We start from the raw sequence: 57,671 nt of genomic DNA on the forward strand, positions 1-57,671 counted from the left end.
CGTCGAAGGGTTGGGGTCGGTGGTGGGGTGAGGCGGGGGTGACGGTGTCGTGCCACCACAGGTCGCGGCCTTCGGTCCAGGGGACTTCGATGCCGGTGCGGCGCACCACCAGCACATGCTCGACGCTGGAAGGGGTGTCGCCGTGGGCGTAGAGGGCCTCGTCGACGGCTTCCTTCAGGGGCGCGGCCTTGCCGCGCCGCCATTGGCCGTCGGTGGTGATCACCAGGCGGGCTCGGGCGTCGTCCACGCGTTGGCGCAGGGCGGTGGGGGAGAATCCGGCGAAGACGACGGAGTGGGTGAGTCCGAGGCGGGCGCAGGCGAGCATGGACACGATGGCCTCGGGCACCATCGGCATGTAGATCGCCACCCGGTCGCCGGTCTCCAAGCCGAGTTCGGTGAGGTAGTTCGCGGCGCGGGAGACCTCGTCGAGCAGTTCGCGGTAGGTGATGGCGCGGGAGTCGCCGGGTTCGCCTTCCCAGTGGATGGCGACCTGGTCGCCGTGTCCGTCCAGGACGTGGCGGTCCACGCAGTTGTAGGCGACGTTGAGCTTGCCGCCGACGAACCACTTCGCCACCGGCGCTTCGCTCCAATCCAGCACCTGGGTGAACGGTTCGTCCCAGTGCAGCCGCCGGGCCTGCTCGGCCCAGAACGCGTCGCGATCGGCCGCCGCCCGCTCGTAGAGCGCCGCGCTCGCGTTCGCCTGGGCGGCGAACTCCGCGGTCGGCGGGTACGAGTCCCGGTGGTCGGCGCTGGTTTCAGTCATCTCGTCTCTTCTTTCCACGTAGCCTGAGCGCACGATTCGACGCAGCCAAGTTCGACAGTAATAAACTGTGACCCATACCGCGTGGGGTGTGCCGACCGGGTTCCGCCGCCGCGCGTCGGTTCGAGAAGGTCGCCTCGACGAAGGCGATATTCCGGCCGCGGGGACGTTTCCGCACCGAACTCGAGGTGTTTCGGCAGTGTTGCCGGATCGGTAACAAGTGCGACGAACCCGGATCAATCAGGTGACAGTGCCCGCGCCGGTGGCTACTCTGCCAACCACACAGGGGGATCGTGTCGGCGTGCGCTGACGGGCCTCCCGCGGGTGCCGATCGGCTCCCCCCTTCTCGCACCGGGAGGACGCGTTGAGATTCCACAGAGCGATGGCGCTGACGGCGGCAGTCGTGCTGGCCACGACCCTCGGGCTGTCCGCATGTTCCTCGGGCGACGGGGCCGACGCCGACATCGTCACCGTCAACGGCGGTGAGCCGCAAAATCCGTTGGTGCCCACCAACACCAACGAGAACATGGGCGGGCGCGTGGTCGACCGGCTGTTCGCGGGCTTGAAGTACTACGACGCCGACGGTAAGGCACACGACGAGATGGCGGAGTCGATCCAGACCACGGATCGGAAGAACTACCGGGTGACCATCAAACCCGGCTGGAAGTTCACCGACGGCACGCCCGTGACGGCGAAGTCGTTCGTCGATGCCTGGAACTACGGCGCACTCGGCGGCAACGCGCAGTTGCAGAGCTACGTCTTCGGTCCCATCGTCGGTTTCGACGAGGTGTCCGCGGAAAAGCCGACGGCACAGACGATGTCGGGTCTGAAGGTGATCGACGACCGGACCTTCACCATCGAACTGAAGGCGCCATCGATCGATTTCGAAACCGAACTCGGGTACGCGCCGTTCTATCCGCTGCCGGAGGCGGCGTTCAAGGACATGAAAGCGTTCGGGGAGAACCCGATCGGCAACGGGCCCTACAAATTCGCCAGGCCCGGGGCGTGGGAGCACAACGTCAAGATCGACCTGGTGCCCAACCCGGACTATCCCGGCGGTCGTCCGGCGAAGAACAAAGGGCTGCGATTCGTGATGTATCAGTCCTTCGACACCGCCTACGCGGATCTGCAGGCGGGCAACCTGGACGCGCTCGACACCGTGCCCGACAGCGCGCTCACCTCCTACGAACAGGATCTCGGCGACCGCGCGATCACCAAGCCCACCGCCCAGAACCAGCACATCGGCATCCAATCCAACGTCGCGCACTTCGCAGGCCAGGAAGGGCTGCTGCGGCGCAGGGCGATCTCGATGGCGATCAACCGGGAACAGATCGCGCAGAACATCTTCCACGGCACCCGGATCCCCGCGCGCGATTTCACCGCGAGCACGCTGCCCGGCTTCGACCCGAACCTGCCCGGCTCCGAGGTGCTGAAGTACAACCCCGACGAGGCCGAGAAGGTCTGGGCGCAGGCCGACGCGATCGCGCCGTGGTCGGGCCGCTACGAGATCGCCTACAACTCCGACGGCGGCCACCAGGCCTGGGTGGAGGCGGTGGCCAACAGCGTCAAGAACACCCTCGGCATCGACGCTATCGGCGTGCCGTACCCGACGTTCAAGAACATCCGCGACGAGGTCAACGCGCACACCATCAACAAAGCCTTCCGTTACGGCTGGCAGGGTGATTACCCGACCATGCTGCAGTTCCTCACCTCGCAGTACTACAGCTACTCCGACACCAACAACGTCGACTACAAGAGCCAGGAATTCGACCGCCTGCTCGACGCCGCCCTGGCCGCGCCGAGCCAGGACGAGTCCTACAAGATCATCGCGCAGGCCCAGGCCCTGCTGATCAAGGATCTGGCCGACATCCCGGTGTTCGACTACGTGGCCGCCGCGGGTCGCTCCGACCGGGTGCGCAAAGCCGAACTCGCCTGGAACGGTCTGTTCGACTTCGAGAACATCGAGAAGTAGCCGCCGGCCGCCTGGCGTCCGCCGGACGCTCGGCGGTCCTGTTCAGGAGGCGAAATGGCCTGGTATGTCGGGCGGCGTCTGCTTCAGATGATCCCCGTGTTCCTCGGTGCGACCCTGCTCGTCTACGCCTTGGTGTTCCTCGTGCCGGGCGACCCGATTCACGCGCTGGCCGGGGACAAGCCCATGACGCCCGCGGTGGAGGCGCAACTGCGGGCTCGCTACCACCTCGACCAGCCCTTCCTCGTGCAGTACCTGCTGTATCTGAAGGGCATCGTGACGCTGGACTTCGGCACGGCGTTCTCCGGCCGGCCGGTGCGCGACGAACTCGCGCGCGCGTTCCCGATCACGCTGAAACTGGCGTTCATGGCGGTGCTGATCGAGTCCGTGTTCGGCGTGCTGTTCGGGCTGGTCGCCGGGCTGCGCAAAGGCAAGCTGTTCGACTCGGCGATGCTCGTGGTCAGCCTGGTCGTGATCGCCGTTCCGGTCTTCGTGGTCGGCTTCCTCGCGCAGTTCCTGCTGGGTGTGAAGTGGGGGATCGCGCCCGTGACCGTCTCCGGGAAGGCGACCGTCGGCGAACTGCTGGTGCCCGCGTTCGTGCTCGGCTCGCTGTCGTTCGCCTACGTCCTGCGCTTGACCCGGAATTCCGTGGCGGAGAACATGTCCGCCGACTACGTGCGCACCGCGACCGCCAAAGGTCTGGGCAGGCCACGGGTGGTGATCGTGCACATCCTGCGTAACTCGATGATTCCGGTGGTCACGTTCGTCGGCGCCGATCTGGGCGCACTGATGGGCGGCGCGATCGTCACCGAGGGCATCTTCAACATCCCCGGCGTGGGCGGCACGCTCTACCAGGCCATCACCAGGGGCGAGCCCCCGACCGTCGTCTCCTTCGTCACGGTGCTGATCGTCATCTTCCTGCTCACCAACCTGATCGTCGACCTGCTCTACGCCGCACTCGACCCGAGGATCCGCTATGCCTGACCCCACCGAGGGCCCGCGCCGCGGCCAGGAGCACTTCGTCGCGCCGCCCGACGAGGTCGAGGTGCTGGCCACCGACGCCGTCCTGGATGCCGGAGCGCCGTCGGGGCTCTGGCGCGACGCGTGGCGACAGCTGCGGCGCAACCCCATCTTCGTCGTCGCGGCCGTACTGATCGTGTTCGTGCTGATCGTGGTGATCTGGCCGGGACTGTTCACCGATCAGGACCCCCGGTACTGCAACGGCGACTTCAGCATGGACCCGCGCAGCGCGGGCCACCCGTTCGGATTCGACAAGCAAGGATGCGACATCTACGCCCGCACCCTCTACGGAGCCAGGGCTTCCGTGCTCGCCGGAGTCGGCGCGACCTTGCTGTTCGTGCTGATCGGGGGAACGCTCGGGGCGCTGGCGGGCTTCTACGGCGGGCCGCTGGACTCGGTCGTCTCCCGGATCGCGGAGATCTTCTACGCGATTCCGTTGATGCTGGCCGCGATCGTGATCATGCAGCTGCTGGACGCCCGCACGGTTTGGACCGTGATCGTCATCCTCGCCTTGTTCACCTGGCCGCAGGCGGCGCGGATCGCCCGCGGCGCGGTGATCCAAGCGAAGAACAGCGACTACGTCACGGCGGCGAAAGCATTGGGCGTCTCCAGAATCCAGACGCTCTTGCGCCACGTGCTGCCCAACGCGGCGGGGCCGCTGATCGTGGTGACCACACTGTGGCTGGGCGTTTTCATCGTCACCGAGGCCACGCTGTCGTATCTCGGCGTCGGTCTGCCGCGCACCGTGGTGTCCTGGGGCGCGGACATCGCCACCGGGCAGAAGGAGATCCGCACCTCGCCCATCCTGTTCTATCCGGCGACGGCGCTGGCGCTGACCGTGCTGAGCTTCATCATGCTGGGTGACGCCGTGCGCGACGCCCTCGATCCGAAAGCGAGGAAGCGATGAGCGAGGGCGACCGGCCGCTGCTGGAGATCACCGATCTGAACGTGAGCTTCACCGCCGACGGCAAGCCCGCGCCCGCGGTCCGGGGTGTGAGCCTGTCGGTCTATCCGGGGCAGACCGTGGCCATCGTCGGTGAGTCGGGTTCGGGGAAGTCGACCACCGCCCACGCGATCATCGATCTGCTGCCCGGCACGGGCCGGATCACCTCCGGCTCGATCAAGTTCGACGGCAAGGAACTCACGGCGGCCTCGAAACGAGAGATTGTCGCGGTCCGTGGCAGCGGCATCGGCCTGGTCCCGCAGGACCCGATGTCGAACCTGAATCCGGTGTGGAAGATCGGCTTCCAGATTCGCGAGACGCTGGAGGCCAACGGCATCGCGAAGGGTAAAGCCGCCGAGCGGCGAGCGGTGGAGCTGCTCGCGGAAGCGGGCATGCCCGACGCCGAACGACGCGTGCACCAATATCCGCACGAGTTCTCCGGCGGCATGCGCCAGCGCGCGCTGATCGCCATCGGCCTGTCCTGCCGGCCCAAACTGCTCATCGCCGACGAGCCGACCTCGGCGCTCGACGTGACCGTGCAGCGGCAGATCCTCGACCATCTCGAACGGCTCACCGCCGAACTCGGCACCGCGGTGCTGCTGATCACCCACGACCTGGGCTTGGCGGCGGAGCGGGCCGAGCACCTGGTGGTGATGTATCGCGGCCGCGTCGTGGAGTCCGGGCCCGCCTTGCGGATTCTGCGTGATCCCCAGCATCTGTACACCAAGCGGTTGGTGAGTTCGGCGCCGTCGCTGGCCGCGCGACGGCGGTCGGCGGTGCGGCGCCGGGCCGAGATCCACGCGCAGGCCGTGCAGGTCGCCGCGGAAACGGACGACGTGCTGGTAGCCGAGCGCCTGAGGAAAACGTTCCGCGTTCGCGATCGCGCGCCGTGGAAGTCGACCGAGTTCGTCGCGGTGGACGATGTGTCGTTCCGGCTGCGGCGCGGATCGACCACGGCGATCGTCGGCGAATCCGGTTCGGGCAAGACGACGGTGGCGCAGATGGTGCTCGGACTGCTCGCACCCACCTCCGGCACGGTCACGTTCGACGGCAAAGACGTGGCCACCCTGGACCGGCAGAGCGCCTTCGCGTTCCGGCGGCGAGTGCAGCCGATCTTCCAGGACCCCTACGGCTCTCTCGACCCGATGTACACGATCTACCGGACCATCGAGGAGCCGTTGCGCACCCATCGGATCGGAACCGCCGAGGAACGCGAGGCGACCGTGCGGGAACTGCTCGACAAGGTCGCGCTGCCCGCCGGGGTGCTGCGGCGCTACCCCAGCGAGTTGTCCGGAGGGCAGCGTCAGCGCGTCGCGGTCGCGCGGGCGCTCGCCCTGCGGCCCGAGGTGGTGGTGTGCGACGAGGCGGTGTCCGCGCTCGACGTGCTGGTGCAGGCCCAGATCCTGGGGCTGCTCAACGAGCTGCAGGCCGAGCTCGGGCTGGCGTACCTGTTCATCACGCACGATCTGGCCGTGGTGCGGCAGATCGCCGACGACGTGCTCGTCATGCGGCGCGGCGAGGTGGTCGAGGCGGCGACGACCGACGAAGTGTTCGACCGTCCCCAGCAGGAATACACCCGCAAGCTGCTCGACGCGATTCCGGGACGCGATCTGCTGGCCGGATAGCGGGCCGGGCGCGCGGATCGGTCCGCGCGTGCGCAAGTAGCCTCGTATGCCGTGACCGATCCGCTACAGCCTCTCGTCGATCTCCCCGGTGTCCGGGACGCGGCCGACCGTGCCCGCGACGCGCTCGCCGAGGTGCACCGGCACAAAGCGAACCGGCGTGGGTGGCCGACCACGGCGGCCGAGGCCGCGGTGCGCGCGGCCAGATCCTCGGCGGCCATCGACGGCGGCAGCACGGACATTCCCGCCGACGGCCGCGTGGCCGATCCGATCCTGGCCGGCTCGCTGCGCGTCGGGCAGGCGTTGGACGCAGACGCGCTGCGGAATCTGGTGAGCACCTGGGAACGGGCTCCGTTGCAGGCGCTGGCGCGGCTGCATCTGCTGGCCGCGGCCGATCTGGTGCGGCAGGAGGAGTCGCTCGGCAGGCCGCGCGGCGACGCGGGTGTGGCGCAGCGGCTGGATCTGCTGGCGCAGACGGTGGTCGGTTCGCGAGCGCCCGCGCCGGTGCTCGCCGCCGTGGTACACGGCGAGCTACTGGCGTTGCGACCGTTCGGAACGGCCGACGGCGTGGTGGCGCGGGCGGCGTCCCGGCTGGTCGCGGTGTCGAGTGGGCTGGACCCGCACAGCCTCGGCGTGCCGGAGGTGTTCTGGTTGCGCAGGCGGCAGGCGTACCTCGACGCGGCCGCGGGGTTCGGGACCGGGGACCCGGAGGCCGTCGGCGGCTGGGTGATCTTCTGCTGCGGGGCGTTCGAGGACGGCGCCCGCGAGGCCACATCGATCGCCGACTCGGCGGCGGGATAACCCCCCGAACACATCAAAGCGGGCGGCGTTGTCTGTCGACCTCACCGCCCGCTAGCACGGACTACCCGGTTACCAAGCGTGCTAGGTGGGTTGTGTTCTGCGGCCTCGGCGAGAATCCGAACATCGGCCGGTTCATCCCCGCAACCTGTGCGAGGCCTTCGCCGTCGACTATCCGAATTTCGCAGGCCCACAACGCTTCTGCCCTTGTCGCGGCGCGCTCCGCGTGGGTGCCTGGTGCCCGTGCTGGGAAGAACAGTCGGGAGACAGTACCTTCTCTTCCGGTGCTGCCTTGGCCTTCCGCCCTTCCGTAGTTACCTTTCTACACTGTGACTGCACTCACATCAAGTGGTCGCAAAACATTGAATAATCGGCGTGTTTGTCGGCGTTTCGTGGTTAAATGCCTGGTCCGCCGCACCGCCTGTTCAGGCGGCGAAGCCCCCGCAATCATCCAGCGACCGCGTCTCGGGCGGGACGCTCCCGCGTCCGGATCTCAGCGCTTGCGGCGCAACATCCGGTAGCTGATCGCTCCGGCGAGCACGGCGCTCACGCCGACCGCTGCCGTGGCCGCGAGCGTCGTCGAGGACGGCGCCTGGAAGCGCGACCACAGTGACACCGGGTTGGAGAAGGTCAGGACCGGCCAGCCGCGCACGGTCGCCTCGCGGCGCAGATTGCGATCCGGGTTGACCGCGGTGGGATGCCCCACCGCGCCGAGCAGCGGCAGGTCGGTGATCGAGTCGGAGTAGGCGTAGCAGCGGGACAGGTCGTACCCCTCGCTGGCGGCGAGTTTCTCGATCGCGGTGACCTTGCCTTCGCCGTAGCAGTAGAACTCCACCTCGCCGGTGTACTTTCCGTCCGCCACGACCATCCGGGTGGCGGCGGTATGGGAAGCGCCGAGCGCTTCGGCGATCGGACCGACGATCTCCTCGCCGGAGGCCGAGACGATCACCACGTCGTGCCCCCGGATCTTGTGGTCGGCGATCAAGTCGGCCGCCTCGGCGTAGATCAGCGGATCGACCAGCTCGTGCAGCGTCTCGGCCACAATGGATTTCACCTGTTCGACGTCCCAGCCCGCGCACATGCTGGTCAGGTGGGCGCGCATCCGTTCCATCTGGTCGTGGTCGGCGCCGGAGAGCAGGAACAGGAAGTGGGCGTAACTGCTCTCCAGGACGGCGCGGCGATTCAGCAGCCCCTGTGCGTAGAACGGCTTGCTGAACACGAACGTGCTGGATTTCGCGATCACGGTCTTGTCGAGATCGAAGAAGGCCGCGACGCGTCCGCCGGTAGTGGCTGGCTTGTCCACTCGATCAGGATAGGCGGCGGTATGGCATCCGCTCGGCCGGGCGTCGGCCGTGGTGCGGCTTCGGGAGCGGTCGCGCCCGGTGGTGGACCGGCCGCACGCGGGAGAGGAATGGCAGCCACAACGTTCGGCGCGCGTGCTTCCTCTGTGGCGCCAGGCGTGGCCCGGTGAACGGGCGGATCCGCCCCGCCGCGCCTCTTCTGTGGCCGCGCTGCCCTTCGATCGGCGACGGATAGGCGGCGGCCGGACCGCGACGCCGCCGGTCGGCACGAGTGGCGCGTGCGGTGGCGCGGCTGCGGACGGCGCGGCGCCGAGGTTTGCCCCGCAGACGCCGAAGCCACGACGGCCACAAAGATGTCCGTCGGCAGACTTGCGTTGTGGCCGGGGCTTGGGTGTAGTATTGCTGGCACCTGGACATGGTCCAGGCGCGTTCAGCCCGACCCCCCGGGGCTGAACCCGACGGCCCCAGCCTCCTCCCCCCCCGGCTGGGGCCGTCCTCTATTTCAGGGACAGTGTGGCAGGGCGCCGAGTCGGCTTGGTTGTCCACAACCCCGGAGTTGTCCACATTCGGCACATCGCCCCTTCTGTCCCTCTCCGCGTTCAGCGACGCTGACCTGCATGAACCTCGACGCATCGGAGCCGGGCGGCCCTGCGCCCGCCCTCGTGCTCATCGATGACGACCGCCTGCGCGACGAAGTCCGGCGTATCGCGGCGGCCGCCGAACGGCCGCTCGACGAGCGGTCCCGGCCCGTCGGCCGACATGCCTGGACAGGCGCCCCGCTGGTGATCCTGGACACCGACGCGGCGCGCGAAGCGGCGGCCGCGGGCTACCTGCGCCGTGCCGGCGTCGTAGTGGTAACCGACGGTGAACCAGGGTTGCTCGACTGGCAGGCCGCTGCCGCGGTCGGCGCGGAGCGGGCTATCGCACTGCCCGGCGCGGCGGTGGGGCTTATCGAGATGTTTGCTGAGTATGGCGAGCTGCGTGCGGGTGACGGCGTGGTGGTCGCCGTGGTCGGCGCGGGCGGCGGGGCGGGAGCGTCCATCCTCGCCGCCGCGGTCGCGTTGCGCGCCGCCGCGGAGGGGTTCCGGCGCGAGACCTTGCTGGTCGATGGCGCACCCTTCGCCGGCGGCCTCGACCTGCTGCTCGGTATCGAGAACGCGGCTGGCCTGCGCTGGCCCGACCTGGTGGTGGAGGACGGCCGCGTGTCCGCGACCGCGCTGCACGGCGCCCTGCCCGTCGTGGCGCAGGGACTCGCGGTGCTGTCCTGCGGGCGCTGCGGTGCGGGACGATTGCCACGGGAGCTCGGCGCGCCCGCGGTTCGCGCTGTCATCGAAGCAGGCCGTGCCGCAGGCGATTTCGTAGTTTGCGATGTTTCCGGTGAGCGCGGACCGCATGCCGACCAGATGCTCGACTCGGCGGACCTCGTGGTTCTGGTCGTCCCGGCGCGGCTGCGGGCGGTCGCCGCCGCCGAAGCGGTGTCCGCCCATATCGCGCGGCGAAACCCGAACCAGGGCCTGATCGTTCGCGGCCCTGCGCCCGGCGGCCTGCGCGCAGCCGAGGTCGCCGAAGTGCTCGATCTCCCGCTGCTCGCCGCCGTCCGCGCCCAGACCGGTCTCGCGCACCGGCTGGAGCGCGGCGGGATGTCGGTGAGCCGCCGTGGGCCGCTGCGCGACGCCGCCGACGCCGTGCTCGGCGTACTGAGCGCACCACCGGGGCAGAGGCGCTGAGGAGGGGGAGATGAGCGCGATACTGACCAGCGAACTGCTGGACCGGGTACGGGAGCGCCTGGCGGGCGAGACGGGCGACCCGGATCCGGCGCAGGTGGCCGCGGCGATCCGGGCCGAAGCGGGCGGGGTGCTCGGCGACACCGACCTGCTGCGTGCCCTGCGGCTGTTGCAGACCGAACTCACCGGCGCGGGCGTACTCGAGCCGCTGCTGCACGATCCCCATGTCGCCGACGTCCTGGTGACGGGTCCGGACGCGGTGTGGATCGATCGCGGGCATGGACTGGAGAAGACCTCGATCACCTTCTCCGACGAGGCCGCGGTCCGGCGGCTGGCCCAGCGCCTGGCCCTGTCGGCGGGACGACGACTCGACGACGCGCAACCGTGGGTGGACGGCAGGCTGACCGGAACCGGTGCGGTATCGGGTGATTCGTTCGGCGTCCGCCTGCATGCCGTCCTCGCGCCCGTCTCGCATGGCGGCACCTGCCTGTCGTTGCGCGTACTCCGTCCGGCTACCCAGGGGCTCGATGCGCTCGCCGCGGCTGGTTCGGTGCCCGCCGACGCGAAACGACTGCTGGAACGGATAGTCCGGGCGAGGCTGGCGTTTCTCGTCGTCGGCGGCACCGGCGCGGGGAAGACGACGCTGCTGTCCGGCCTGCTCGCCACGGTGGACCCGGCCGAGCGGATCGTCTGCGTCGAGGACGCGGCGGAACTCGCGCCACCGCATCCGCACGTGGTCCGGCTGGTGGCCAGGACCGCGAACGTCGAAGGCGTCGGCGAGGTCAGCGTGCGTGACTTGGTCCGGCAAGCGCTGCGCATGCGGCCGGACCGGATCGTGGTCGGCGAGGTCAGGGGCGCCGAGGTGGTCGACTTGCTGACCGCGTTGAACACCGGACACGACGGCGGGGCGGGCACCGTGCACGCCAACTCGCCACAGGAAGTCCCCGCCCGGCTCGAGGCTCTCGCCGCTCTCGGCGGCATGGATCGAGCGGCTCTGCACAGTCAACTCGCCGCGGCGGTGCAGGTCGTCCTGCACGTGCACCGCCGATCCGACGGCTCGCGCGGGCTGCGCGAGGTCGGGCTCGTGCACCGCACCGGCGATGGGAGCGTGCGGATCACGCCCGCCTGGCATGCCACCGGTGCGGCCCCCGCCGCAGCGGACCTGTCCACGCTGCTCGCGGAACGGCTGGACCGGTGAGCGGCGCGGTGTTGTGTCTGGCGCTGGCGTTGGTCATGGTCCCCGCGCCCCGGTCGCACCGGCGGTTCGGGCAGTTGTTCACCGGGCGGGCCGAGTATCGAATGCCGGGCAAAGCCATGATTTTTCGCGTTTGTGCCGGCGCGGGCGTCGTGAGTGTGCTCATCCTCTTCGGCGCAGGCCCTTTCCTCGCGGCCGGCCTGGTCGCCGGAACGGCCGAGTTCCGAACGCGCCGGGCGGCAGGCGAGCGGCGCAGGAAGGCCGAGCAAGGCCACCTGCTCGATGCCTTGGAGGCGGTGATCGCGGAGTTGCGGGTGGGGGCGCATCCGAGCGCCGCCGCCGAGACCGCCGCACGCGAGGGATGGGGCGAGTCGGCCCGCGCGTTCACCGTCGGCGCCGCCCGCAGCCGACTCGGTGGCTCGGCGGCGGAGGGTCTGCGCAGGCCGGGTTCGCCGATCGCCGTGGAACTTTCCCGAGTCGCCGGGGCGTGGCAGGTGGCCGAGCGGCACGGCTTGGCCCTGGCCGAGTTGCTGTCGGCGGCGCGGACCGATCTCGCGGGGCGTCTTCGATTCCATGGCCGCACCACCGCGGCGCTGGCCGGCGCACGGGCCACCGCGGCGGTCTTGGCGGGCTTGCCGCTGCTCGGCATCGCCCTCGGCCACCTGATGGGCGCCGCGCCGCTGCACGTTCTGTTCGCCTCGTCCGCAGGGGCGGTGCTGTTGCCGCTCGGCGCAGGCCTGGCTTGCGCCGGCTTGCTGTGGACCGACGCCATCACTCGAAAGGGCCTGCTATGAGGTTATTTCCGATGGCGATCCGAGGACGGTCGGAACAGTTTCCGCACACGAGGCCGGTTTCGGTCGGCGAGGAAGGGCGGTTTGCGGGCACGCCGGTTCCAAGGGTTGTGTCTGCCGTATCCGCGCGTGGTGGGGCGCGGCGAAGTCGTCGCCCGGGGGAGGCTCTTGGACTGCGGCGAATGCTGGTCCGCCGCATCGGTCGGCTCTTCGGCGGTCGCCTGCGTGCCGCCGCCCTCGCGCTGGGAAGCCGGGCACGTGCCGCCGCCCTCGCGCTGGAAAGCCCGGCACGTGCAGGCGCAGGCGTGCCGGAGGCGTGCGGTGTGCCGTCACGCGGCCCGACGGCGGGGCGCGTACGAGGTCGTCGCACAACAGGATCGCTGAGGAAGGCTGACGATGGCGTTCACCCCTGGGGCGGCACTGTCATTGCTGCTGGTGGCAGCCGCGCTCGTGACGGTGCCAGGACGGGTTGCCGTGAGCAGGCGATTGCGAACTCTCGGCCGGACACACAAGGCGCCCGCCGATGCGCCGCGCCGTGCGAATCAGGCGCCCGATCCGCTGGCTGTCGCCTCGGTTCTCGACCTGCTTGCCGCCTGTCTGCGTGCCGGGCTGCCGATGGCGGGCGCGGCGCGCGCAGTGGCGCCCGAAGCACCGGAACCGCTCGGCGAAGCACTGCGGCGGGCCGCGGACCTGCTCGCGTTGGGCGCCGATGCGGCCGTGGCCTGGCAACAGGTGGCGCGGGATGCGGATGGACGTCCCGGGGCCAAGGAGATCGAGTCGCTGGCCCGGATGGCGCGCCGTTCGGCGCGGTCCGGGTCGTCGCTGGCGGCAGCGGTGACCGAGCTGGCCGAGCAGCGCAGAGCCGCGGTCGAGGACATCGCCGCCGCGAAGGCGGAGCGTGCGGGCGTCCTCATCGGCGGCCCGCTGGGACTGTGCTTCCTCCCGGCCTTCGTCTGCCTCGGCATAGTGCCGGTGGTGATCGGCTTGGCGGGCCAGGTGCTCGATGGTGGCCTGCTGTAACCGCGCCCCAGGCTCTGACCGTGCCGCCCATGGTGTGGAGGCGTTCGCGCGGGCCCATCGCGCAGATTCGAGGGCCGGCGGTCGGACGACCCTCGCGCGGGGCCATCCCTCGGATCGCATCGGGAGAAGGGCGCACGGGCGGGCCCACGTTCGTCAGGACAGCGGGCCACGCCCCGGCGCTGCCGCTGCTCGGCGCGCGCTTGCGGTCCGTTGCGGACCGAAGCGATCGAGACCGTGTTCGGGCGGCCGCGCGCACTGCATCGGAGAAGGCGTGCTCGTGCGGATCGGCCGCACGGGCCGGAAAGGAGGAATCGGGTGCGTATCCAGGGGGTCGCGAAGTCCGTGGGCCGCAAGATGCGGGCTGTATATATGAGCCTGCGCGCGCGAACGCTACGGGCGATGGTCGCGGAGGACGGCATGAGCACGGCGGAGTACGCGATCGGCACGATCGCGGCGGCGGCGTTCGGCGCCGTGCTGTACGGGGTGGTGACGGGCGACAGCATCGTCAACGCGCTGACGAAGATCATCGACCGGGCGCTGAACACAGCGGTGTAGCCGTTGCCGCACCGAGGCTCGGGGACGATCGGGGAGGGGTGACGATCGAGGCGGCGCTCGCCCTGATCTCGGTCGTCGCCACCGTAGTGCTCTGCCTCGGGGCTCTGCTGGCGGCGTCGGCGCAGGTCCGCTGTGTCGACGCCGCCCGCGAGGCCGCCCGCCTGAGCGCACGGGGCGATCACGCAAACGCCCGTCCAGCGGCCGAGCGCATCGCCCCGCCATCGGCCGGCATCACCGTCCGCATCGAGGGCGCTCGCGCGATTGCCGTGGTTTCCGCACGCACCCCGCTTCTGCCGCTGCTCACCCTGCGCGCGGAGGCGGTCGCGACCCTCGAGCCCGGAGCCACCGAATGAGGGGGTGTGCGTTCTCCGCGCTGCGGCGCGACGAGCAGGGGTTGGCCACCGTGTTCGCATGCTCGGCGCTGGTGGCCCTGATCGGGGTGACGCTGTTGATCGCGCAGGTGGGAGCCGTGGTCGTGGCGCGGCATCGGGCGCAGGCGGCCGCCGATCTGGCGGCGCTGACCGCGGCGGGCGCCTTGGTCGATGGCGTCGAAGCCGCATGTGATGAGGCGGACCGGGTGGCGCGGCGGATGGGCACGCGAATCCGTGTTTGCGAGGCGGCGCAGTGGGACGCCACCGTGGCGGTGGAAAGGAATGTACCAATAGGTCTGTATGGCGATCGGATCGTTCGGGCGAGCGCGCGGGCCGGACCGGTTGAAGAGTGAAGGAGTTCGATACACGGTAGGCTCCGCGTCGCTTCCAGTAGCGGAAATCGGAAATTTACCGGCCGGTTTATCAGCGGGCTCGCGGAATTACCCGCGCGAGCCGGATATGGAAAACGAAGGAATGCGCATGTCCGCAATCGGGGTGGTGGCAATAGTCTAGTTAACATGAATCTATTCCTTTTTATTCGTCAGGGGTGAAGCGGTGTCATTCCACTGGGAGGTATCCCAGCCTTCCCAGCGTGCGCGCTGGCAAGGTCGACAATTGGTCACATGTCCGGCTCTGCGTCGTCACGAATCGAGCGGGACGTCCGCACCGGCGGACAGTTCGGCGAGCACGGCGGTGAGCAGGCGTTCCGCTGCCGCCTTGTCCAGCGGGTGGTTCCCGTTGCCGCACTTGGGTGACTGGACGCAAGACGGGCAGCCCGCCGCGCAGCCGCACGACTCGATGGCCGACAGGGTGGCCGTGAGCCACTGCCGCAGTCGGGCGAAGCCGCGCTCGGCGAATCCCGCTCCACCGGCTTGGCCGTCGTAGACGAAGACGGTGGGCAGGCCGGTATCCGGATGTTCGGCGGTGGATACACCGCCGATGTCCCACCGGTCACAGGTGGCCACCAGGGGCAACAGGCCGATGGCCGCGTGCTCGGCCGCGTGCAGCGCTCCGGGGACATCCTGGGGTTCGATCCCCGCAAGCGCCAGCAGTTCGGGTGTCACCGTGTACATGACCGCCCTGGTAGGCAGGGTCTGCGGCGGCAGGTCGAGTTCGACCAGGTCGAGTACTTCGCCGGTGATCAGCGTGCGCAGATAGCCGATCACCTGGCTGGTGACCCGTACCCGCGCCAAGCCGGCCGTCACGTGACCGTGGGCGCGTCGCTCGGTGACCGCGTCGATGACGATCGAGGTCACCTGGCGCGCACTGGTGGTCCACCCGGGCTCCGCGGCGTGCACGAAGGCGACGCCGTCGTCGAGATCCAGCTCATCGACCACGTACGTCTCGCCCTGGTGCAGGTGCACGGCGCCCGGGTGCAGCGTCGCCCCCGCCCGGCGCGCATCGGCGGTGCCGAGCAGCCTGCCGGTCTCGCCGTCCACGATGGCCACCGGGGCGCCGATCCCACCTCGGACGTCCACCGCGTCGTGCGGCTGCGTCTCCGCGGTCACGTACCAGCGTGCGCTTTCTCCCGCTCCACGCCGCCTGATCAGCCCTTTCGCGGTCAATTGCGCCAGCACTTCGCGCGCGCCGAGCTCGTCCACCTCCGCGTCGGTCAGCGGCAGCTCCAGTGCGGCGCACAGCAGTTGCGGACCCAGCACGTAGGGATTGCGCGGATCGGTGATGGTGGCCTCGACGGGCTTGCCGAGCAGCGCTTCCGGGTGGTGAACCAGGTAGGTGTCCAACGGATCGTCCCGCGCCACCAGCAGCACCAGCGACCCCTGCGTGCGTCGTCCGGCCCGCCCGGCCTGCTGCCAGAACGACGCGACCGTTCCGGGAAAACCCGAGATGACCACGGCATCCAGTCCCGCGATGTCGACGCCGAGTTCCAGCGCGCTGGTGGTCGCGGCGCCCAGCAGCGATCCCTCCGACAGGGCCGCTTCCAGCTCACGCCGATCCTCCGCGAGATAACCCGCCCGGTAGGACGCCACACGCACGGCCAGATCCGGATCGACCTCGTCCAGAAGTCGCTTGGCCTCCATCGCGGTCAGCTCGGCGGCCCGGCGGGAGCGCACGAAAGTCAAGGTCCGCGCGCCTTCGGCCACCAGGTCCGCCATGATCCGCGCCGCCTCCGCGGTGGCGGGTCTGCGCACCGGGGCGCCGTTCTCGCCGGTCATGGTGGTGAGCAACGGTGGCTCCCAGAGGGCGATCGTCCGCGGCCCCCGCGGTGATCCGTCCCGGGTGACCGCGGTGCAGGGCGCGCCGATCAGGCGCGACGCGGCCGCCGCCGGTTCGGCGGAGGTCGCCGAGCAGAGCACGAACACCGGGTCGGCGCCGTACCGTGCGGCGATCCGCCGCAGCCTGCGCAGCACCAGCGCGACGTGCGAGCCGAACACACCGCGATAGGCGTGGCATTCGTCCACCACCACATAACGCAGCCTGCGCAGCACCCGCGCCCAACGCTGGTGCGACCGAAGTATGCCCAGGTGGAGCATGTCCGGATTGGTGAAAACCCAGCGCGCGTTGGCGCGTACCCACTGCCGGATCTCGGCGGGCGTATCGCCGTCGTAGGTGGCCGGATGGACATCGCGCAACGGGCCTTCGTGGGTCAGCGCGCCGACCGCGCGCAGCTGATCAGCCCCGAGCGCCTTCGTCGGCGACAGATACAACGCGGTGGCCTTCGGGTCCGCTTGCAGCGTGGTGAGCACCGGAAGCTGGTAACCGAGCGATTTGCCGGAGGCGGTCCCCGTGCTCACGACGACGTGCCGCCCGTGGAACGCTTCCACGGCGGTCTCCACCTGATGGCGCCACGGCGCGGCGACGCCCGTCTCGCGCAATGCCGCGATCACTTCCGGCGAGGCCCACGTGGGCCACGCGGAGTGCTCGGCGGCGCGCGCGGGCAACTCGGCCACGTGGGTCAGCCGTGGGTCGCCGTCGGGCCCCCCGGCTAGGACACGATTCAGCAACGATGCCCCGTAGCCGAGCTCGGTTCCCGGCCGCCCGCGCAGCGCGGAGTCTCGTGGATTCACGCCGCGAACCCCGCAACACGCTCGGCGAGTGTGAAACGTGTGCGTCCGGGACCCGCCACCTGCCATTTCGATACCCAATAGCGACCTGGGTCACAGCTTCTTTGCCGAACGTCCACTCGGTTATCACCAGGCAAACGAACCCCAAGTCTGGATTCCGCCATTGTGTCCCTCACCTGCGCATTCGCAAGATCAACTTTTTTGCAAATTGTCGGTAACTCGACTGTTGAATTGCCCGAAGACATGGTTCACTGGTTCCTGGTCGCAAGCTTCTGTGTTCGAGGGACGGATCCAAAGTCCAAACCGTCAGCAGGATCGATGTTGCGAACGGTGTGCTTGGTGCTTTCCTGCAGGGGGAACCAACAGTACAGCGGTCACAACGGACCCGGTGGACGAACCCAGTTGTCCGCCGTTCCGGTAAGAAAAGAGAAGGAACAGAATGGCACAGGGAACTGTGAAGTGGTTCAACGCGGAGAAGGGGTTCGGCTTCATCGCGCCGGAGGACGGCTCCGCTGACGTCTTCGTCCACTACTCCGAGATCCAGGGTTCGGGTTTCCGCACCCTCGAGGAGAACCAGAAGGTCGAGTTCGAGGTCGGCCAGGGCACCAAGGGCCCGCAGGCCACCGGAGTGCGTGCGCTCAGCTGAGCGGCGCAAGGATCCACAGCTCGTCCCTCACCACCGGCAACGGGGTGAGGGACGAGCTATATCTGGGGTAGTCACGGCCCGTGTGCGCCGGCGGAACGGTCCGCCGAGCATGCCGCGGCGCAGGTGTGGCGAAACGGCAAGGCATACTGATTCGAACTCACGGGCGTACGCTCGGTGGTTCGAGTCGCAAGCACTCGACCACACGCGGCGTCACGGTATAAACGTGTCTGGTGCGACGTTCAGCCGTCGCAGCCGCTCGCCCCAGCCGCGCGCAGCGGGAAACTACGCAGCGCGGGTCGATCAGGAAAGGTGTATTCGCCGGTGGCAACACGAGACCTCGGTGCAGCCGACCAGGGTCGTCCCCTGCGTCGTCTCGTGATCGTCGAGTCCCCGACCAAGGCCCGCAAGATCGCGCCATACCTCGGTCGTAACTACACGGTCGAGGCGTCGGTCGGCCATATCCGGGATCTGCCGCGCGGCGCGGCCGATGTCCCGGCCAAGTACAAAGGCCAGTCCTGGGCGCGCCTCGGCGTCGACGTGGACAACGACTTCGAACCCATCTACGTCGTGAGCCCGGACAAGAAGGCCAAGGTCACCGAGCTGAAGAGTCTGTTGAAGGACGCCGACGAGCTCTACCTGGCCACCGACCCCGACCGGGAGGGCGAGGCGATCGCCTGGCACCTGCTGGAAACGCTCAAACCCAAGGTCCCGGTCCGGCGGATGGTGTTCCACGAGATCACCGAGCCCGCCATCCGGGCGGCCGCCGCGGACACCCGCGACCTCGACAACGATCTGGTCGACGCACAGGAGACCCGCCGCATCCTGGACCGGCTCTACGGCTACGAGGTCAGTCCCGTGCTGTGGAAGAAGGTCATGCCGCGGCTGTCGGCAGGCCGCGTGCAGTCGGTGGCCACCCGGGTGATCGTGCAGCGCGAACGTGAGCGGATGTCGTTCCGCTCGGCCGAGTACTGGGACATCGCCGCCAAGCTGGACGCGGGCAACGGCGAGGGGAGCGACGCCACCAACCCGAGAACCTTCGGCGCGCGACTGGTCACCGTCGACGGCGCGCGGGTCGCCACCGGACGCGATTTCGGTTCGGACGGCAGGCTGAAGTCCACCAACGGCGTCGTCGTACTGGACGAAGGCTACGCGCGGCGCCTGGCCGAGGCGCTGGACGGCGTCGATCTGGTGGTCTCATCGGCGGAGGCCAAGCCGTACACCCGCAAGCCCTATCCGCCGTTCATGACCTCCACGTTGCAGCAGGAGGCCGGACGCAAACTCCGTTTCACCTCCGAGCGGACCATGCGGGTCGCGCAGCGACTGTACGAGAACGGCTACATCACCTATATGCGTACCGACTCGACGACGCTGTCGGAGTCGGCCATCGCCGCGGCGCGCGCGCAGGCGACTCAGCTCTACGGCTCGGAGTACGTGCACCCGACCGCGCGGCAATACAACCGCAAGGTGAAGAACGCCCAGGAGGCACACGAGGCGATCCGCCCGGCGGGCGACACCTTCGCCACCCCAGGCGAACTGCACGCGCGGTTGGACAACGACGAGTTCCGCCTCTACGAACTCATCTGGCAGCGCACGGTCGCCTCCCAGATGGCCGACGCCAGGGGCACCACGCTCACGCTGCGCATCACCGGCGTCGCGGGCACCGGCGAGGAGTGCGTGTTCTCCGCCTCCGGCCGCACCATCACCTTCCCCGGCTTCCTGAAGGCCTATGTGGAGAGCGTCGACGAGGAGGCGGGCGGGCAGTCCGACGACGCGGAGTCCAGGCTTCCCGCGCTGGAGGAAGGCCAGGCCGTCACCGCGGTCGAGCTGAATCCCGATGGGCACAGCACGAATCCGCCCGCGCGCTACACCGAGGCTTCGCTGATCAAGACGCTCGAAGAACTCGGCATCGGCCGTCCGTCGACGTATTCGTCGATCATCAAGACGATCCTCGACCGCGGCTACGTCTACAAGCGCGGCAGCGCGCTGGTGCCGTCATGGGTGGCGTTCGCCGTGATCGGCCTGCTGGAAGAGCATTTCGGCCGGCTGGTCGATTTCGACTTCACCGCCGCCATGGAGGACGACCTCGACGCCATCGCCGGTGGGCGCGAGCAGCGCGGAAACTGGTTGTCCAGCTTCTACTTCGGCGGCGAGCACGGCGTCGAGGGTTCGGTCGCGCGGTCCGGCGGTCTGAAGAAGATGGTGGGGGACCGGCTCGACGACATCGACGCCCGCGAGATCAACTCCATCAAGCTGTTCACCGACGCCGCCGGGCGCGACGTGGTCGTCCGGGTCGGCAAGTACGGGCCCTACCTGGAGCGGATGGTCACCGATCCCGATGACCCCGAAGGCAATGCGGTGTCGCAGCGGGCCAACCTCCCGGACGATCTTCCGCCGGACGAGCTGACGCCCGAGGTCGCCGAGAAACTGTTCGCGACGCCGCAAGAAGGTCGCTCGCTCGGCGTCGATCCGGAGTCGGGGCACGAAATCGTCGCCAAGGAGGGGCGTTTCGGTCCCTACGTCACCGAGGTGCTGCCCGAACCCCAGGCCCAGGAGGGCCAGGAGCCCGCCAAGAAGACCGCGAAGAAGGCCGCGGCGCCCAAGCCGCGCACCGGTTCGCTGTTCAAGTCCATGGATCTGGCCACCGTCACGCTCGACGACGCGCTCAAGCTGCTGTCGCTGCCGCGCGTGGTGGGTACCGACCCGGCCAGTGGCGAGGAGATCACGGCGCAGAACGGACGTTACGGGCCTTACCTGAAGAAGGGCACCGACTCGCGTTCGCTGAACACCGAGGATCAGATCTTCACCGTCACGCTGGAAGAGGCGCTGAAGATCTACTCCGAGCCGAAGCGCCGTGGACGGCAGGCATCGAGCGCCGCTCCGCTGCGGGAACTCGGCAACGACTCGGCCACCGGCAAGCCGATGGTGATCAAGGACGGCCGCTTCGGTCCGTACGTCACCGACGGCGAGACCAACGCGACGCTGCGCAAGGGCGACGAGATCGAATCGATCACCCCGGAGCGGGCCATGGAGCTGCTCGCCGACCGGCGGGCGCGCGGGCCGGTGAAGAAGACCGCGAAGAAAGCCGCGGCGAAGAAGGCGCCCGCCAAGAAGACCGCCGCGAAGAAGACCGCCGCCAAGAAGGCGACCGCCACCAAGACGGTCGCGAAGAAGACCACCGCGCAGAAGGCGGCGGCGAAGAAGGCCGGCGTCGGAAAGTCGTGAGTTCGCGGCTCGTGGCCGTAGCCTGAGCGCCATGAGTACCGAACAGGAGCGCGAGGATCTGATCGCGATGCTCGCCGACCAGCGCGAGCTCTTCCGGATCACGCTGCGCGGCATCGATGACGAGCAGGCGCGGCGGCGGACCACGGTGAGCGAGCTGACCCTGGGCGGATTGCTGCACCACCTGGTCAGCTGCGAACGGCACTGGACGTCGGTGATCGTGCGGCGCGACGAGAACGCGGAGCTGGATGTCTCGCAATTCGCCGCCGAATACGTCATGGCGGATGACGAGACCGTGGCCGGACTGCTGGCCACGTGGGACGAGGTCGCCGCGGCGACGGCGGAGCTGATCCGTTCGGTGGACAGTCTCGACACCTCGATCCCCACCCCGACAACGCCGTGGACTCCGGAGCGGATCTGGCAGTCGGTGCGCTACACGGTGCTGCACATCCTGCGGGAGATCGCGCATCACTCCGGGCACGCCGACATCATCCGTGAGGAATTGGACGGGGCGAACAGCACGCGGCAGCGGGCTTCCTAGTCCCGCGTCTACGCCGAGTACTGCCGCGGCATCCTCGGGCTGACAGGCAGCCCGGGCTGCCGTGCGCCGCGCCGAGACCGGGCGTCTGCGGGGAGTGGTCGCCAGCGCGGGCGAGTAAGTCCGGCTACAGCCGCTCGCGTCGTTCCGTCATCGATTCCCCGATTCGAACCGAGCCTGTCGGTGCATCGGCGCGAACCGCCGCATATGTGGCCGAGCGTGTGCTCGGCTCGGGCGGGCATGGACCTGCTGGGTCACCTTGGTCGTCGCCGCGGCGTGCGGCGGCGCGCTGACCCTCACGCTGGTGCCGCGGCTGCTGCGCGAGTCGGCAACCGGCGCGGAAACCGCGGAGTCCCCTGACGTCGCGTCCGTCCACAGCGGCGGCCTCGACGCCACGCCACCGGAACACAGCGGGAAACGCGCTTCGTCCCGGCACGACAGCGTGCCGATCGGGGCCGGCGCGGAGTCCACCGCGCGGCCGCAGGGCCGCGACCAGGTTTCCCGCCCCCATGCCCCGACCCACCTCGAAGGCAGGCCGAGCCGTCGAGGACGGGCATGCGGATGTCCATCAGCACCACGTCGGGACGCAGACAGCGGGTCATCCGCACGGCCTGCTCGCCGTTGTCCGCCTCTGGCCCGCCGATCTCGATGATCAGTGGAGGGCCGCGCACCATCCCTGCCGAGCTGCGCGTGCTGGCGACCCGGCGGGCGCACAAGCGGGCCCTGGAGATGTCGGCCGGGGCGGCTAGGGTGTACGCCGTGGCGGGAGTCTTCGATCGGTTGGTCGGCCAGGAGGCGGTCGAGTCCGAGCTGACGGCTGCCGCCGTCGCGGCCCGCGCCGGTGTGGTCGAGGGCGCGATGACGCATTCGTGGTTGTTCACCGGCCCGCCCGGGTCGGGCAGATCCGTCGCCGCGCTGTGTTTCGCGGCGGCGCTGCAGTGCACCGACCCGGCCACGCCGGGGTGCGGCAGGTGTCACGCCTGCACCACGACCATGGCCGGCACGCACGGCGACGTCCGCCGGGTGGTGCCCGAGGGGCTGAGCATCAGTACCAAGGAGATGCGCGAGATCGTGCAGGTCGCCTCGCGCAGGCCGAGCACCGGGCGCTGGCAGGTGGTGGTCATCGAGGATGCCGACCGCTTGACCGAGGCGGCGGGCAATGTGCTGCTCAAGGTGGTCGAGGAGCCGCCGGACCGGACGGTCTTCCTGCTCTGCGCGCCCTCGGTCGACCCCGAGGACATCTCGATTACGCTGCGCTCCCGCTGCAGGCATGTGCACCTGGTGACGCCGTCGGTGGCCGCCATCGCGCGGGTGCTGCGGGAGCGTGACAACCTCGACGAGAAGACCGCGGCATGGGCCGCGTCCATCAGCGGCGGGCATGTCGGCCGTGCCCGCAGGCTCGCCACCGACGAGGAGGCGCGAGCCCGCAGGCAGCGGGCCCTGGCCTTGGTCACGGCCGTCGGGAAGCCCGGTGCGGCCTACGCCGCCGCCGACGAGCTGGTGCGCGCGGCCGACGACGAGGCCAAGCAGATGAGCGCGGTCCGCGACGAACGTGAGCGCGAGGAACTCGCCACCGCGCTCGGCGCGGGCGGCACCGGCAAGGGCGCGGCCAGCGCCACCCGCGGCTCCGCGGGCGTGCTCAAGGACCTCGAGCGGCGGCAGAAATCCCGCGCCACCCGCACCGGCCGCGACGCCCTCGATCGCGCCCTGATCGACGTCGCGGGCGTCTATCGCGACGCGCTCGCGGTGCGGTTCGGGGCCACCCGGCTCGGCTCCGGCGTAGCGCTCACCCACCCCGACCTGACCGACGAGATCCACGATCTGGCCGACCGCATGCGCCCGGAGGGCCTGCTGAAGTCCATCGAGGCCGTTCTCGCCTGTCGCACCGCGCTCGACCAGAACGTCAAACCCCGTTTCGCCCTCGCCGCCATGGCCGCCGCCCTCATCGCAGCCCGCGCACAATGACCGTGACCACCCGTTTTCGCGATCGGGCGGAAGAGACGATAGACTGCCCTGGCCGAAAGGCACGCCGCCTTAGCTCAGTCGGTAGAGCGCTTCACTCGTAATGAAAAGGTCGGGGGTTCGATTCCCCCAGGCGGCTCAATCAAACAGCCAGGTCACGGTGGTTCCGGCCGCCTGGTACGGACCTGGTGTCGGCACCGTGGTCATCAACCGCGACGTACCTTCCGACGACCCGGAAAGTGCACACGGCCGCTGCACCTGCTTGCCGCGTCGTCTACAGGCTGCTTTTACTCCCGCGATCCCGACGGTAAGCGCCGTCAGTCCTCGGAGACGTTCAACGCGTAGGCCGGTGGCCCAAGGGTGGGCCGAGTTCGTCGGCAAGGTCGACGTCGCGGAGGCGCTGAAGATGCGTCAAGCCAGACGCGCCACCGGTTTCGATGATTGCTTCGTACCCGTGGTGACCTCGTCTATGCCTACGGTGGGGCAGTTCGGCGGGACCATCGGGCTCGCGCGCGGATATACACGCCGGACCCCGCGCCGGTCCACCGGGACCCGGTTCGCGGGGTGCCGTCGTCTTCCTTACGCGGTGACGCCCAGCCCCAGCGCGATCGCGACCGGAATCAAGTACAGCATCGGAAACGCCACGGTCTTGTACGAGCGGGCCCGCAGCACAGTGATCACCGCGCCTGCGAAGTAAAGGATCAGGCCGATGGCCGCGGCGACTCCGACCGCGGGAACGAAGAGGCCGACGAGCAACCCGAGCGCTCCGGCGGCCTTGGCCAATCCCAATGGGGTCCACCACGATTGCGGCACACCGTATTCCACCAGCGGGTCCACGACGAACGCTGCCCGCCGCAGCAGCGAGAACGCCGAGAAGCCGACCCAGGCGGCAGCGGCGATGGTGACGACGACATATGCGGTGCTCATGGCGATTTCCCGGTTTCTCGGTGGTTCGGATGGGTTCGCCTCGATGACGACACAGCGCGTCGGGGTGTGACATCGAGCGGTCGATGATCTCGCCGATTCGCCCGCTGACATCGGCGGCCGCCGCCGGGAGGGTGCTCGCCAGTTCGAAGTGCTCGAGCACTGAGTTCAGGTCACCATCGAAGTCGGCGACGACGCCTGGGCGGCGTTCGCACTGACACACGAGGTCCGGAACAAGCCCGAGCACGGACGACGCTGGAACCTATCCGTCGCTCGCTGAGCAGGGTTCGTCGCTCACTCTTTCCGCACATCGGCGAGGGCATCCTGCACGGAGGCCGCAGACCGTTGCCGCCGCTGACCGTGTATCCCGCGCATGCGCGGTCCTCGATTTCCGAACGGGTCCACGCTGAAACCGGGCGCATAGCGTGGTCGAACACGCCCGCAGGCCCGCATTGCTCGGCGATGCAGTTCAGATGGGCCGGAATCCGGCGCCTATGTCGTTGCGGGCGTCGATGTCGGTGAGGATGGCGTTGATGTCGGTTCCCACTTCGGGTCCGAGACAACCCATGCCCAAGTAGGCGTTGACCATTCCGACCAGGGTCGAACCGATCACCACCGGCGCGCCGGAGTCGCCTTTGAGCACGCACATCTGGGTCCAGGTGTCCCGGCTGTCGCCCATCATGTCGCCCCAGGCGACACCGCAGGTTTGGCCGGTGGTCCGGCCCTTCTTGCAGACGATGTCGGGGAACTGCGCGGGAGCGCCGAGATTCTCGATGCGAAACCCACCGACGTCCCGGGCCGGAGCCACTCGCGTGGCGTCGAAGTCGATGACGGCGTAGTCCAGTTCGTGATCGGCGTAGACGAACCGTCCGAGCACCCCGTAGCTGGGATAGGTGACGGACGTGACGCGCGCTCCCGGTTCACCGCAATGGCCCGCCGTCAGACCTACCAATCGGCCTGCCGCGTCGTAGCCGATGGTGGTGAGCGTGCATTCGGCTTCGTCGTCGATCACGATGCCGGACCCACCGCCGATCGGCGGCGGCGGTAACTGCGGAACACCGGCCGCGGTGCCTGCGCCGACCGAGACGGGGCCGCAAGCCAGTGCCGCCGCGGTGATAACCTTCATCCACGCACCAGCCATCGTTCCTCCCATCGGGTCGAGCCCAGTTCCGGCGACACGACTCCAGCCGTGCCCGACGAACTCGGCACCGCATTGTCATCGATCGCGGAACCCCTTCGGCAACAGGGGGTTCCGCGCGTTGCTTGTTCGGGCTACCCATACCTGCGCGAGGGAAACGGGGCGTCGGCCATACTGCCCCAGCGGTCGGCAGACTCCGCTGTGTCGTAGGGCCTAGGCCGCCGGCGAACCGGCTGGCGACCGGAAGGCGTCGGTGCACCCCCTCGGCGCACTTGACGGAAGCAATCGCCGGTCGAGTCGGTGCGGCGATATCACGAGTAAGGAAGAATCTTCGACGTCGCCGAGATCGCCGCGGCCAGCAACGCTGTGGCCGCGGCTGCGGTGCCGGCGGAGCCGGTGAGGGCGGTGATGCCAAAGGAGAGAACCAAGCAGGTGAACAGGGCCAGGACTGCGGTTCCCCACTCCGCCCCTGCGATTCGGGTTGGTCGGTTTCGCATCGCTGTCATAACGGTCAGCTACCCGCCAGCATTCAAATGAAACCGTCACCGGACACCACCTCGACGACGCGGGGCCGGCGGACGTGAGGTCGGCGTGTTCGTCGGGTCACCACGGCGAGTCGATCCCGCCGGGCGGCGTCGGGGCGGAGAATCGTGCTCAGCGGTTATCGCTCGAGTTGCGACAGGCTGAACGCGGTGAGGAATCCGGCCACCGTGATCAGTCCGACCCACAGGTGGGCGTGTTCGAATGCTTCGGGGATCATGGTGTCGGCGATCATGGACAGGATCGCGCCACCGGCCAGGGCGGTGATCGCGGCGAGCACGGCAGGCTGGGCGCCGCCGAGCAGTCCGTAGCCCGACATCGCGGCCACCGCGCTGATGATCGCGATCCCGCCCCAGAGGGTGAACACATAGCGCCGGGAACGGCCTCCTCGGCGCATTCCCGCCGCGCTGGACAGGCCTTCGGGGATGTTGCTGATGAACACCGCGGCTACGGTCACCATGCTGACGGCTCCGCCGCCGAGCAGGCTGGTGCCGATGACGATGGACTCAGGGACGCCATCGAGCAGCGCGCCCAAGGCGATGGCGGTGCCGGAGCCGGATTGTTCGGATTCGCTGGGCTGCTGATCTCCGGAGCGTTTGCGGTGCCGGGCGCCGCGGCGCGCCAAAGCTAGGTTCGCCAGGGTGTAGCTCACCGCCCCGGTCACCGCGCCGAGTGCCGTAGGTGCCAGCCCTGCGCGTTCGTGAGCCTCGGCGATCAGTTCGAACGACACCGCCGACAGGAGCACTCCGCTACCGAAACCCATGATGCTGGCGATGATCTTCGTCGGGATGCGCGCGAAATAGCCGACCAAAGCTCCTGCCAGCAAGGCGGATCCGGCCAGAAGCCCCCAGCCACCCGCAGCCCACAACCCTGACACCGAAGATCCCTCTCCTCCGCCGCCGAACGTCCAACCGATGCCGACGATCGCGCTGATTCCTCTTCGGAGCTACCCGCACCGGCGAGACGGAAACGAGATGTCGATCCAGCTCGTGTGTACACGGCAGCCCGATGAACGAGAACTCGGGGAGGGGCCACATTCCGAGGAAGTTGAATTCGGCACAGCGAAGCCACTTCTCGGCGTCATGGACCGAACCATGATGGGCAGTGTCGGGCTGGGACAGCCAGCTCGCCGATCTGATGGCGTTGCGGTTCGGCCACTTCTCGCGTCCGCTGTTCGAGGGTGGGCGCATGCTCCTGGTCCGGAGTCTCGGTTTTGCCGGTGAAGCCTCGAGGGCAGTGTCCGGCGGCCGGCCGGTGTGACGCCGAGCAGGTAGCGGCTCGCGGTGCGACGGGCCCGGCGTCCTCCGCTGTCGACGGAGGCTCCGCGTCGATGTCACTCACCAGGGCAACCCCGGGGTGAGCGCGCGCGTGGGTTTTCTGCGAAGGTGTCTGTGTGGAGTTATTGAGCAGGAACCATGTGAGCGTGCGCGGCAAGATCGGCGCGCCGGTGGTCGTGCTCGCCCACGGCTTCGGGTGTGACCAGCACATGTGGCGGCTGGTCGTGCCGGTTCTCGAGCGCGACTTCACCGTCGTCCTGTTCGACCACGTGGGCGCGGGCCGCTCGGATCTCTCGGCGTGGACCCCGTCGCGGTATTCCAGCATGGACGGCTACGTGGAGGATGTGCTGGCGCTGCTTCGCGGGCTGGAGTTGGGGCCGGTGGTCTTCGTGGGGCACTCGGTCAGCGCGACGATGGGCGTGCTCGCCGCCGCACGCGAGCCCGCGGCATTCGCCGGACTGGTCCTGGTGACGCCCTCGCCGTGCTTCATCGATGATCCGGTGACCGGGTACCGGGGCGGTTTCAGCGCCGCCGACATCGAGGAACTCCTGGAAGCGCTCGATGCGAACTATCTGGGCTGGTCGGGTGCGATGGCGCCGGTCATCATGGGCAACCCGGACCGTCCGGAGCTGGCCGAAGAACTCACCAACAGTTTCTGTCGCACCGACCCGGAGATCGCGCGCGTGTTCGCCCGGGTCACGTTCCTCTCCGACAACCGGGACGATCTGGACGATGTGGGCGTACCCACGCTGATCCTGCAATGCTCCGCCGACGCCATCGCCCCGCCCGAAGTCGGGGCGTTCGTGCACGAACGGATCCGGGGCAGCCGGCTGGTCACGCTCACCGCGACCGGACACTGCCCCCAGCTCAGTTCTCCCGCCGAGACCGCCGCCGCCATCGCCGCCTTCGCCGCCGAAACCGGATGACGGGCGAGGCGGGCGACCGAGAGGGCGGCAGTGCTCTCGGAGCGGGGACGGACGACGACGCGGTGTTCGCCGCGTTACTGGAGGACAGCGCCGAGGACCTCTACGAGAACGCCCCCTGCGGATACCTCTCCACCTCGCTGGACGGCCGCATCGCCAAAGTGAACGCCACGCTCCTGGACTGGCTCGGCTGGCGGCGCGACGAACTGGTCGGCCGCAAACACTTCTCCGACCTGCTCACCGTGGGTGGTCGCCTCTATCACGAAACCCATTTCGCACCGCTGCTCCGGATGCAGGGCGACATTCGCGGCATCGCCCTCGAGATGAAGACCGCCGACGGTGGCCGACTACCCGTCCTGGTGAGTTCGCACGTCAAAACCGGCGGAGAGGGGCAACCGCTACTGATCCGCACCACCGTCTTCGACGCCCGCGAGCGCCGGGCCTACGAGACGGAGCTGCTGCGGGCACGGCGCGAAGCCGAGCAGGAGCGCGAACGCCTGCAGCGTCTGAACGCCACTTTGCAGACCACTCTGCTGCCACCCGACCTGCCCGAAGTTCCCGGCCTCGAGGTCGCCGCGTACTACCACATCGCCTCCGTCGACGAGGTGGGCGGCGACTTCTACGATCTGTTCCCCATTAGTGCCGACACCTGGGGAATGTTCCTAGGCGACGTCTGCGGCAAGGGAGCCCCCGCCGCCGCACTCACTTCACTGGCCCGGTACACACTGCGCACGGCCACCGCATACACCCATGACCCGGCCGCGGTGCTCGACATGCTCAACGCCACGCTCACCGAGCGACACCACGGGCACAGGCCCCGCTTCTGCACGATCATCTTCGGGCTCATCCGGCCCACACCCGATCGCGAGGGTTGTGACATCACCTTGGCCGGCGGCGGGCACCCGCCCGCGCTGCTCCTGCGTGCCGACGGCGACGTGGAGGAGATGCACACGTGGGGTGGCCAGCTGATCGGGGCCATCCCGCATGCCCACATCGTCACCAGGAGTTTCCGGCTCGAAGTCGGGGACACGCTGCTGCTCTACACGGACGGACTCACCGAAGCTCGCGTCACGGAGAACGGCGGTCGTTACGGCGACCGAGCCCTCGCCGACTTCGCTCGCGCGCTGGCGCCCGTCACGGCCTCCGGCTGCATCGAAGCGATCCGGGAATTGCTCGACTCCTTCGGGCCGGGAGTGGAGGACGACACCGCCCTCCTGGCCCTCCACGCGCTACCTCAGCCCCGGGGCGCCGCGCGCTGAGACGCGGCTGGCGGAGAGGCCGTGCCAGAATGACGGGCCAGCCATCACCGACCGAAGGAGTTTTCTCGGGTGGAACTGCCCGTCGAACTCGTCGAGGCCCTCGACCGGGCATGCGCGGGCGTTCCCCAGCGGCAGCTCGCCGCCTCGGTCGAACGGCTGATCGCGCGGTACCGGGACCCACGCCCGGCAGCGTCGCCGATTCTCGCCTCGACCGCAGACGTCACCGCCTACGCCGCCTATCGCATGCCTGCCACGTGGGCAGCGGTGCGCAGCGCGCTGGAGCGGTTCGCCGACCGAGCGCCCGGCTTCCGACCCGGGACGATGCTCGACATCGGCGGGGGCACCGGCGCGGCGTTGTGGGCAGCGGCCGATCTGTTCCCCTCCTTGGCGGAGGTGACCATTCTCGATCAGGTGGAGGAAGCGCTGCGGCTGGGGCACGAACTCGCGGCCGGCGCTACCACCGCGGCGATGCGCTCCGCCGCGTGGCGGCGCACCTCGTTCGCCGCTCGGGAACCGTTCGGCGCGGCCGACCTCGTCACCATCTCCTACGTGCTGAGCGAACTTTCCGCGGCAGACCAAGCCGACCTGGTGGCTCGGTCGGCCGAGGGGGCGGACGTGGTCGCGATCATCGAGCCTGGAACTCCGGACGGCCACCGCAGAATCCTCGCCGCCCGCGACATCTTGATCGAGGCCGAGCTGACTGTCGTGGCCCCCTGTCCGCATCAGCACGTGTGCCCGCTGGCCGAGGGGACGGACTGGTGCCATTTCAGCACGCGCATCAACCGCACCTCCCTGCACCGGCGGTTGAAGGGCGGCGAACTCGGCCATGAGGACGAGAAGTTCTGCTATGTGATCGCGTCCCGGACCGCGCACGCCCCCGCCCCGGGCCGCATCCTGCGGCATCCGGTCAAACGCAAGGGCTTGGTCACGCTGCAGGTCTGCACGGCCGACGACGGCATGCGGCAAGCTCTCGTCTCCAAGCGACACGGCGCGGCGTATCGCGGGGCAAGAGACGTGGCTTGGGGCGACGCCTGGCCGATATCCCCCCGCGCGGCGGATCGACCGCCAGCGCCCGAAGGAATCGATCAGTCGAAACACCGGTAACCGGGGAATAGAAATTCTCCGAACTGGCCGCTCGGGCAAGCGGAATTTTGAATTCCCGCCCATGAAAAAATTAGCGGCGATAATTCGGATCGCCGAAAGACGCGGCACACTTTTCCTTCCCACCGCTTCCTCCCCGACTCCTTGGTGAACGACACGCCGACTCCCACGGCTGGTGGTTCTCGAGAAGCTTTCTGGACCGAACGGTATGGCGGCCATCGGCGCTTTTCAATAGGAGAGTTCGAACCGAGGACGCCAGCGCAGGTCAACGGTCCGAAAATGCTGTCCGGACCGGACAACCGCCCCGCCGTACGACCACGCTCACCAGCGAGGATGCGCTTGATGTTCCGCATGACGTGATCCGGTCCGGCATCGTGCCCGGTGTCACCGCGCTCCGCTCGCGCGCCGGGCCGCGAGCTCGATGCGCAGGCTCGTCCGCGGCACCATGTCCGGACCGGACGACTTTCCATCGCAACTGGCCTGCGAGAACTCGATAATTCCGGCAGCCGTCATTGAACCACGATCCCGCGCGTGCCATTCTTCCCAGGTACCGATCGATCCTCCTTTCAGAATTGGACTGGTTCACACTATGCGAGATATTGCCACCGCTTGGTTCCTGCGGCTCACCCGAGCGCGGGTCGCTCGGGCTTACCTGTACTACACGTGCGATCAATGGCCGCCCGTTCACTGATCGGGAAGGGGGGCTCCGTCGGAGATCTCGCCGCATTCCGGCGCGATCCGCTGTCCTGGCTCCGGCAGGCTCAGCACACCGGCGGAGACGGCGCCCGGCTCGCCAGCGGGGTCATCGCGGTGTTCGAACCGGACACTGTGCACCGCGTGCTCGCGGAAACGAACACTAACTTCGTCATCGATTCGGGTGGCATCGCCGGAGCACGAGGCCGCGCGGCGCGACTGGCCCGGCTTCCCGCTTGGATGACGGTCCGGCGTGAATTGTGGCGCGGCTTCCGGGCTGACATCGTCGACGCCCACATCGCGCGATCGCCCCACTGGCTCCCCGCGGATCTGGCCGGCCTCGGAACCGAATTGGTCGGAACATGCCGCGATCTCTGCGGCCGGGGGATCGCCGACTTCTGCTTCGGCGGCGATGCGGAAACACAGTCGTTGATCGACGACATACACACTGCCGCCACGAATCTCTTCGCCAGCTCCTATGACACCATCGATCGCGCCGAGGCCCGGGTGCGCTGGCTGCCCAGACCCGCTGCGGCCGCCGCGGATTCGGCCAACCGGGAACTGATGGCGCTGCTGGCCGAATGTATCGGATCGCGTGCGCACTCGCCGCGACCCGCCGCGCCGCGCGACCTGCTCGATGTCCTGCTGCACGACGCCGAACCGAGGTCGAAGGCTCAGATCCTCGCGGTGCTGCGGATGGCGATGTTCGCCGCGCCCGGCGTTCCCGGCGTCGCCCTGTCTTGGCTGCTGCTTCGTCTGGGCACCCACGCGGACATCCGAGCGCGGGTCACCGACGAGCTGGGACGCAGCCGGTTGACCGCCGCGGGCTTGCCGACCGAAGCCGCCTACACACTCTCGGTGATCCGGGAGACACTGCGCCTGCACCCTCCGCAGTGGATTCTCTCGCGCACCGCCGTTCGCCCCACGGAGGTGGCGGGTTTTCGGATGAAACCCGGTCACGAGGTGGTTATGTGCCCATATCTGCTGCACCGAGATCATCGGTACTGGACCGAGCCGGACCACTTCGACCCCGATCGTTGGTCCAGCGGAGCCGCTGGCCAGCGCAGGCACGTCTATCTCCCGTTCGGCTCGGGCACGCGCGTGTGCCCCGGATCCCATCTCGGCACCATCGAGATGGTCCTCGCCGCGCGGCACGTCACCGCCGCCGGAGCCCTCCGGTTACCCCAACTCGCCCAGACCACATCAGAATTCGCCACATTGCTGCAGCCCGGCGGCATCCCGGTGAACCATCGAAGCCGCAGGCAGGAGTCGAGCGAACTGTCCGATCTGACAGAGCGCGGGCACGTCTCACGATCTGTTGCTAGAACTTTCGGAAGAAGAAGGGAACCGACGAGGCTGCTGCCTCGTCCAAAGCTGTAAGACACCAAATTCGGGCACGGGGGCGGAACCGAGTGCCTGTACGAGCGGAACGGGGGCGGTGTTGACCGTGAGGCCAGCAGTTCACTTCAGTGGTGGGAACAATGCGCACTTCGCGCGCGAGGAGTTCGCGCGCAGATTCGCGGCGCTCTACGACGCGGCGGACAGCCCATCACTGCGTAGCGTCGCGATGCGGGCCCAGCGGCGTGCTCAGCAATCCAAGGGCGCGGCACGGCCGGTAACGGTCTCGGCGCAGCGGATCAGCGATTGGAAGGCCGGACGCAACGTTCCAGCGCGATTCGAGACGCTGGCTCCCGTCCTCGTAGAACTCGGCGAGCGCGTGCGGCGTCGTACGGGCGCATCCATCGAATTGCTGAGTATGCCGAGCTGGCGAGCGCTGTGGTCGATGGCCCGATCGCCGGTCGTCGAACAGACCGGGACACCCGAGACCGTCCCGTATCCGGGCCTCGACCCGTATCGGTCCTCGGTCACACCTCTTGCGGGGCGGGCTCGTGCCGTCGAGCAATTGGTCGGACTGGTGCAGGGGCCCGGCAGGTACCTCGCACTCGTCGGCGCCTCCGGGGTAGGCAAAACGTCACTGCTGCGGGCGGGACTGCTGCCCGCGCTGCAGTCGACGGCGCCGAATCGGCAAGCCGTGCTGCTGAGTCCCGGTGCGAATCCGATCCGGTCACTGATCGAAGCATCCGACCATGGGAACGTCGACCGCGTTTACGACGCCCTGCTCGAGCGAATGAAACCGAGCCGAAATGGCCGCCCCCTCATCATCATTGATCAGTTCGAGGACCTGTTCACCGATCGCTCGGATCCGCAGCAGGTGTCTCATTTCCTCGCCGTACTGCACAAGATCTCCGAGATGGCGCAGATTCTGCTGGTGATCCGCGCCGACGCCGTCGCGGCCTGCACCGGCGATCCGGTCCTGGCCGAGGCGATCGAGCACAACAGCCTCACCTTGGATTCGCTCGGCCCGCAGGACATCGCTTCGGCGATCACCGACCCGGCACGCGCCCACGGCGTCACCGTCCAGCCGGGTGTGGCGGAATTGCTGCAGTCAACGCTGATCGACCGGCTTCCGCCGCACCACGCGCACCCGGGATTCGCCGAGCCCGGCGCCGTGCCGCTGCTCTCGATGACCTTGCGCGCACTCTGGTCGACCCGCGAGAAGAACACGTTGACCGTGGCAGGGCTCGCCCGGATCGGCGGCGTGGCGGGCATCGTGGAACGCATGGCCGAAACGGCCTGGGACATGCTTTCCGATCAGGAGAAGACCGACTCCCGGCAACTGCTGCTCCACCTGGTCACGGTCCACACCGACGGCAGCGTTGTGCGCCGCTTCCTACCGCACATGGAGCTGGACCGGGTCGCCGCCAGGACGCCGTCCGGCTCCTCGCACGATTGACCCGAGCCCGGATTCTCACCGTCGACGACCGATCCACCCATCTCGCGCACAATCTGCTCCTCACCTGGCGCAGGCTGAGCACCTGGATCTCCGACGAGAAGGCCGCGCTGATCTGGCGCAGGCGGACCGAATTCGACGCCGCCGAATGGGAATCGTCCGGTCGCGATCCGGCGCTCCTGTACCGCGGTGGCCGCCTGGTGACCGCGCTGCGCCACGCGGACCCGACCTTGGCCATCTCGGCAACCGAGTTCCTCGACGAGTCGATCAGGTTCGAACGAGACTCCGCCGCGACCATCGTGGCGTATCTCCGGGGAAGGGGCCGACATGACACCCCGGCAACAGGCCTCGATTTCCGGCTCGACAACACGCACTCTTCTATGACCGCGTGACCGCTTCGATGCGGCCCCCCGGCCGCGGAACAAGGCGGTCTGCTCAGCCCATAGCGGGCTTTCGACCCGGACGATGCCGATACTCCCGCCCGTGAGCTGGAAACTGCTGACATCTGGGCGGGATCGCTGTTGGATGGCAAGCCGGCGACCTGCTCGGCTCCGACGATGGATGTGGTCGGGGCCGCCAGCGCAGCGTGACGCGCAGGAGAGGCTGGGGGTGCGACCTTGGCCGCCGATCCCCTGACGCCTGAATACGCCATGTCGCTCAACGGGTTCCGCGTGGTGTCAGCAGTGGGAAGACCGATGCCGGGCTTTAATGCGCCGCCAGTTAGTGGCACAATTTACAACGATCCAATAGCTACGTAAATCGGGCGTAACCATGTTCCGCTCAGGCCGTTGAGGAGCGATACCAGTGCGGATGTCGAGACGCGATTCCCGCTCACGACCGCGCTGTGCTGGGGCTTTCGCGTTCCGGGCGCCGGGTTCGGCCCACTGGTCGAGGTCACCCTGGGGCGAGGTGATCCCCGCGCGGCGTTCGGGCAGGGGCGTCCCGCAGGCCCCGCGGCGGTCCGGCCTTCTTCTGAAATCGAGGTGGTCCGTCAAGTGCTGGAAACACAAACCAAGGTCGTGCGAAGTCTGGTGCCCGCCCGAATGGACCGGCTTCCGTGGACCAAGTTCCACTGGCTCATCGTCGTCGGGCTCGGCGTCTCCTGGATCCTGGACGGAATCGAGATCCAGATCGTCAGCAGCATGGGCGGGCCGCTGCAAGACGTCGAGGCGCTGCATCTGACGTCCGGGCAGGTCGGTGCGATGGCCTCGTGGTATCTGGCCGGTCAGGTCGTCGGCGCCTTGGTGTTCGGCAGGCTCACCGACCGGCTCGGTCGCAAGAAACTGTTCATCCTGACCCTGGCGATCTATCTGATCGGCAGCGGGTTGGCCGGTTTCTCGTGGAACGCGTGGTCGTTGTATCTGTTCCGCTTCATCGCGGGCACCGGAATCGGTGGCGAATACACGGCGATCAATTCCGCGATCGACGAGATCATGCCGTCCAGGTATCGGGGCAGGGTGGACATCGCGATCAACGGCACCTATTGGGGTGGCGCGGCATTGGGAGCGGCGGCGAGCCTGATCCTGTTCAACGAGAATTTCATCCCGACCGGCTGGGGATGGCGGATCGGATTCTTCATCGGGCCCGTCCTCGGCTTCATCATCATCTTCCTGCGCAGGCACATCCCGGAGAGCCCGCGCTGGCTGCTCACGCACGGGCGGGCCGAGGAAGCGGAGCGGACCGTCGATGAGATCGAAGCGCAGGTGCGCAGCCAGGGAATCGAACTCCCTCCGGTCGACGAGAGCAAAGCCTTGGACATCGTGGACGCGGATCGGCTGTCCTACCTGCAGATGGCCAGGATCTTCTTCGGCCGGTACCCATCGCGTTCCTTCCTCGGCTTCACGATGATGGCCACGCAGGCATTTCTCTACAACGCCATATTCTTCACCGTCGGCTTGGTGCTGATCAATTTCTACGACGTGCCGTCCGATCACACGGGATACTATTTCTTCCCGTTCGCCGTCGGTAATCTGATCGGTCCTTTGGTGCTCGGCCCGCTCTTCGACAGCATCGGCCGCAGGAAGATGATCTGCGCTACCTATCTCGGCTCGGGTTTCCTGCTCTTCATTTCCGCTTGGGCATTCAACGCAGGCATCCTGAACGCCGTCACCCAGACTCTCTTCTGGTGCGTCATCTTCTTCTTCGCCTCCGCGGGGGCATCGTCTGCCTACCTCACGGTGAGCGAGATCTTCCCGCTCGAATTGCGCGGCCAAGCCATCTCGTTCTTCTTCGCCATCGCGCAGGGCGCGGGCGGGGTCGTCGCACCGTTCCTCTTCGGCCACCTGGTCGGTGGCGCCGACAACCCGAGTCCCGACCGGTTCCCGCTCACGGTGGGATACCTCATCGGCGCCGGGTTCATGATCTTCGGTGGTCTGGTCGCCTGGTTCTTCGGAGTGAACGCCGAAGGTCAGTCCTTGGAAGACATCGCGGATCCGCTGTCGGTGGCGAAACCGGAGGCGACGACTCCCGGCTTGGCCGTCGACGCCGAGGCGGGCGGCGACACCTTGACGGCTCCGGAGACAGCCACTCGCCGGCAACCGGCCGCACGGCAGCCCGCTGCCGTGGTCAGCGAGCCGTTGTCCGACGGCGCACCATGTACCGATTCGGTCAAGGGGGACTAGCGAGATGGTGCAGCCAACTCCTTGGCGAGCGAGTCGTGACCGGCAGCAACAGGCAGCCTCGACGAGCCGCTCGCCGGGCGATACTCGAAAACGCCGGGTCGACGTCGCCAAACTTCGGGCGCGGCTGCCGAAACTCCGGGCCAGGATGCCGCGACTGCGAGCCAAGGCGCCGCAATTCCGGGCAGCGCTGCGACCGCTGGCTCTACTGCTCCGGGACAACTGGGGCTATCTGGGCGCCGCGGCTGGGAGCGTCGTCACGTTCACCCTCCTGTTCAAGCCGTGGCTCGCCACCGGAGGACCGGACGGCACGATCTGGAGCAATGCCTTCGGGCAAACCCATATCACCACTACGCTCGTCGGCCTCTGGTCGAAGAACCCGCCTGCTCACTCCAACCTGAGCGGCAAGTGGGCCGTTCTCGCCACAATCGCGATCTTCTTGACCGTCCTGGCCGCGCTGGCCAATCTCTGGGCGCGCACCGAGGCGTTGGCTCGTTTGACGACCGGCTCGGCGGTGGCGGTCGCGCTTTTCATCGCTTTCACGCTGATCTATCTCAACGGGGCTGGACCGGAGTTGCGCTCCATGATCGGCTCCGGCCCGCCCACCGACCTCGGCACCCAGGTCGGCTACGTGATCCGATGGGCTTCGGGCAACGGGCAATATCCGCTGCCAGGGCTTCGAAAGGTCGAGTTCTCGACCGCGAAACTCACCGGCACCGCGCTGCTGGCGGGAGCGACGGCGATGTTCTCGGCCGTCGCGGCTGTCGCGCAGTGGGTCCGGAGCATGAAGGCGCGCCGCGCCGCCGGCTGAGAGACGATCCGCATCGCGTCGCGGCCTGAGTACATGGGTCGCCACGTGCGGGGGCCGGCGGCGTCAGACGGCCGAGGGGCCCGGCGCCGCTGGCCCGGATCCGGGTGGGAGCACGTCGTAGCGCAGGGCGCATGGTCTACGTCACGACGAAGACTCCCTTTCCGGGGACGTGGGGCGCGTCCGTCGCGATCAGAACTTCCACGCGCCCCAGACCGGAGGGAATGGACACCGGCACCCAGGCGCCTGCGACGTTCTCCTCGGCCGGTGTGTTGTCATCGAGCCGGATCGGCGGCAGGGTGCCGAACACCCCGGTGTCGGAGTTACGCCAAGAGACCGTGACCGTGACGCCACAGGAGCCGCCGGGCCGGTCGGGCGCGAAGACGAATTCCGGGCGGATCCACAGCGTGGGGTCGCCGGAGTAGTTGCGGTCGGGGTCGTAGTAGGCGGCGATCATGCCGATGCCCGCGCCGCCCCCGGCACAGAGCGTTCGTGCCGGGGGGACACCGAGGGGGAGCGCGGATACCGCCGGGGCGGTCGCACCGAGTGCGCCGATGGACAGGGCCAAGACCGCCACACGATGCCGAACATTCACCCGCTGCTCCCTTCGTCGGACCGAAACTGTCTGTCTGCTGTGTCGACATGAGTTCGCGGAGTGTTAACGGGAGCCTATGTGGGGTGCGTTGAGTAGCCGTGATCCGGCACCGGAGTGCCCGGCAATTCAAGACAAGCGACCGCCGGTTGGAGATTGTGGCGGGGCGGGCCGATCGTGGTTCGGAAACGCTGCTCCTCGACCGGGGCCTCAGCCCCGCCCAGGAGCAGCGTCCGCCGGGGTCAGCCCGCGGCCGCGGAGTGCAGGTGTGTGCTCTCGGCGATGGCGGCCAGTTCCGCGTTGAAGCGATCGGCGGCTTCGATATTGCCCAAGTGCCCCGTGGGCCAGACGTGGTAGGCGGCCAGGTGACCGGTTTCCGCGAGCGCATCGGCGATGCGGCGGGACATGCGTTCGGGCAGCAAGCGGTCGTGGGCGCCCGCGATCACCGTGGTGGGCACGGTGAGAGCGGCGGCGGCTTCGGCGAGATCCATGTCGGCGAGTGCGGCGGCGTGCCTGCCGCGGGTGAGCGGCCTGCACGAGCGCACGATGCCGAGCGCGAACTCCACTTGGTCCGCGGTCGCGTGCGGGGTCATCACGCGGGCTTTGAGCAGCGCGCTGGTCGGCCAGCCGCCCGGCAGCGGGACCGGGGCGGTCAGCAGTGTCTCCGCGACGATCATCGGCATCCGCACGCTGGCGCCGAACAGGGTGAGGGGACGATCCGCCAACGTCAACGGCTTGTTGAGCAGGGGAAGCAGATCCGTGTCGTAGCGGATGTTGCCCGACGTGCTGTTCAACAGGACGGCGGCCGCGGCCTGCTTGCGGACCTGCTCCGGATAGCGAGCCGCCCACGCCTGCACGGTGATACCGCCCATGCTGTGGCCGACCAGCACGGCACGCTGTCCTGGACGCAGCGTGGCAGCCAGCACGGCCGAGAGATCGTCGGCCAGTGACTCTTTGCTGGGCAGGGTCTTGCCCGGCTCGCTCGCGCCGTGGCCGCGCTGGTCGTAGCAGACCACCCGGTACCGGTCGGCGAACGCGTTGATCTGCGGGTTCCAGTACTCGATGCTGCAGCTCCAGCCGTGGATCAGCACGATGACATCGCCCTTGGCCGGACCGTACGCGTGCACCCGCAGGCGAGCGCCGTCTTTGGTGGTGACCGGAATGACCGCGTGGCGGGCGGTGGGCGCGTTCAACGACGCGGTCCGGAAGGTGCGGGACCGCAGTCCGGCGCGGTAGTCGGCGGTCAGCGCACCGTTATACGCGTCCGCCAGCGTCTTCATCGACTTCACCAGCATCAGGCACTCCTTTGTGTCCACCGTCACCGTACAGTGCAAGCAACGGTGCTTGCTAGTGTTAGCGCTGCACGCCGGTGTTCGTGGTCTATATCGGGGAGTACCCCCGGATTCGTACGGCAAAAGATCATTTCGGCAGAAAAAGTCGTACGTGCTTTTTCCGAGGTTGTCGGGCCTCGATGCCAAGATCGCGGCATGGCCGCCATCGAGTTCGCCGCTCCGATACCCGTCGTGCGCAGGTTCGACGTCGCGCGGACCTATGCGTTTTACCAGGACTACCTGGGCTTCGCCGTGGACTGGGAGCACCGGTTCGGCGCCGAGTTCCCCCTCTACGCGCAGGTCTCCCGGACCGAGGCGACGCTTCATCTCAGCGAGCACCACGGGGACGGCACCCCGGGCAGCGTCGTGTGGATCGGAGTCGGCGCCGTAGCGGCGCATGTCACCGCCCGGTTACCGTTGACTGGTGGACATCGCGCATCCTGCCTCCGCCCCGGTGACGGACCCGGGAACCGAGCCGAAGACCGGGTGGCGCGGGGCGGCGCTCCCGCTGCTGGTGGCGGGCGTCGGCGTGGGTGTCGGCCTGCTGCTGCACGTGCGCGACCCGCACGTCGAAGGCTCCTACGGCACCTGTCCGGTCTACGCCCTGACCGGCTGGTATTGCCCCGGCTGCGGTGGGATGCGCGCCGTGCACAATCTCACCGACGGGCATGTCATCGATGCCCTGCACAGCAACTTGCTCGCGCTGCCGCTGGTTCTCGCCTTCGCGGTCTGGGTGCTGGACTGGACGGCGCAAGCGTGGCGCGGCCGGAAGATGCGGCTGCCGTCGATCAGCCGGACCACCATGTGGACATTCTTCGCGTTGCTGGCGATCTACACCGTCGTACGCAATACGCCGTGGGGAACCCTGTTCACACCCGTGTAACACGCGCATGGGCGGGCAGCCCCCAGGTATGAACGATTCGCTGAAGACCCGGGTGCGGGAGAAGTTGCTGCGCCAGCTCATCGAGGATCCGCGGGACGCCGAGCGCGACGACCCACGCCAGATCGCCGTGGCGACCGACCTGGACGCGCTGGCCAACGTGCCGGAGGACCATCCACTGGTCGAGGAACTCGCCGCGCGATACCTGGTGTTCTGATCAGGCCGTCGACGCGCCGCCGTGGGGCGGCAGCTGCGGTAGTCGCTCGGCGAGCAGCCAGCTGTCCCAGAGTGGGCGCAGTGACACCAGGCTGTAGTGCCCGGCCAGGTCGGTGAATTCCTCCGTGGTCACCGACGAGTGACGGTAGCGAATGGTCCATTCCCGGAGCAGGTCGAAGAAGGCCGAGTCGCCGAGTTCCAGGCGTAGCGCGTGCAGGGTGAGCGCACCCCGCTTGTAGACGCGATCGTCGAACATGCGTTGCGGTCCCGGATCGCCGATGACGATGTCCTGGGGTTCGCGGGCCAGGTTGTGCCGCGCGGCGCGGGCCAGCTGGTCGGCGGTGGGCCCGCCCGCCGCCTCCGACCAGATCCATTCCGCGTAGCAGGCGAAGCCTTCGTGCAGCCAGATGTCCCGCCACTGCCGGATGGTCAGGCTGTTGCCGAACCACTGGTGCGCCAGCTCGTGTGCGACCAGCCGTTCCGCGCCGCGGCGGCCGTCGCAGTGATTGGCGCCGAAGATGGAGATGCCTTGGGCTTCGATCGGAATCTCCAGCTCGTCGTCGGTCACGACCACGGTGTAGTCCGCGAACGGGTAGGGACCGAATTTCTCGCTGAAGACCTCGAGCATCCTCGGCTGACGAGCGAAGTCGTGGTCGAAGGCGGCGCGCAGCCGCGGCGGCAGGATCGCGTGCATCGGCACCGGGGCGTGCGAAGAACCGACGCGGTGCTTGCGATAGTGACCGATCTGGATCGTGGCCAGGTAGCTCGACATCGGCTCGGCCTGCTCGTACACCCAGGTGGTCTGACTGGACTTGGTCTGCTTGCGCAGCAGGGTCCCGTTGGCCACCGCGTAGTACGGCGAATCGGTGGTGATCGAGATCCGGTAGCTGGCTTTTGAACTCGGGTGGTCGTCGCAGGGGAACCAGGACGCCGCGCCATTGGGCTGGCTTGCCACGATCGCGCCTTCGGTGAGTTCTTCCCAGCCCACCTCGCCCCATGGCCCGCGCACCGGTTTCGGTGTGCCGCCGTACTGCACCACGAGCGCGAGCACGCCGCCGGCCGGAATCCGCTGTGCCGGGGTGACGATCAACTTGCCGTGCTGATGGGCGAATTTCGCGGCCTTGATCCCGTTGACCGACACTTTCGACACGCTCAGTGCCTGTCCGAGGTCGAGCGCGAACCGGGTGCGCGCCTCGGTGGTCACGGCGGTGACGGCGGCGCGTCCGGTGAGCCGGTTGGCGGACACCCGATAGGTCAGCTCCAGCTCGTACCGGGAAACCCGGTACCCCCGGTTGCCGTTCTGCGGGAGGTACTCGTCGATGGGGGCTTCGTAGAACTTGCCCGCCATCAGCGCGCCCCGGGGTCGCCCGTGAACCAAGGCGCGATCGGGTTGCCCCACCAGCGCGTCGAGGCCGGCACCGCGTCACCGCGCATCACCAGGGAAGCCGGGCCGATGGTCGCGCCGTCGCCGAGCGTCGACGCGGGCAGGGCCACGCAGTGCGGGCCGAGGGTGGCGCCCGCGCCCAGGGTGACGGTGTCCATGGCCATGATCCGGTCGTGGAACAGGTGGGTCTGCACCACACAGCCGCGTTCCACGGTCGCGCCGTCGCCGAGAGTCACCAGGTCCGCCTCCGGTAGCCAGTAGGACTCGCACCATACCCCGCGCCCGATCCGGGCGCCGAGGCCCCGAAGCCAGAGATTCAGGACGGGCGTCCCGGTCGCGGCGCGCGCGAACCACGGCGCGGCAACCGTTTCCACGAAGGTGTCGGCGACCTCGTTGCGCCAGACGAACGAACTCCACAGCGGATGCTCCTCGGCGCGGATACGCCCCACCAGCAACCATTTGGCAGCCACCGAGCTCGCCCCCGCCACGGCGCCGGCCGCGAGCAGCACCAGCCCGCTGAGCAGCCCGGCGGCCAGGTGGCCGAAGGTCTGCGCGAGCCAGGCGAGGGCGCACAGCACGCCGAGACCGATCGCGAAGGTCACCAGAACGGGGATCAAGCGGCAGGTCTCGACGAAGCCGCGGGCGACGCGCAGGCGGGCGGGCGGATCGAAGGTGCGCGCGGTGTCGGCGTTCTCCGCGGCGCGGCGCAGCCGGACCGGCGGGCTGCCCAGCCAGGACGAACCCGGCTTCGCTTTGGACGGCGCCGCCGACAGCACCGCGACCAACCCGTTCTTCGGCACCCGCCGCCCGGGGGCGGTCATGCCGGAGTTGCCGAGGAAGGCGCGCTTGCCGACCTTCGCCGCGCCGATGTGCAGCCAGCCGCCGCCGAGTTCGTAACCGGCGATCATGGTGTCGTCGGCCAGGAACGCGCCGTCCGCGACGGTGGTGAACTTCGGCAGCAGCAGCACCGTGGACGCCTCGACGCTCTTGCCGACCTTCGCGCCGAGCAAACGCAGCCACACCGGGGTGAGCAGGCTGGCGTACAGCGGGAACAGGAAGGTGCGCGCGGAATCGAGCAGGCGCTCGGTGGCCCATGCCTGCCAGCCGACCCGGCTGCGCACCGGGTGGTAGCCCTCGGTCAGGCCGATGCTCAGCAGCCGGACCGCGACGACGGTCGCCGCGGCGTAGACCCCCAGGCTCAGCAGGGTCGCGAGGGGCAGGACGGCGAACCCACGCGCGACACCGTCCGCGAGCGTGCGGGTGTCGCGAACGAACCAGGCGAGGATCGCGCCACCGGCTCCGATGCCGAGAATCGGCATGGCGGCCAACGCCATCGACGTGATGCCGAACACGCCGACCCAGCGCCGGGCCCGAGCGGGCGTGTGCGCGGGCCAGCGGTGCTGCGCCTTGCCCACCTTCACCGCGGGCGAACCGGCCCACCCCTGTTCCGCCTTCACCTTGCCCGCCACCGCGGAGCCGGGCGCCACCTCGGCGTTCCTGCCGATCTTCGTGCCGGGCAAGAGGATCGAACGGGAACCGACCACCGCGCCGGGGCCGACGACGATCGGGCCGAGATGCACCACGTCGCCGTCGATCCAGTAGCCGGACAGATCGACCTCCGGCTCGACGCTGCAGCCGTCGCCGAGTTCGAGCATCCCTGTCACCGGCGGGAGGCTGTGCAGATCGACGCCCTTGCCGATCTTCGCGCCGAGCGCGCGGGCGAACGGCACCATCCACGGGGCGCCGGACAGGTTCTCCGCGCCGCTGGCCTCGGACAGCCGCACGGCCGCCCACAACCGCAGATGCACCGAACCGCCGCGCGGATAGCGCCCCGGCCGGACCCCGCGCAGCAGCAGCCGCGCGCCCGCCACGCAGATCGCCATGCGGCCGAGCGGCGAGATGAACAGCAGGAACGCGACCAGCGTCCACCACCAGGACAGCCGAGGCAGCCACGGCAGCGAGCCGGACCAGGCCGCGATATTGCCGACGATCGCCAGCCAGGTGAACCACTGCAGTCCGGTGAGCGTGGTGAGCGGAATGGTGGCGAGCACCTGCGCGGCTTGCGCGAGCCACGGCGTCGGCCGCACCGTCCGGTCGGCGACGGCCACGGTGGGCGTGGTCTGCTCCAGCAGTTCGGCTAGCGCGCCGAGGCGGGGGTGATCGTAGACATCGGCGACGGCGATCTGCGGATACCGTTCGCGCAGTGCGGTGACCAACTGCGCCGCCGCGAGCGAGCCACCGCCCAGGTCGAAGAAATCCGCGTCGAGATCGCCGACCTCGGCGCCGAGGATGGCATCCCAGAGCCCGGCGATCCACAGGGCCGTGCCGGTCAGCTCGTTGTCGTCGTCGTCATCGGCGGCGTTGGGCAGCGGCCATGGCAGCGCGTCGCGGTCGACTTTGCCGGAGGTGCGGGTGGGCAACTCCGCGACCACGGCGAGCCGGGGTACCAGCGGCGCCGGAAGCCGGCCGGCGAGGACGGCGCGCGCGGCCTTGGCATCGAAATCCGGTCCCGGCCCGGTCAGATAGCCGACCAGAAGTTTGTTGCCCGCTTTGGTGGTCCGGATGGCCGCCGCGGCGCCGGTGACGCCGGGCAGGTGCTGCAGAGCGTTGTCGATCTCGCCGAGCTCGATGCGCCGCCCACCCAGCTTGATCTGATCGTCGGCGCGGCCGAGGAAGACCAGACCGGCGCTGTCGTTGCGCACCAGGTCGCCGCTGCGGTACGCGCGCTCCCAGCCGACGGACGGCAGTGGGGCGTACTTCTCGGCGTCCTTGACCGGGTCCAGGTAGCGGGCGAGTCCGACGCCGCCGATCACCAATTCGCCGGATTCCCCCTCGGCCACCGGGTTACCCGCCGCGTCCACGACGACCAGGTCCCAGCCGTTGAGCGGCAATCCGATTCGGATCGGCCATCGGCCGTCCAAGCGCGCGGCGCACGCGACGACGGTGGCTTCGGTGGGGCCGTAGGTGTTCCACACCTCGCGCGTCGCGTCGCCGTTGCCGGCGAGCCGCTCGGCCAGTTCCGGCGGGACGGCCTCACCGCCGAAGATGAGCAGGCGCACCGCCTCCAGCGCCTCGACCGGCCAGGTCGCCGCCAGCGTGGGCACGGTCGAGACGACGGTGATCCGCCGCCGCACCAGCCAGGGGCCGAGATCGGCGCCGGTGCGCACCAGCTCGCGCGGCGCGGGCACCAGGCAGGCTCCGTTGCGCCAGGCCAGCCACATCTCCTCGCAGGACGCGTCGAAGGCGACCGACAGACCGGCGAGCACGCGGTCGCCGGGACCGATCGGGGCGTCCTGGAGGAACAACTCGGCTTCCGCGTCGACGAAGGCGGCCGCGTTGCGGTGGGTGACGGCAACGCCTTTCGGCGTTCCGGTGGAGCCGGAGGTGAAGATGATCCAGGCGTCGTCTCCGGGAGCGGGCAGCGTCGACCAGGTTTCCGGGCGCTCCCGCTCCGCCGCGCGGATGCCCGCGGCCGTGGTTTCGATGCCGTCCGCGGTCACGATCGCGGTGACCTGCGCCTCGCCGAATACCAGCTGGGCGCGCTCGTCGGGATCGTCGGCGTCGACCGGCACGTAGGCGGCGCCGGAGTACAGGACGGCGAGAATGGTCACGTAGAGCTCGCGTGTGCCCGACGGGATGCGCACGCCGACCCGGTCGCCCGGCCGCACACCCGCGGTGGCGAGACGGGCCATGGTCTTCTCGATCTCGACGACCAGCTCCAGGTAGGACAGCACCACCTGGCCGTCATCGATGGCAGGGGCCTCGGGATGAGCGAGCGCCGTCGCGGTCAGGATGTCGACCAGCGTCCTGGCCTCCGGCGCGCGGTCGCCGCGTGACAGCGGGCGCGCCCGCGCGTCGACGTCTGTCTCGAGCATGGTGCTCCGCGCACCTCCCATCGACTTGCCCACACTTTCGCGTTGTTTGTGTCATAGCTGGGTTACCAAAGGGCAAACGCCGCGCTGGCCAATCGTCCACGGTACCCGGGCTTGTCGTCGTCCGTTGTTCACCTGACCCGACGACGGACCGACCGGCGCGGTGCCCGTTGTTGCAGGTGGGATCGACATTCGCCGTCGCGGCGCGGCAATCGCTGGTCGGCGGGACGCCGTGCGGTTCGCCGGAAGATCGCTGTTTCGGGGATGTGATTCCGCTCATCGAAAGCGGAGGCCGCGATGAATACCAAGGGCCTATGCTCGGCTCCGGCCGGGCCGTGGAGGGGCGCGGCCGGTGCGGAACGGCATTCGCATTCGACTCGCGCCGGCCCGCTCCAGGCTTGCCGGTAACCGCTGAGCGAACCGCCTCGGGATGCTGCCGCCGGTGGCCTGCGTCAGTTGCCGAGCGACGTGCGGAAACCCGAGGCGGACACGGCTCGCGTGTTGTCGTGGGGGTGCTTGTAATGGCTCGCGTGCGGTGGTTATCTCCACGCGGTGCTCGTGAGGACTCGGGGTCGAGCGTGGTTGACAGCGCCGGGGCGCTTCTGCCACCCTCGGGTCAGGTCATGAGTGCCAGCGCGAAGCCCCGGCTTGCTGGCCGGCAACCCTCCTCCGCGGTGGGGTGCTCCGGGTGACGACCCGGCCGCCGCCCGACCGGGCGCGGCAAGCGCGGACTCGACGAATCATTCGATTGCGGGTCCCTGAGCCGACGGGATTTCACGTGATGACTACGACTGTCGACAACACCTGTGCCGCTCTCGCCCGGGTCTCCGGCGACGAACTGCGTGTGCCGCTCGTGCAAGGCGGGACGGCCACCTACGCCAACTTCGACTACGCGGCGAGCGCGCCGGCCTTGACCCAGGTCACCGACCGGGTGCAGCAACTGCTGCCGTACTACGCGAGCGTGCACCGCGGCGCAGGCTACGCCTCGCGGATCTCCACCGAGTGCTACGAGGCCGCCCGCGGGTCGGTCGCCCGGTTCCTCGACGCCGCCGACGACCAGGTGGTGGTGTTCACCCGCAACACCACCGATTCGCTGAACCTGCTCGCGTCCTGCGTCCCCGGCGACACGGTGGTGCTCGACATCGAGCACCACGCCAATTTCCTGCCCTGGACCAGGCGGGGCAGGCGCGTCGTGCGGGCGGCCGACACGGTCGAGGAGACCATCGGCAGGCTGGTGGCCGAACTGTGCAGCAGGCCCGCCGCATTGCTCGCGGTGACCGGCGCGTCGAACGTGACCGGGGAGGTGCTGCCGCTGGAGCGGCTGGCCACCGTCGCGCATCAGTGCGGCGCCCGGATCCTGGTGGACGCGGCGCAGTTGGCTCCGCATCGGCGAATCAGCCTGCGCGCCCGCGGGATAGACTACGTGGCTTTCTCCGGGCACAAGCTCTACGCGCCGTTCGGCGCGGGTGTGCTGGTGGGCAGGCGGGATTGGCTCGACGCGGCCCGGCCCTACCTCGCGGGCGGCGGCGCGGTGCGCGAGGTGAGCGCCGATTCGGCCGAGTGGGCGCCCGCTCCGCAGCGGCACGAAGCCGGCTCGCCGAACGTGCTCGGCGCCGCCGCGCTGGCCGCCGCCTGTGACGCGCTCTGTGCCATCGAAGCCGAAGCCCTTGCCGCGCATGAACACCGGCTCGCCGACCGTCTCCGCGACGGCTTGGCCGCCATTCCCGGCGTCCAGCTGTTGCGCATCTGGGCCGACAGTCCCGACTCCGTCGGCATCGTCGCCTTCACCCTGGACGATTTCGTCCCCGGCCAGGTCGCCGCGTATCTCTCCGCCGAACACGGTATCGGCGTACGCGACGGACGCTTCTGCGCCCACCCGCTGCTCACCAGGCTCGGCTTGGACGGCGCGCTGCGCGCCAGCATCGGCCTCGGCACCACTTCGACCGATGTGGACCGTCTGATCGATGCGATCGCCACCTTGGTCGAAACCGGCCCTGCCTGGAACTACACCGCCGAGAACGGCGTGTGGAACCCCACCCCCGAAACCCGCCCGTTCAGCTCGACCGCCCCCACCGGCGCGGCCCCCTGCCTCGTCGGCTGAAGCCGCGCTTGTCCGTCGTTTCGTCGAAAAGGGCGCTTCAGCTGCCACACGTTATAGCATTCATGCTATGGGTTGGGGTATCGTGGAGTTGGAACCGGAGATACGCGATTGGGTGGAAAGGCTCCCCACGGTCGCATTCGCCCGGGGGGCGTTCTACATCGATTTGCTCGAAGACAAGGGACCGCTGCTCGGCGAGCCGTATACCCGGCAGCTAGACGGTAAGCTGCGGGAACTGCGGTTCTTTTTGGACAGTTTCGCGGTCCGGCTCACCTACTGGATTGCGCCTGGGCGTCGGATCGTGATGCTGACCGTGTTCGTCAAGACGAGGATGCGGGAGCATGCCGAGGTCGAGCGAGCGCGACGAGCGCTCGACCGCTGCATCGCGGAGCGGCATACGGCCGAGGAGGATGAGATCAATGGCTGAGCGTGGCGATTGGGCGGAAATCAGGAACCGCCGGATGAAGGAACGCGGCGCCGCGGAAGCATATGAGGCGGCTCGGTTGGCTTATGAACTGGGGCGGACAATTCGGCGGATGCGCGAGGAACGAGGCTGGAGCCAGACCGGACTGGCCGACGCCGCAGGTATGACTCAGTCCGCGGTCGCCCGGTTCGAGGCTGGTGGAACGGTGCCCAGCCTTCCTGTGCTGGAGCGGCTGGCCCGTGCGCTTGACGCCGAGCTGGTGGTGCAGGTGCGACCGAGAGTGGCGTAGCGGAACTCCGGGTCAGTCGCCGAGGGGGGTCGGCCGGTAGTAGCGCCCGTTGTAGTACAGCAGGGGCGCGGCGGACGGCTTCTCGTCGGTGTTGTCGTGGACTCGGGTGACCAACCCGACGACGAAGGTGTGGTCGCCGATGGGGATCAGTTGGTGCACCGTGGCGCGCAGCCAGATGGGGGTGCCGTGCAGGACCGGTTCGCCGGTGTCGAGGGCGGTCCACAGGGATCGGTCGGTGAAGCGTTCCTGCGCGGTGCGGGAGAACCGCTGGGCCAAGTGCTGCTGGTGTTCGCCGAGGAAATGGATGACGACGGACTCGGCGTCCAGCATCCCGGACAGGCTGGATGAGGTGTGCGCGATGTTGAACGAGACCAGGGGCGGGTCCAGCGACAGCGAGGCGAACGAAGTCGCGGTGAAGCCGACCGGTCCCTGCGGCGATTGCAGCGTGACGACCGTGACGCCGGCCGGATAGTGGCGCATGGACGCGCGATATTGCTCCGCGGTGATGCCGCTCAGATCGTCCGGAACCCGTAGTTCCGTTTCCGGCTGTGGTGCGTCGGTCACACCACGAAACTACGCCCGGTTTCCCGGCCGACGGCGGTGGCATATGTCGCATCCGGCCGATGACTGTGCTGCCCCGGCCGCGCGACCCGCGCTTTTCGGGACGCTCGCACCGGTCAGTCGACGTCGATCGGCAGCCCCGCGGTGATGCGCAGCAATTCCGGGAACGACGTGCGGAAGACGGTGTTCGGATGCCCGCCCGCGGCCCACAGCTCGCGATGGTGGGCCAGCGCGTTGTCCACCCAGGTGGGCAGGTTGGTCGGATGGCCGACCGGTGCGACCCCGCCGATGGGCTGGCCGGTCACCTCGCGCACCATGCTCGCGGGGGCGCGGGTCAGCGTTCCTTCCAGGCGCGCGCCGGTCTTCGCCAGATCGACCTGGTGCGCCCCCGAGACCAGCAGCAGCACCGGATCGTCGTCGAGCAGGAACACCAGTGACTTCGTGATCGCCCCCACGTCGACGCCCAGTGCCCGCGCGGCGTCGGCGGCGGTGTGGGTCGGCTCCGGCTGGGCGACGATGAGACCGTGATGGCCACGGGAGATGAGGGTGTCGGCGACCCGGCAGGCGACCGGTGGCAATGACGACCTGCGCATCCCACCAGGGTAGAGCGATAGCGGGCGAGACGCCGGGCGAGTCGCGCTGTCGGCTCAGTATTCCGGGTAGCCCTCGGCCGGGCCGAGCATCCGGGCGATCCGCACGCGGGTGATCCGCGCCAGCTCGGTCACGTCGCGCGCCGAGACCGGCTCGTGGGCAACTCCTTCGAAGGCGCGGTCGACATCCTGCTGCGAGAGCGCGAGCAGTTCGACATCGGCTTTGTTCAGCAACGCGTTGCGATCGGGATAGGGACGGGCGTCGGCCAGTGTCGCCGCCCACGTGACGTTGCAGCAGCACTCGTACAGCGCGTGCACCGCGCGGCCGCGGGGCAGTTCGTTGAAGCGGTCGAGACCGATCCCGCGATGCATCAGCACGATGTCCTCCGAAGCCGGTGAATGAGGTTTGCTGACCTGCTCATGATCCGCTGTTCTCGCCCCCGGCACCCAGTACACCATCGCGAATTTGCACAGGCTTTACACGCGCCGAGTTCCGCTTTCCGAGTCGTGCGGCACCGGGTCGGGACACGGGTCCGGATTTGTCTCGATACGCTGTACAAATGACAGATTGGCAGGCTTTCACCGTCGAAACCAAGGATCACGTCGCGCAGGTGACGTTGATCGGGCCCGGCAAGGGCAACGCGATGGGTCCCGACTTCTGGCGCGAGCTGCCGGAGGTGTTCCGTGCGCTCGACGCCGATCCGGACGTGCGCGCGATCGTGCTGACCGGCTCCGGCAAACACTTCTCCTACGGTCTGGACCTGCCCGCCATGAGCGGCACGTTCGGCCCGTTGCTGGCCGATCGCGCGCTGGCCGCGCCGCGCACCGACTTCCTCGTCGACGTGCGCAGGTTGCAGGCCGCGATCACGGCCGTGGCCGACTGCCGCAAGCCGGTGATCGCGGCGGTGTCCGGCTGGTGCATCGGCGGTGGGCTGGACCTCATCGCGGCGGCCGACATCCGCTATGCCAGTGCGGAGGCGAAGTTCAGTCTGCGGGAGGCGAAGGTCGCGATCGTCGCCGACGTCGGCTCGCTGCAGCGGCTGCCCGGCATCATCGGTGAGGGCCACCTGCGCGAACTCGCCTACACCGCAAAGGACATCGACGCCGCGCGCGCGGAGAAGATCGGCCTGGTCAACGACGTCTTCCCGGACCAAGATGCGGTGCTGGACGCGGCGCACGCCACCGCGCGCGAGATCGCCGCCAACCCGCCGCTGGTGGTGCAGGGCGTCAAAGACGTGCTCGAGCAGCGGCGCAAGGACGAGATCGCCGCAGGCCTGCGTTACGTCTCCGCGTGGAACGCCGCGTTCCTGCCGTCGGAGGACCTCACCGAGGCGGTGAAGGCCGTCTTCGAGAAGCGCGCGCCCGAATTCCGCGGCCAGTGACGCCGGCGGCGCGCTCGCACCCCGGGCGGGCGCGCCGGACCGGACCCCAAGGGTGGGTATCAAGGGTGGGCAAGGTGATTCGCCTCAGGGTTGCGTTGCCCTCACCCTAGGGGTGGCTGTGCGAGGTGCCGATCGCCCATATCGTTTGAGGCGTCGAAAATTTCATCTCGCATTCAGGAGCAAGAACAATGCGTATCAAGTCCTTCTTCGCCGCTGGTCTGCTGGCCACCGCCGCCGTCGCCGGGGTGTCGACGGCCGCATCGGCCTCGGCCGCACCGGTTTACCAGGAGGTCGCCTACGGCGGCACCTACGTCGGAACGTACGCCACGCTGAGCGCGTGCCGGGCCGACGGCGAGTCGCCGAGCACCGGCGGCTACTACTGGGAGTGCATCGAGACCTGGGACGGCTACGACCTGTACATCTACTACTGAGCCACCTGTCACAGAGAAGGGGCATCCGGAATCCGGATGTCCCTTTTCGCTTTTCGTGACGCCGGACGGCAGAGCGGGGAGCCGGTACCCACCGGACTCCCCGCTTTCGTTGTGCCCGAAGGGCTTCAGTGCCCGCCCTGGTCCTTCAGCCGCTGGATGGACGCCTCCACCTCGGCCTCGGCCTCGGCCCGCCCGACCCACTCCGAGCCCTTGACGTACTTGCCCGGCTCCAGATCCTTGTAGCGCTCGAAGAAGTGCTTGATCGCGGCCAGTTCGAACTCGGGGACGTCCTTCAGATCCTGGATGTGATCCCAGCGCGGATCACCCGCGGGCACGCACAGGATCTTGTCGTCGCCGCCGGCCTCGTCGGTCATCTTGTACATGGCGACCGGCCGAGCCTCGACGATCACGCCGGGGAACACCGAATCGGGCAGCAGGACCAGCGCGTCCAGCGGGTCGCCGTCCTCGCCGAGGGTGTTCTCGATGTAGCCGTAGTCGGCGGGATAGACCATGGACGTGTACAGGAACCGGTCGAGCCGGACCCGGCCGGTCTCGTGATCGACCTCGTACTTGTTCCGGGAACCCTTGGGGATCTCGATGGTGACGTCGAACTCCACGCCATCTCCTTCGTGCATCGGTGCCGAGTACGGACGACTCGGCTTCTTTTCGGCGACTGCCGACTCGGCCGCTGCGGAGTGCGCCGACTCGCCAGGTTGTTCAGGGGAACGGTTGCGCAACGAGGATAGTGTGGTCGGCGGGGACATGGGTGCGGCAGGCGGCTGCTGCGGGAATCGGTCAGGAGAGCGGCGGCGACGTGTTTGGTGGGAACGAGAACATCGGTGGGCTGGCCGCCCGGCGGCGCCGCAACAGATGGCTGTTGATCTCTGCCGTGCTGGTCGTGCTGGCCGTGGCCGCCGCGGTGACACTGCTGGCGGTGCGTCCGTGGACCGACGAGTTCCGCCACGGTGGCCTGACCATCGCCGCCCCGCCCGCGCCGGTCGAGCCGTCCCCGCAGGTCGGCCCGGCGCGGCCCGCCGGTTCCGCGCCGAGTCCCGCCGGGGTCGCCGCCGCGCTGGCTCCGGTGATCGCCAATCCGGACCTCGGCGCGTTCGCGGGTCAGGTGACCGATGCCGACAGCGGGACGGTGCTGTGGAGCGGCGACGCGAACCGGCCGATGATCCCCTCGTCCACCGCGAAGATCCTCACCACCGCGGCGGCCCTGCTCACGCTGCCCGCCGAGCACCGGGTGACCACGAAGGTGGTCGCCGGCGCGGCGCCGAACGAACTGGTGCTGGTCGGCGGCGGCGATCCGACGCTCACCGCGCAGCCGGACGGCAAGGGCTACTACCCGAACGGACCGCGGCTGTCCGAGCTGGTCACTCAGATCAAGGCCGCGGGCCGCGCGGTGGACACGATCGTCGTCGACCTCTCCGCCTACGCCGGCCCGGCCATGGCGCAGGGCTGGGACCCGATCGATATCCCCGAGGGTTCCATCGCCCCGATCGAGCCGGTGATGATCGACGGCGGCCGGTTGCAACCGCTCGTCGAGTACTCGCCGCGCACCGCGACGCCAGCCCTGGACGCGGGACGGCGGCTGGCCACCGAACTCGGCCTCGACCCGGCGCGGGTCAAGGCGGGCGTCGCGCCTGCGGGCGCGGCCGAGGTCGCCTCCGTGCGTTCGGCGCCGCTGCGCGACCGGCTGCGCGACATGATGGTCCACTCCGACAACGTGCTGGCCGAGGCGATCGGACGGGAGATCGCGACGGCCACCGGCGGCGAGGCCTCGTTCAGCGGCGGGGTCACCGCGGTGCGCACGGCGCTGAGCAAGGCCGGTTTCGATCTGTCCGGCCTGGATATGCACGACAGCAGCGGGCTTTCGGTGGACGACCGGATTCCCGCGCGTTTGCTCGACCGGGTGGTCGCGACCGCGGCCGGACCCACCGCCGCCACGGCGGTGCAGCAGACGGGCGCAAAGGCGAAGCCGGAGAACGACCGGCTGGCGGCCACTTTGGCGCCGATGCTGGACGACCTGCCGGTCGCGGGCGCGACGGGCTCGCTGACCAGCCGCTACGTCACCCGGGACCGTCAGGCCGCGGGCTGGGTGCGAGCCAAGACCGGAACTCTGTCGGTCTCCAGCGCGTTGGTCGGATATGTGCTGGACGCCGATGGGCGGGTGCTGACCTTCGCGCTGATGTCGAACGATCGACCGCCGGAGGTGAGCAGGCCCGCGTTGGACGCGATCGCAGGCACGCTGCGAAACTGTGGATGCTCGTGACGGGTGGTTGATCATGACCCAGCAAGGTTCCGAGACAGCCGGACTCGGCTCCGCCGATACGGTCGAGCGGCGCAAGCTCCGCTCGGGCCTGTCGGGCGTGGTCGATTGGCGCCTGGCCGCGCGGACCGGCTCCGCTCTGGTGCCCGCGGGTCCGCGCACGTCGCGGTACTCGGCCGAGCAGGTGGTCGCCGAACTCGCCGATTCCTCCGTGCGGGCCGAGGCGCCGGTGCGCGAGGTCAGCGGGTTGCTGGACGACCGGCCGGTCCCGGCGGCCAGGATCGTCGACCGGCCGGGGTGGATCACGGCCGCCGCCGACTCGATGGCCCAGCTCACCGGTGCGGGCGAGGCGCAGGCCGACCGCAAGTTCCTCGCGGGCAAACCCGCCGGGGTGCAGGCGGGCGCCATGCTCGCCTTCCTGTCCACCGCGATCCTCGGCCAATACGACCCGTTCACGGGCGCGGATGGCACCTTGCTGCTGGTCGCGCCGAACATCGTGGCGGTCGAGCGTGCGCTCGGGGTGTCGCCGAGCGATTTCCGGTTGTGGGTGTGCCTGCACGAGGTCACCCATAGGGTGCAGTTCTCTTCCGCGCCCTGGCTCGGCGAATACATGCGCGCGAACGTCGAGGTGCTCGGCGAGGTCGGTGACGAGCCGATGAGCGAGATGCTGTCCCGGCTGGTGGAAGAGGTGCGCGACCGTCGTCGCGGCGGCGCTCCCGATGACCCGGCCGCACGCGGCGTCGTCGGCCTGCTGCGCGCCACTCAGGCTCCGCCGCAGCGTGCGGCGCTCGACCGGCTGCTGATGCTCGGCACCCTGCTGGAAGGGCACGCCGATCACGTCATGGACGCGGTCGGCCCCGCGGTTGTCCCGTCGGTGGAGCAGATCCGCAGCGCGTTCGACCAGCGGCGCAGGCGTCCGGCCAACCCGGTGCAGCGGCTGCTGCGCGCCCTGCTCGGCGTGGACGCGAAGGTCGCCCAGTACGTGCGCGGCAAGAAGTTCGTCGACGAGGTGGTCGGCGCCGTCGGGATGACCCGGTTCAACACGGTGTGGACCGAGGCCGACACGCTGCCGCGCACCGATGAGATCGAGCATCCGCAGCGCTGGATCGAGCGCGTGCTGGCCTGAGCGAGCGCGCCGGTGCCCGGCCGGCGGCGACTCGCCGCGCGCGGCAGGCCGGTAGGCTGCGCCCATGGGGCGTGCGCCAGGAACGACACCCGGGCGCTTCGGGTCGGAGAGCGGGCCATCCGGTTCCGGGCGGCCGTCTGGAACCGTCCGGCGATTACCCGAGACCGCTGCCGTGCTCGCCGTCCGCAGGGCGGTCCGGGATTGGCTGAGCAGGTTCGGGCCGCGCGAGTCCGACGAGCGAGCCGTCGCGGTGGCGTTGTCCGGCGGCGCGGATTCGCTGGCGCTCACCGCGGCGGCGGTGGTCGAGACGGACGCGGTGGACGCTCTGGTGGTGGACCATCGCCTGCAACCCGGTTCCGGCGCCGTCGCGGCCGAGGCCGCGGCACAGGCCCTCGCCCTCGGTTGCCGGTCCGCGCGCGTGCTCGCGGTCGAGGTCGGCACCGAGGGCGGTGTGGAAGCCGCCGCGCGCCGGGCCCGTTACGCCGCACTGGACTCCGGGCGCCACGGCCTTGCGGTGCTGCTCGGGCACACCCTCGACGACCAGGCCGAAACGGTGCTGCTCGGCCTCGCGCGCGGCTCGGGCAGCCGCTCGATCCAAGGGATGTCCGCCTGCGCCGAACCGTGGGGGCGGCCGTTGCTCGGCGTGCGCAGGGAAACCACCCGGCGCATGTGTGCCGATCTCGGCGTGACACCGCATGACGATCCGCACAACGCGGCGCCGGAGTTCACCAGGGTCAGGCTGCGCACCGAGGCGTTGCCGCTGTTGGAGGAGATCCTCGGCGGCGGGGTGGCCCCGGCGCTGGCGCGCACGGCCGAGCAGCTGCGGGAGGACGGCGCGGTCCTGGACGCGCTCGCCGCCGAACTGCGGCACACCGCGAGTGATGGCCGCACGCTGCTGATCGAGACCCTTGCCACTGCGCCCGCCGCCCTGCGTAAACGGGCAATTCGGGCATGGTTGCTCGACAACGGGGCGAAAGCCCTGACCACCAAGCATTTACAGGCAGTCGACGAACTGGTGACGGCTTGGCGCGGGCAGGGCGGCGTCGCGGTCGGCGGCGGTACCGCGGGTAGCAGGTTGGTCGCCGGGCGCGAACATGGCAGGCTGGCACTGCGGCTGGACGAGGACGGCATCGGACCGATGACGCAGACCGAACCGGCCGGACGGGCTCACCACCACGGAAGGGAATCCAGCTGACGTGTACGGGGATGACATCGCGTCGGTGCTGATCACCGCCGACCAGATCGCCGCCAAGACCCAGGAGCTGGCCGAACTCATCGCCAAGCGGTATCCGCCGGACGCTCCCGAGGGCGATCTGCTGCTGGTCGGCGTGCTCAAGGGCGCGATCTTCTTCATGACCGACCTGGCCAAGGCCCTGCCGATCCCGACCCAGATGGAGTTCATGGCCGTCTCGTCCTACGGGTCGTCGACCTCGTCCTCCGGCGTGGTGCGCATCATGAAGGACCTGGACAAGGACATCGCGGGCCGCAACGTGCTGATCGTCGAGGACATCATCGACTCCGGGCTCACGCTGTCGTGGCTCAAGCGCAACCTGTCCACCCGCAACCCGGCTTCGCTCGAGGTGGTCACCCTGCTGCGCAAGCCCGACGCGCTGCGCACGCCCGTCGAGGTCGCGCACGTCGGCTTCGACATCCCGAACGAATTCGTCGTCGGCTACGGTCTCGACTACGCGGAGCGCTACCGCGACCTGCCCTACATCGGCACCCTGAACCCCAAGGTCTACGGCGGCTGAGCGTCAGCCGGGCAGAATGCCGAAAATCGTTGCGGGTCCGCCGGAACCGCCGCGGTAGAGCGGTCCGCCCACCAGCACCCACGCCCCGGTGGCGGGCAGCGCGGCCAAGTTCGCCAAACATTCCAAGCTGATCCGGTGCTCGCCGTAAAGCAGCTTCGACACCGCGTAGGTCTCGTCGGTCCCCACGTCGGGGCCGAACGTGTCGATGCCGAGCGCGCCGCGGCGGCCGAGCCTGCCGCTGCCCAGCAGCCATTCCACCGTCGGCACCGCGAAACCCGGTTGCCTGCCCGCTGATCCGCCCGTGCCGATGAACTCGGGTGCGCCCCACTTGGCGTCCCATCCGGTCCAGGCGATCACCGCGGCGCCGTCCGGGATCCGGCCGTGTTCGGCTTCCCATCGCTCCAGATCCTCGACCGTGATCGCGTAGTCGCGATCGCCCGCGCAGCGGTGCCGCAGATCGATCTTCACCGCGGGCAGCAGCAGGTCGTCGAGGTCGAGTTCGTCGGCGGCCAGCCCGTCCGCGCGGAAGTGGATCGGCGCGCCCCAATGCGTTCCGGTGTGTTCGCCCTGCTGGATATAGCGCAGGAGGTAGCCGTCGTCCGCGATCGTGGCCACGATGTCGGTGCGGAATTCCGGATCGTCCGGATACAGCGGCGTGGTGACCGGATCGTGGACGTGCGACAGGTTCACCAGCCGTCCGAGCGGGCGGGGTGCGGTCATCGCGTCCGCTGGGGAATCGCTCTGGCCAGAGCGAGCAGATCCGCTTCCAGGAGCCGGAACAGTCGATAGGTCAGCACGAAGGCCAGGATGCCACCCACGCTCAGCACACGCACCGGAACGATCACCAGCTCCAGGTCGGCGGCCTCGACGAAGGTCGCGCTGGCCACGCCGAGCAGCGGCACCGACGCCGCAACACCCAGGTAGAAACTGCCGCGCCTGGCCA

Annotated in this window: 51 protein-coding genes, 1 tRNA gene, 2 pseudogenes and 1 riboswitch (1 of these 55 running past the window's edge); of the genes and pseudogenes, 37 read left to right on the forward strand and 17 right to left on the reverse strand. The window is 69.0% G+C overall.

The window, feature by feature from the left end:
• Positions 1-763 (reverse strand): AMP-binding protein (locus tag U3653_RS28380; RefSeq protein WP_195077964.1); only part of this gene is annotated, 763 nt, incomplete at its 3' end.
• A 379-nt stretch (positions 764-1,142) separates the two neighbouring features.
• Here U3653_RS28380 and U3653_RS28385 point away from each other — a divergent pair.
• Genes U3653_RS28385 through U3653_RS28405 form a run of 5 tightly spaced genes read left to right on the forward strand, consistent with a single transcriptional unit; the run spans position 1,143 to position 7,115 of the window.
• Positions 1,143-2,732, forward strand: coding sequence for a peptide ABC transporter substrate-binding protein (locus U3653_RS28385; protein ID WP_195078384.1), 1,590 nt, complete (start codon positions 1,143-1,145; stop codon positions 2,730-2,732).
• 54 nt (positions 2,733-2,786) lie between these two features.
• Positions 2,787-3,713 (forward strand): ABC transporter permease, encoded by a 927-nt coding sequence (locus U3653_RS28390; protein WP_195077965.1) that lies wholly within the window; start codon positions 2,787-2,789, stop codon positions 3,711-3,713.
• Positions 3,706-4,656, forward strand: a complete 951-nt coding sequence (locus U3653_RS28395; RefSeq protein WP_195077966.1) for an ABC transporter permease — start codon at positions 3,706-3,708, stop codon at positions 4,654-4,656. The genes U3653_RS28390 and U3653_RS28395 overlap by 8 nt, the downstream gene beginning before the upstream one ends.
• Positions 4,653-6,317 (forward strand): dipeptide ABC transporter ATP-binding protein, encoded by a 1,665-nt coding sequence (locus U3653_RS28400; RefSeq protein WP_195077967.1) that lies wholly within the window; start codon positions 4,653-4,655, stop codon positions 6,315-6,317. Before U3653_RS28395 ends, U3653_RS28400 begins: the two co-directional genes overlap by 4 nt.
• Positions 6,318-6,368: 51 nt before the next feature.
• On the forward strand, positions 6,369-7,115 hold the full coding sequence (locus U3653_RS28405) for a Fic family protein (RefSeq protein ID WP_195077968.1): 747 nt from the start codon (positions 6,369-6,371) through the stop codon (positions 7,113-7,115).
• A gap of 490 nt (positions 7,116-7,605) precedes the next feature.
• On the opposite strand, the gene U3653_RS28410 is transcribed toward U3653_RS28405, so the two are convergent.
• Complete coding sequence (locus U3653_RS28410; RefSeq protein ID WP_195077969.1) at positions 7,606-8,415, reverse strand: HAD family hydrolase; 810 nt, start codon at positions 8,413-8,415, stop codon at positions 7,606-7,608.
• Positions 8,416-9,030: 615 nt separating this feature from the next.
• On the opposite strand from U3653_RS28410, the gene ssd reads away from it, so the two are divergent.
• The 7 genes from ssd (at position 9,031) to U3653_RS28445 (ending at position 14,422) form a co-directional block, all read left to right on the forward strand.
• On the forward strand, positions 9,031-10,140 hold the full coding sequence (gene ssd, locus U3653_RS28415) for a septum site-determining protein Ssd (RefSeq protein ID WP_195077970.1): 1,110 nt from the start codon (positions 9,031-9,033) through the stop codon (positions 10,138-10,140).
• 10 nt (positions 10,141-10,150) lie between these two features.
• On the forward strand, positions 10,151-11,335 hold the full coding sequence (locus U3653_RS28420) for a TadA family conjugal transfer-associated ATPase (RefSeq protein ID WP_195077971.1): 1,185 nt from the start codon (positions 10,151-10,153) through the stop codon (positions 11,333-11,335).
• Positions 11,332-12,126 carry a type II secretion system F family protein gene (locus U3653_RS28425; protein WP_195077972.1) on the forward strand — a complete coding sequence of 265 codons (795 nt, stop codon included), beginning with the start codon at positions 11,332-11,334 and terminating at the stop codon, positions 12,124-12,126. The genes U3653_RS28420 and U3653_RS28425 overlap by 4 nt, the downstream gene beginning before the upstream one ends.
• A 393-nt stretch (positions 12,127-12,519) precedes the next feature.
• Entirely contained in the window at positions 12,520-13,143 is a 624-nt protein-coding gene (locus U3653_RS28430) for a type II secretion system F family protein (protein WP_195077973.1), read from the forward strand.
• 354 nt (positions 13,144-13,497) lie between these two features.
• On the forward strand, positions 13,498-13,698 hold the full coding sequence (locus U3653_RS28435) for a DUF4244 domain-containing protein (RefSeq protein ID WP_323124586.1): 201 nt from the start codon (positions 13,498-13,500) through the stop codon (positions 13,696-13,698).
• A 38-nt stretch (positions 13,699-13,736) separates the two neighbouring features.
• A complete protein-coding gene (locus U3653_RS28440) occupies positions 13,737-14,051 on the forward strand; it encodes a TadE family type IV pilus minor pilin (protein WP_195077974.1) in 315 nt (104 codons plus the stop codon).
• Entirely contained in the window at positions 14,048-14,422 is a 375-nt protein-coding gene (locus tag U3653_RS28445; protein ID WP_195077975.1) for an Rv3654c family TadE-like protein, read from the forward strand. The genes U3653_RS28440 and U3653_RS28445 overlap by 4 nt, the downstream gene beginning before the upstream one ends.
• Positions 14,423-14,710: 288 nt before the next feature.
• On the opposite strand, the gene U3653_RS28450 is transcribed toward U3653_RS28445, so the two are convergent.
• Positions 14,711-17,095, reverse strand: coding sequence for a DEAD/DEAH box helicase (locus tag U3653_RS28450; protein ID WP_435406592.1), 2,385 nt, complete (start codon positions 17,093-17,095; stop codon positions 14,711-14,713).
• Between the two features lie 436 nt (positions 17,096-17,531).
• On the opposite strand from U3653_RS28450, the gene U3653_RS28455 reads away from it, so the two are divergent.
• From U3653_RS28455 to U3653_RS28465, 3 genes are all read left to right on the forward strand, one after another.
• On the forward strand, positions 17,532-17,738 hold the full coding sequence (locus U3653_RS28455) for a cold-shock protein (protein WP_011206895.1): 207 nt from the start codon (positions 17,532-17,534) through the stop codon (positions 17,736-17,738).
• A 375-nt stretch (positions 17,739-18,113) separates the two neighbouring features.
• Entirely contained in the window at positions 18,114-20,960 is a 2,847-nt protein-coding gene (topA, locus tag U3653_RS28460) for a type I DNA topoisomerase (protein ID WP_323124588.1), read from the forward strand.
• A 31-nt stretch (positions 20,961-20,991) separates the two neighbouring features.
• On the forward strand, positions 20,992-21,498 hold the full coding sequence (locus U3653_RS28465) for a mycothiol transferase (protein ID WP_195077978.1): 507 nt from the start codon (positions 20,992-20,994) through the stop codon (positions 21,496-21,498).
• A gap of 521 nt (positions 21,499-22,019) precedes the next feature.
• Here the strand turns inward: U3653_RS28465 and U3653_RS28470 are convergent.
• Positions 22,020-22,145: pseudogene (locus U3653_RS28470) on the reverse strand (response regulator); the annotation flags it as partial.
• Positions 22,146-22,224: 79 nt separating this feature from the next.
• On the opposite strand from U3653_RS28470, the gene U3653_RS28475 reads away from it, so the two are divergent.
• Together U3653_RS28475 and U3653_RS28480 are read left to right on the forward strand one after the other, a co-directional pair.
• Positions 22,225-23,460, forward strand: coding sequence for a DNA polymerase III subunit delta' (locus U3653_RS28475; RefSeq protein ID WP_435406596.1), 1,236 nt, complete (start codon positions 22,225-22,227; stop codon positions 23,458-23,460).
• A 63-nt stretch (positions 23,461-23,523) separates the two neighbouring features.
• Positions 23,524-23,596 (forward strand) — tRNA-Thr (locus U3653_RS28480).
• 440 nt (positions 23,597-24,036) lie between these two features.
• On the opposite strand, the gene U3653_RS28485 is transcribed toward U3653_RS28480, so the two are convergent.
• From U3653_RS28485 to U3653_RS28495, 3 genes are all read right to left on the reverse strand, one after another.
• Complete coding sequence (locus tag U3653_RS28485; protein WP_195077979.1) at positions 24,037-24,384, reverse strand: DoxX family protein; 348 nt, start codon at positions 24,382-24,384, stop codon at positions 24,037-24,039.
• Between the two features lie 466 nt (positions 24,385-24,850).
• Positions 24,851-25,522 carry a chymotrypsin family serine protease gene (locus U3653_RS28490; protein WP_435406594.1) on the reverse strand — a complete coding sequence of 224 codons (672 nt, stop codon included), beginning with the start codon at positions 25,520-25,522 and terminating at the stop codon, positions 24,851-24,853.
• A gap of 658 nt (positions 25,523-26,180) precedes the next feature.
• Complete coding sequence (locus U3653_RS28495; RefSeq protein WP_195077981.1) at positions 26,181-26,936, reverse strand: ZIP family metal transporter; 756 nt, start codon at positions 26,934-26,936, stop codon at positions 26,181-26,183.
• Between the two features lie 516 nt (positions 26,937-27,452).
• Here U3653_RS28495 and U3653_RS28500 point away from each other — a divergent pair.
• From U3653_RS28500 to U3653_RS28535, 8 genes are all read left to right on the forward strand, one after another.
• Complete coding sequence (locus U3653_RS28500) at positions 27,453-28,262, forward strand: alpha/beta fold hydrolase (protein WP_195077982.1); 810 nt, start codon at positions 27,453-27,455, stop codon at positions 28,260-28,262.
• Positions 28,259-29,518, forward strand: coding sequence for a PP2C family protein-serine/threonine phosphatase (locus U3653_RS28505; protein WP_195077983.1), 1,260 nt, complete (start codon positions 28,259-28,261; stop codon positions 29,516-29,518). The genes U3653_RS28500 and U3653_RS28505 overlap by 4 nt, the downstream gene beginning before the upstream one ends.
• Positions 29,519-29,587: 69 nt before the next feature.
• Positions 29,588-30,622 (forward strand): small ribosomal subunit Rsm22 family protein, encoded by a 1,035-nt coding sequence (locus tag U3653_RS28510; RefSeq protein ID WP_195077984.1) that lies wholly within the window; start codon positions 29,588-29,590, stop codon positions 30,620-30,622.
• A gap of 669 nt (positions 30,623-31,291) precedes the next feature.
• Positions 31,292-32,692 carry a cytochrome P450 gene (locus U3653_RS28515; RefSeq protein ID WP_324722486.1) on the forward strand — a complete coding sequence of 467 codons (1,401 nt, stop codon included), beginning with the start codon at positions 31,292-31,294 and terminating at the stop codon, positions 32,690-32,692.
• A gap of 67 nt (positions 32,693-32,759) precedes the next feature.
• Positions 32,760-34,106 (forward strand): ATP-binding protein, encoded by a 1,347-nt coding sequence (locus tag U3653_RS28520; RefSeq protein WP_195077987.1) that lies wholly within the window; start codon positions 32,760-32,762, stop codon positions 34,104-34,106.
• Entirely contained in the window at positions 34,103-34,495 is a 393-nt protein-coding gene (locus U3653_RS28525; RefSeq protein ID WP_195077988.1) for an nSTAND1 domain-containing NTPase, read from the forward strand. The genes U3653_RS28520 and U3653_RS28525 overlap by 4 nt, the downstream gene beginning before the upstream one ends.
• Before the next feature lie 603 nt (positions 34,496-35,098).
• Positions 35,099-36,724: an MFS transporter gene (locus U3653_RS28530; RefSeq protein ID WP_323124570.1), complete on the forward strand. Its 1,626-nt coding sequence runs from the start codon at positions 35,099-35,101 to the stop codon at positions 36,722-36,724.
• Positions 36,725-36,869: 145 nt separating this feature from the next.
• Positions 36,870-37,532: a hypothetical protein gene (locus tag U3653_RS28535; RefSeq protein ID WP_195077989.1), complete on the forward strand. Its 663-nt coding sequence runs from the start codon at positions 36,870-36,872 to the stop codon at positions 37,530-37,532.
• A gap of 136 nt (positions 37,533-37,668) precedes the next feature.
• Here the strand turns inward: U3653_RS28535 and U3653_RS28540 are convergent, their stop codons facing one another.
• Both U3653_RS28540 and U3653_RS28545 read right to left on the reverse strand, forming a co-directional pair.
• Positions 37,669-38,124: a hypothetical protein gene (locus tag U3653_RS28540; RefSeq protein WP_195077990.1), complete on the reverse strand. Its 456-nt coding sequence runs from the start codon at positions 38,122-38,124 to the stop codon at positions 37,669-37,671.
• Positions 38,125-38,363: 239 nt separating this feature from the next.
• Entirely contained in the window at positions 38,364-39,416 is a 1,053-nt protein-coding gene (locus U3653_RS28545; protein ID WP_195077991.1) for an alpha/beta fold hydrolase, read from the reverse strand.
• A gap of 192 nt (positions 39,417-39,608) precedes the next feature.
• Between U3653_RS28545 and U3653_RS28550 the strand changes: the two are divergent.
• From U3653_RS28550 to U3653_RS28560, 3 genes and pseudogenes are all read left to right on the forward strand, one after another.
• A pseudogene (locus U3653_RS28550) lies at positions 39,609-39,788 on the forward strand (glyoxalase superfamily protein); the annotation flags it as partial.
• 88 nt (positions 39,789-39,876) lie between these two features.
• Positions 39,877-40,335, forward strand: coding sequence for a DUF2752 domain-containing protein (locus U3653_RS28555; protein ID WP_323124571.1), 459 nt, complete (start codon positions 39,877-39,879; stop codon positions 40,333-40,335).
• 28 nt (positions 40,336-40,363) lie between these two features.
• Complete coding sequence (locus tag U3653_RS28560) at positions 40,364-40,549, forward strand: hypothetical protein (protein ID WP_195044543.1); 186 nt, start codon at positions 40,364-40,366, stop codon at positions 40,547-40,549.
• Here U3653_RS28560 and U3653_RS28565 read toward each other — a convergent pair whose 3' ends face one another.
• Positions 40,550-41,896 carry a M1 family metallopeptidase gene (locus tag U3653_RS28565; RefSeq protein WP_195077992.1) on the reverse strand — a complete coding sequence of 449 codons (1,347 nt, stop codon included), beginning with the start codon at positions 41,894-41,896 and terminating at the stop codon, positions 40,550-40,552.
• Positions 41,896-45,807 (reverse strand): Pls/PosA family non-ribosomal peptide synthetase, encoded by a 3,912-nt coding sequence (locus U3653_RS28570; protein ID WP_195077993.1) that lies wholly within the window; start codon positions 45,805-45,807, stop codon positions 41,896-41,898. Before U3653_RS28570 ends, U3653_RS28565 begins: the two co-directional genes overlap by 1 nt.
• Positions 45,808-46,423: 616 nt before the next feature.
• Positions 46,424-46,537, forward strand: a riboswitch (SAM riboswitch).
• Between the two features lie 48 nt (positions 46,538-46,585).
• On the opposite strand from U3653_RS28570, the gene U3653_RS28575 reads away from it, so the two are divergent.
• The 3 genes from U3653_RS28575 (at position 46,586) to U3653_RS28585 (ending at position 48,615) form a co-directional block, all read left to right on the forward strand.
• The gene (locus U3653_RS28575) at positions 46,586-47,905 is read left to right on the forward strand and encodes an aminotransferase class V-fold PLP-dependent enzyme (protein WP_195077994.1); all 1,320 of its coding nucleotides are present in this window, start codon (positions 46,586-46,588) and stop codon (positions 47,903-47,905) included.
• A 67-nt stretch (positions 47,906-47,972) separates the two neighbouring features.
• Complete coding sequence (locus tag U3653_RS28580) at positions 47,973-48,329, forward strand: type II toxin-antitoxin system RelE/ParE family toxin (RefSeq protein ID WP_195077995.1); 357 nt, start codon at positions 47,973-47,975, stop codon at positions 48,327-48,329.
• On the forward strand, positions 48,322-48,615 hold the full coding sequence (locus U3653_RS28585) for a helix-turn-helix domain-containing protein (RefSeq protein ID WP_195077996.1): 294 nt from the start codon (positions 48,322-48,324) through the stop codon (positions 48,613-48,615). Before U3653_RS28580 ends, U3653_RS28585 begins: the two co-directional genes overlap by 8 nt.
• 12 nt (positions 48,616-48,627) lie before the next feature.
• Here U3653_RS28585 and U3653_RS28590 read toward each other — a convergent pair whose 3' ends face one another.
• The 3 genes from U3653_RS28590 to U3653_RS28600 form a co-directional block, all read right to left on the reverse strand.
• On the reverse strand, positions 48,628-49,095 hold the full coding sequence (locus U3653_RS28590) for a flavin reductase family protein (RefSeq protein WP_195078389.1): 468 nt from the start codon (positions 49,093-49,095) through the stop codon (positions 48,628-48,630).
• 197 nt (positions 49,096-49,292) lie between these two features.
• Complete coding sequence (locus U3653_RS28595; protein WP_195077997.1) at positions 49,293-49,769, reverse strand: YbaK/EbsC family protein; 477 nt, start codon at positions 49,767-49,769, stop codon at positions 49,293-49,295.
• A 54-nt stretch (positions 49,770-49,823) separates the two neighbouring features.
• The gene (locus tag U3653_RS28600; RefSeq protein WP_397071648.1) at positions 49,824-50,138 is read right to left on the reverse strand and encodes a 2-oxo-4-hydroxy-4-carboxy-5-ureidoimidazoline decarboxylase; all 315 of its coding nucleotides are present in this window, start codon (positions 50,136-50,138) and stop codon (positions 49,824-49,826) included.
• Positions 50,139-50,326: 188 nt separating this feature from the next.
• Between U3653_RS28600 and U3653_RS28605 the strand changes: the two genes are divergently transcribed.
• Together U3653_RS28605 and U3653_RS28610 are read left to right on the forward strand one after the other, a co-directional pair.
• Entirely contained in the window at positions 50,327-51,148 is an 822-nt protein-coding gene (locus U3653_RS28605) for a crotonase/enoyl-CoA hydratase family protein (RefSeq protein ID WP_195077999.1), read from the forward strand.
• 188 nt (positions 51,149-51,336) lie between these two features.
• Positions 51,337-51,579 (forward strand): hypothetical protein, encoded by a 243-nt coding sequence (locus U3653_RS28610; RefSeq protein ID WP_067794586.1) that lies wholly within the window; start codon positions 51,337-51,339, stop codon positions 51,577-51,579.
• Positions 51,580-51,704: 125 nt separating this feature from the next.
• Here U3653_RS28610 and U3653_RS28615 read toward each other — a convergent pair whose 3' ends face one another.
• The gene (locus tag U3653_RS28615) at positions 51,705-52,196 is read right to left on the reverse strand and encodes an inorganic diphosphatase (protein WP_195078000.1); all 492 of its coding nucleotides are present in this window, start codon (positions 52,194-52,196) and stop codon (positions 51,705-51,707) included.
• Positions 52,197-52,414: 218 nt separating this feature from the next.
• Between U3653_RS28615 and dacB the strand changes: the two genes are divergently transcribed.
• The 4 genes from dacB (at position 52,415) to hpt (ending at position 56,728) form a co-directional block, all read left to right on the forward strand.
• The gene (gene dacB / locus U3653_RS28620) at positions 52,415-53,854 is read left to right on the forward strand and encodes a D-alanyl-D-alanine carboxypeptidase/D-alanyl-D-alanine endopeptidase (RefSeq protein WP_195078390.1); all 1,440 of its coding nucleotides are present in this window, start codon (positions 52,415-52,417) and stop codon (positions 53,852-53,854) included.
• Between the two features lie 13 nt (positions 53,855-53,867).
• The gene (locus U3653_RS28625; RefSeq protein WP_195078001.1) at positions 53,868-54,977 is read left to right on the forward strand and encodes a zinc-dependent metalloprotease; all 1,110 of its coding nucleotides are present in this window, start codon (positions 53,868-53,870) and stop codon (positions 54,975-54,977) included.
• A gap of 172 nt (positions 54,978-55,149) precedes the next feature.
• On the forward strand, positions 55,150-56,172 hold the full coding sequence (gene tilS / locus U3653_RS28630; RefSeq protein ID WP_323124573.1) for a tRNA lysidine(34) synthetase TilS: 1,023 nt from the start codon (positions 55,150-55,152) through the stop codon (positions 56,170-56,172).
• Between the two features lies 1 nt (position 56,173).
• Entirely contained in the window at positions 56,174-56,728 is a 555-nt protein-coding gene (gene hpt, locus U3653_RS28635) for a hypoxanthine phosphoribosyltransferase (RefSeq protein ID WP_195078003.1), read from the forward strand.
• Between the two features lie 3 nt (positions 56,729-56,731).
• On the opposite strand, the gene U3653_RS28640 is transcribed toward hpt, so the two are convergent.
• Positions 56,732-57,448, reverse strand: a complete 717-nt coding sequence (locus tag U3653_RS28640; RefSeq protein WP_195078004.1) for a cyclase family protein — start codon at positions 57,446-57,448, stop codon at positions 56,732-56,734.
• On the reverse strand, positions 57,445-57,671 hold the end of the coding sequence (locus U3653_RS28645) for a serine/threonine-protein kinase (protein ID WP_195078005.1). It continues 2,776 nt past the right edge of the window; 227 of the gene's 3,003 nt are visible here — the last part of the coding sequence; its start codon lies beyond the right edge, outside the window; the stop codon is at positions 57,445-57,447. The genes U3653_RS28640 and U3653_RS28645 overlap by 4 nt, the downstream gene beginning before the upstream one ends.

This window comes from Nocardia implantans (assembly GCF_035544775.1).
Lineage (GTDB): Bacteria > Actinomycetota > Actinomycetes > Mycobacteriales > Mycobacteriaceae > Nocardia > Nocardia implantans.

Coding starts and splice junctions, on each gene's coding strand:
- U3653_RS28385 (WP_195078384.1), top strand. CDS start 1,143: ATGGCGCTGACGGCGGCAGTCGTGCTGGCCACGACCCTCGGGCTGTCC.
- U3653_RS28390 (WP_195077965.1), top strand. CDS start 2,787: ATGGCCTGGTATGTCGGGCGGCGTCTGCTTCAGATGATCCCCGTGTTC.
- U3653_RS28395 (WP_195077966.1), top strand. CDS start 3,706: ATGCCTGACCCCACCGAGGGCCCGCGCCGCGGCCAGGAGCACTTCGTC.
- U3653_RS28400 (WP_195077967.1), top strand. CDS start 4,653: ATGAGCGAGGGCGACCGGCCGCTGCTGGAGATCACCGATCTGAACGTG.
- ssd (WP_195077970.1), top strand. CDS start 9,031: ATGAACCTCGACGCATCGGAGCCGGGCGGCCCTGCGCCCGCCCTCGTG.
- U3653_RS28420 (WP_195077971.1), top strand. CDS start 10,151: ATGAGCGCGATACTGACCAGCGAACTGCTGGACCGGGTACGGGAGCGC.
- U3653_RS28430 (WP_195077973.1), top strand. CDS start 12,520: ATGGCGTTCACCCCTGGGGCGGCACTGTCATTGCTGCTGGTGGCAGCC.
- U3653_RS28435 (WP_323124586.1), top strand. CDS start 13,498: ATGCGGGCTGTATATATGAGCCTGCGCGCGCGAACGCTACGGGCGATG.
- U3653_RS28445 (WP_195077975.1), top strand. CDS start 14,048: ATGAGGGGGTGTGCGTTCTCCGCGCTGCGGCGCGACGAGCAGGGGTTG.
- U3653_RS28455 (WP_011206895.1), top strand. CDS start 17,532: ATGGCACAGGGAACTGTGAAGTGGTTCAACGCGGAGAAGGGGTTCGGC.
- U3653_RS28465 (WP_195077978.1), top strand. CDS start 20,992: ATGAGTACCGAACAGGAGCGCGAGGATCTGATCGCGATGCTCGCCGAC.
- U3653_RS28475 (WP_435406596.1), top strand. CDS start 22,225: ATGTCGGCCGGGGCGGCTAGGGTGTACGCCGTGGCGGGAGTCTTCGAT.
- U3653_RS28485 (WP_195077979.1), bottom strand. CDS start 24,384: ATGAGCACCGCATATGTCGTCGTCACCATCGCCGCTGCCGCCTGGGTC.
- U3653_RS28490 (WP_435406594.1), bottom strand. CDS start 25,522: ATGGCTGGTGCGTGGATGAAGGTTATCACCGCGGCGGCACTGGCTTGC.
- U3653_RS28505 (WP_195077983.1), top strand. CDS start 28,259: ATGACGGGCGAGGCGGGCGACCGAGAGGGCGGCAGTGCTCTCGGAGCG.
- U3653_RS28515 (WP_324722486.1), top strand. CDS start 31,292: ATGGCCGCCCGTTCACTGATCGGGAAGGGGGGCTCCGTCGGAGATCTC.
- U3653_RS28535 (WP_195077989.1), top strand. CDS start 36,870: ATGCCGCGACTGCGAGCCAAGGCGCCGCAATTCCGGGCAGCGCTGCGA.
- U3653_RS28545 (WP_195077991.1), bottom strand. CDS start 39,416: ATGCTGGTGAAGTCGATGAAGACGCTGGCGGACGCGTATAACGGTGCG.
- U3653_RS28560 (WP_195044543.1), top strand. CDS start 40,364: ATGAACGATTCGCTGAAGACCCGGGTGCGGGAGAAGTTGCTGCGCCAG.
- U3653_RS28565 (WP_195077992.1), bottom strand. CDS start 41,896: ATGGCGGGCAAGTTCTACGAAGCCCCCATCGACGAGTACCTCCCGCAG.
- U3653_RS28570 (WP_195077993.1), bottom strand. CDS start 45,807: ATGCTCGAGACAGACGTCGACGCGCGGGCGCGCCCGCTGTCACGCGGC.
- U3653_RS28575 (WP_195077994.1), top strand. CDS start 46,586: ATGACTACGACTGTCGACAACACCTGTGCCGCTCTCGCCCGGGTCTCC.
- U3653_RS28580 (WP_195077995.1), top strand. CDS start 47,973: ATGGGTTGGGGTATCGTGGAGTTGGAACCGGAGATACGCGATTGGGTG.
- U3653_RS28585 (WP_195077996.1), top strand. CDS start 48,322: ATGGCTGAGCGTGGCGATTGGGCGGAAATCAGGAACCGCCGGATGAAG.
- U3653_RS28590 (WP_195078389.1), bottom strand. CDS start 49,095: ATGCGCCACTATCCGGCCGGCGTCACGGTCGTCACGCTGCAATCGCCG.
- U3653_RS28595 (WP_195077997.1), bottom strand. CDS start 49,769: ATGCGCAGGTCGTCATTGCCACCGGTCGCCTGCCGGGTCGCCGACACC.
- U3653_RS28600 (WP_397071648.1), bottom strand. CDS start 50,138: ATGCATCGCGGGATCGGTCTCGACCGCTTCAACGAACTGCCCCGCGGC.
- U3653_RS28605 (WP_195077999.1), top strand. CDS start 50,327: ATGACAGATTGGCAGGCTTTCACCGTCGAAACCAAGGATCACGTCGCG.
- U3653_RS28610 (WP_067794586.1), top strand. CDS start 51,337: ATGCGTATCAAGTCCTTCTTCGCCGCTGGTCTGCTGGCCACCGCCGCC.
- U3653_RS28625 (WP_195078001.1), top strand. CDS start 53,868: ATGACCCAGCAAGGTTCCGAGACAGCCGGACTCGGCTCCGCCGATACG.
- U3653_RS28640 (WP_195078004.1), bottom strand. CDS start 57,448: ATGACCGCACCCCGCCCGCTCGGACGGCTGGTGAACCTGTCGCACGTC.